The sequence below is a fragment of the Nocardia sp. JMUB6875 genome (genome assembly GCF_041154655.1).
GTDB lineage: Bacteria > Actinomycetota > Actinomycetes > Mycobacteriales > Mycobacteriaceae > Nocardia.
In genome coordinates this window covers 1-57,671 of the sequence record NZ_BAAFGR010000022.1, presented here as the reverse complement: position 1 = coordinate 57,671, position 57,671 = coordinate 1, and the positions used below count along the sequence as shown (strand labels likewise).

General features: G+C 69.1%; 47 protein-coding genes (1 of these 47 running past the window's edge). 22 read left to right on the top strand and 25 right to left on the bottom strand.

Annotated features, from left to right (window positions below; all coding sequences use genetic code 11):
• Positions 1–210: the 3' portion of a low temperature requirement protein A gene (locus ACAM49_RS08270; protein ID WP_369634852.1), read on the top strand. The gene continues 954 nt to the left of window position 1, outside the view; only the last 210 of its 1,164 coding nucleotides appear in the window; its start codon lies beyond the left edge, outside the window; the stop codon is at positions 208–210.
• Here ACAM49_RS08270 and ACAM49_RS08265 read toward each other — a convergent pair.
• Positions 144–1,514, bottom strand: a complete 1,371-nt coding sequence (locus ACAM49_RS08265) for an alpha/beta fold hydrolase (RefSeq protein ID WP_369634851.1) — start codon at positions 1,512–1,514, stop codon at positions 144–146. The genes ACAM49_RS08270 and ACAM49_RS08265 overlap by 67 nt on opposite strands.
• A gap of 75 nt (positions 1,515–1,589) precedes the next feature.
• On the opposite strand from ACAM49_RS08265, the gene ACAM49_RS08260 reads away from it, so the two are divergent.
• On the top strand, positions 1,590–2,123 hold the full coding sequence (locus ACAM49_RS08260; protein WP_369634850.1) for a helix-turn-helix domain-containing protein: 534 nt from the start codon (positions 1,590–1,592) through the stop codon (positions 2,121–2,123).
• Here ACAM49_RS08260 and ACAM49_RS08255 read toward each other — a convergent pair.
• Together ACAM49_RS08255 and ACAM49_RS08250 are read right to left on the bottom strand one after the other, a co-directional pair.
• Positions 2,095–3,327 carry an RNA polymerase sigma factor gene (locus ACAM49_RS08255; protein WP_369634849.1) on the bottom strand — a complete coding sequence of 411 codons (1,233 nt, stop codon included), beginning with the start codon at positions 3,325–3,327 and terminating at the stop codon, positions 2,095–2,097. The two genes, ACAM49_RS08260 and ACAM49_RS08255, sit on opposite strands and share 29 nt — an antisense overlap.
• Positions 3,324–3,683 (bottom strand): YciI family protein, encoded by a 360-nt coding sequence (locus tag ACAM49_RS08250; RefSeq protein ID WP_369634848.1) that lies wholly within the window; start codon positions 3,681–3,683, stop codon positions 3,324–3,326. The genes ACAM49_RS08255 and ACAM49_RS08250 overlap by 4 nt, the downstream gene beginning before the upstream one ends.
• A gap of 132 nt (positions 3,684–3,815) precedes the next feature.
• On the opposite strand from ACAM49_RS08250, the gene ACAM49_RS08245 reads away from it, so the two are divergent.
• The 5 genes from ACAM49_RS08245 to ACAM49_RS08225 all read left to right on the top strand — a co-directional run bounded on the left by ACAM49_RS08245 (position 3,816) and on the right by ACAM49_RS08225 (position 9,156).
• Positions 3,816–4,619, top strand: a complete 804-nt coding sequence (locus tag ACAM49_RS08245; protein WP_369634847.1) for an alpha/beta fold hydrolase — start codon at positions 3,816–3,818, stop codon at positions 4,617–4,619.
• Between the two features lie 85 nt (positions 4,620–4,704).
• Entirely contained in the window at positions 4,705–6,318 is a 1,614-nt protein-coding gene (locus ACAM49_RS08240; protein WP_369634846.1) for an amidohydrolase, read from the top strand.
• A 136-nt stretch (positions 6,319–6,454) separates the two neighbouring features.
• Positions 6,455–7,087 carry a DUF3159 domain-containing protein gene (locus ACAM49_RS08235; RefSeq protein WP_369634845.1) on the top strand — a complete coding sequence of 211 codons (633 nt, stop codon included), beginning with the start codon at positions 6,455–6,457 and terminating at the stop codon, positions 7,085–7,087.
• 145 nt (positions 7,088–7,232) lie between these two features.
• Complete coding sequence (locus ACAM49_RS08230; protein ID WP_369634844.1) at positions 7,233–8,471, top strand: hypothetical protein; 1,239 nt, start codon at positions 7,233–7,235, stop codon at positions 8,469–8,471.
• Positions 8,472–8,499: 28 nt separating this feature from the next.
• Positions 8,500–9,156, top strand: coding sequence for a DedA family protein (locus tag ACAM49_RS08225; RefSeq protein ID WP_369634843.1), 657 nt, complete (start codon positions 8,500–8,502; stop codon positions 9,154–9,156).
• Between the two features lie 38 nt (positions 9,157–9,194).
• Here the strand turns inward: ACAM49_RS08225 and ACAM49_RS08220 are convergent, their stop codons facing one another.
• Positions 9,195–11,393, bottom strand: a complete 2,199-nt coding sequence (locus ACAM49_RS08220) for an MMPL family transporter (protein ID WP_369634842.1) — start codon at positions 11,391–11,393, stop codon at positions 9,195–9,197.
• Positions 11,394–11,490: 97 nt separating this feature from the next.
• Here ACAM49_RS08220 and ACAM49_RS08215 point away from each other — a divergent pair, with 97 nt between their 5' ends.
• The 4 genes from ACAM49_RS08215 to ACAM49_RS08200 all read left to right on the top strand — a co-directional run bounded on the left by ACAM49_RS08215 (position 11,491) and on the right by ACAM49_RS08200 (position 14,966).
• Positions 11,491–12,192, top strand: a complete 702-nt coding sequence (locus tag ACAM49_RS08215; protein ID WP_369634841.1) for a WHG domain-containing protein — start codon at positions 11,491–11,493, stop codon at positions 12,190–12,192.
• Between the two features lie 30 nt (positions 12,193–12,222).
• Positions 12,223–13,152, top strand: coding sequence for a cytochrome c oxidase assembly protein (locus ACAM49_RS08210; RefSeq protein WP_369634840.1), 930 nt, complete (start codon positions 12,223–12,225; stop codon positions 13,150–13,152).
• Between the two features lie 185 nt (positions 13,153–13,337).
• Positions 13,338–14,057, top strand: a complete 720-nt coding sequence (locus ACAM49_RS08205; protein ID WP_369634839.1) for a hypothetical protein — start codon at positions 13,338–13,340, stop codon at positions 14,055–14,057.
• 255 nt (positions 14,058–14,312) lie between these two features.
• Complete coding sequence (locus ACAM49_RS08200; protein ID WP_369634838.1) at positions 14,313–14,966, top strand: hypothetical protein; 654 nt, start codon at positions 14,313–14,315, stop codon at positions 14,964–14,966.
• A 120-nt stretch (positions 14,967–15,086) separates the two neighbouring features.
• On the opposite strand, the gene ACAM49_RS08195 is transcribed toward ACAM49_RS08200, so the two are convergent.
• Both ACAM49_RS08195 and ACAM49_RS08190 read right to left on the bottom strand, forming a co-directional pair.
• A complete protein-coding gene (locus ACAM49_RS08195; RefSeq protein ID WP_369634837.1) occupies positions 15,087–15,398 on the bottom strand; it encodes a hypothetical protein in 312 nt (103 codons plus the stop codon).
• Between the two features lie 121 nt (positions 15,399–15,519).
• Positions 15,520–15,804 carry a DUF2631 domain-containing protein gene (locus tag ACAM49_RS08190; protein ID WP_328601517.1) on the bottom strand — a complete coding sequence of 95 codons (285 nt, stop codon included), beginning with the start codon at positions 15,802–15,804 and terminating at the stop codon, positions 15,520–15,522.
• A 193-nt stretch (positions 15,805–15,997) separates the two neighbouring features.
• On the opposite strand from ACAM49_RS08190, the gene dxr reads away from it, so the two are divergent.
• Positions 15,998–17,137, top strand: a complete 1,140-nt coding sequence (dxr, locus tag ACAM49_RS08185) for a 1-deoxy-D-xylulose-5-phosphate reductoisomerase (protein WP_369634836.1) — start codon at positions 15,998–16,000, stop codon at positions 17,135–17,137.
• Between the two features lie 22 nt (positions 17,138–17,159).
• Complete coding sequence (locus ACAM49_RS08180; RefSeq protein ID WP_369634835.1) at positions 17,160–18,362, top strand: RIP metalloprotease; 1,203 nt, start codon at positions 17,160–17,162, stop codon at positions 18,360–18,362.
• Positions 18,363–18,409: 47 nt separating this feature from the next.
• Here ACAM49_RS08180 and bioB read toward each other — a convergent pair whose 3' ends face one another.
• Positions 18,410–19,474 carry a biotin synthase BioB gene (gene bioB / locus ACAM49_RS08175; RefSeq protein WP_369634834.1) on the bottom strand — a complete coding sequence of 355 codons (1,065 nt, stop codon included), beginning with the start codon at positions 19,472–19,474 and terminating at the stop codon, positions 18,410–18,412.
• A 131-nt stretch (positions 19,475–19,605) separates the two neighbouring features.
• On the opposite strand from bioB, the gene ACAM49_RS08170 reads away from it, so the two are divergent.
• Positions 19,606–21,150 (top strand): TerD family protein, encoded by a 1,545-nt coding sequence (locus ACAM49_RS08170; RefSeq protein WP_369634833.1) that lies wholly within the window; start codon positions 19,606–19,608, stop codon positions 21,148–21,150.
• Positions 21,151–21,162: 12 nt separating this feature from the next.
• On the opposite strand, the gene ACAM49_RS08165 is transcribed toward ACAM49_RS08170, so the two are convergent.
• Positions 21,163–21,861: an endonuclease V gene (locus ACAM49_RS08165; protein WP_369634832.1), complete on the bottom strand. Its 699-nt coding sequence runs from the start codon at positions 21,859–21,861 to the stop codon at positions 21,163–21,165.
• A gap of 183 nt (positions 21,862–22,044) precedes the next feature.
• On the opposite strand from ACAM49_RS08165, the gene ispG reads away from it, so the two are divergent.
• The 3 genes from ispG to ACAM49_RS08150 all read left to right on the top strand — a co-directional run bounded on the left by ispG (position 22,045) and on the right by ACAM49_RS08150 (position 26,130).
• Positions 22,045–23,202, top strand: coding sequence for a flavodoxin-dependent (E)-4-hydroxy-3-methylbut-2-enyl-diphosphate synthase (ispG, locus tag ACAM49_RS08160; protein ID WP_369634831.1), 1,158 nt, complete (start codon positions 22,045–22,047; stop codon positions 23,200–23,202).
• Positions 23,203–23,379: 177 nt separating this feature from the next.
• Entirely contained in the window at positions 23,380–24,243 is an 864-nt protein-coding gene (locus tag ACAM49_RS08155; protein ID WP_369634830.1) for a GNAT family N-acetyltransferase, read from the top strand.
• Between the two features lie 87 nt (positions 24,244–24,330).
• Positions 24,331–26,130, top strand: a complete 1,800-nt coding sequence (locus tag ACAM49_RS08150; RefSeq protein ID WP_369634829.1) for a penicillin-binding transpeptidase domain-containing protein — start codon at positions 24,331–24,333, stop codon at positions 26,128–26,130.
• A 41-nt stretch (positions 26,131–26,171) separates the two neighbouring features.
• On the opposite strand, the gene ACAM49_RS08145 is transcribed toward ACAM49_RS08150, so the two are convergent.
• Positions 26,172–26,372, bottom strand: a complete 201-nt coding sequence (locus tag ACAM49_RS08145; protein ID WP_369634828.1) for a hypothetical protein — start codon at positions 26,370–26,372, stop codon at positions 26,172–26,174.
• Positions 26,373–26,580: 208 nt separating this feature from the next.
• Positions 26,581–27,093 carry a peroxynitrite isomerase gene (locus ACAM49_RS08140; RefSeq protein WP_369634827.1) on the bottom strand — a complete coding sequence of 171 codons (513 nt, stop codon included), beginning with the start codon at positions 27,091–27,093 and terminating at the stop codon, positions 26,581–26,583.
• A gap of 142 nt (positions 27,094–27,235) precedes the next feature.
• Between ACAM49_RS08140 and ACAM49_RS08135 the strand changes: the two genes are divergently transcribed.
• The gene (locus ACAM49_RS08135) at positions 27,236–27,466 is read left to right on the top strand and encodes a hypothetical protein (RefSeq protein WP_369634826.1); all 231 of its coding nucleotides are present in this window, start codon (positions 27,236–27,238) and stop codon (positions 27,464–27,466) included.
• Positions 27,467–27,508: 42 nt separating this feature from the next.
• On the opposite strand, the gene ACAM49_RS08130 is transcribed toward ACAM49_RS08135, so the two are convergent.
• The 6 genes from ACAM49_RS08130 to ACAM49_RS08105 form a co-directional block, all read right to left on the bottom strand.
• Positions 27,509–28,330 (bottom strand): ABC transporter permease, encoded by an 822-nt coding sequence (locus tag ACAM49_RS08130; RefSeq protein ID WP_369634825.1) that lies wholly within the window; start codon positions 28,328–28,330, stop codon positions 27,509–27,511.
• Positions 28,330–29,172 (bottom strand): antibiotic transporter, encoded by an 843-nt coding sequence (locus ACAM49_RS08125; RefSeq protein WP_369634824.1) that lies wholly within the window; start codon positions 29,170–29,172, stop codon positions 28,330–28,332. The genes ACAM49_RS08130 and ACAM49_RS08125 overlap by 1 nt, the downstream gene beginning before the upstream one ends.
• Positions 29,169–30,221: an ATP-binding cassette domain-containing protein gene (locus ACAM49_RS08120; protein ID WP_369634858.1), complete on the bottom strand. Its 1,053-nt coding sequence runs from the start codon at positions 30,219–30,221 to the stop codon at positions 29,169–29,171. Before ACAM49_RS08120 ends, ACAM49_RS08125 begins: the two co-directional genes overlap by 4 nt.
• A gap of 32 nt (positions 30,222–30,253) precedes the next feature.
• The gene (locus tag ACAM49_RS08115; RefSeq protein ID WP_369634823.1) at positions 30,254–43,507 is read right to left on the bottom strand and encodes an amino acid adenylation domain-containing protein; all 13,254 of its coding nucleotides are present in this window, start codon (positions 43,505–43,507) and stop codon (positions 30,254–30,256) included.
• 40 nt (positions 43,508–43,547) lie between these two features.
• Positions 43,548–43,952: an AMP-binding protein gene (locus ACAM49_RS08110; RefSeq protein WP_369634822.1), complete on the bottom strand. Its 405-nt coding sequence runs from the start codon at positions 43,950–43,952 to the stop codon at positions 43,548–43,550.
• Between the two features lie 165 nt (positions 43,953–44,117).
• Positions 44,118–44,984, bottom strand: coding sequence for a helix-turn-helix domain-containing protein (locus ACAM49_RS08105; protein WP_369634821.1), 867 nt, complete (start codon positions 44,982–44,984; stop codon positions 44,118–44,120).
• A 178-nt stretch (positions 44,985–45,162) separates the two neighbouring features.
• Here ACAM49_RS08105 and ACAM49_RS08100 point away from each other — a divergent pair, with 178 nt between their 5' ends.
• Positions 45,163–45,606 carry a DUF4254 domain-containing protein gene (locus tag ACAM49_RS08100; RefSeq protein WP_369634820.1) on the top strand — a complete coding sequence of 148 codons (444 nt, stop codon included), beginning with the start codon at positions 45,163–45,165 and terminating at the stop codon, positions 45,604–45,606.
• A 298-nt stretch (positions 45,607–45,904) separates the two neighbouring features.
• On the top strand, positions 45,905–46,282 hold the full coding sequence (locus ACAM49_RS08095; protein WP_369634819.1) for a hypothetical protein: 378 nt from the start codon (positions 45,905–45,907) through the stop codon (positions 46,280–46,282).
• Positions 46,283–46,359: 77 nt separating this feature from the next.
• Here ACAM49_RS08095 and ACAM49_RS08090 read toward each other — a convergent pair whose 3' ends face one another.
• The 8 genes from ACAM49_RS08090 to ACAM49_RS08055 all read right to left on the bottom strand — a co-directional run bounded on the left by ACAM49_RS08090 (position 46,360) and on the right by ACAM49_RS08055 (position 54,761).
• Complete coding sequence (locus tag ACAM49_RS08090) at positions 46,360–46,995, bottom strand: LysE family translocator (protein WP_369634818.1); 636 nt, start codon at positions 46,993–46,995, stop codon at positions 46,360–46,362.
• Entirely contained in the window at positions 46,996–48,705 is a 1,710-nt protein-coding gene (locus tag ACAM49_RS08085; protein ID WP_369634817.1) for a hypothetical protein, read from the bottom strand. It lies immediately after the preceding gene.
• 157 nt (positions 48,706–48,862) lie between these two features.
• The gene (locus ACAM49_RS08080) at positions 48,863–49,660 is read right to left on the bottom strand and encodes an ABC transporter permease (protein WP_369634816.1); all 798 of its coding nucleotides are present in this window, start codon (positions 49,658–49,660) and stop codon (positions 48,863–48,865) included.
• A gap of 2 nt (positions 49,661–49,662) precedes the next feature.
• Positions 49,663–50,556 (bottom strand): 2-aminoethylphosphonate ABC transporter permease subunit, encoded by an 894-nt coding sequence (locus ACAM49_RS08075; RefSeq protein WP_369634815.1) that lies wholly within the window; start codon positions 50,554–50,556, stop codon positions 49,663–49,665.
• Positions 50,553–51,734, bottom strand: coding sequence for an ABC transporter ATP-binding protein (locus tag ACAM49_RS08070; RefSeq protein WP_369634814.1), 1,182 nt, complete (start codon positions 51,732–51,734; stop codon positions 50,553–50,555). Before ACAM49_RS08070 ends, ACAM49_RS08075 begins: the two co-directional genes overlap by 4 nt.
• A 29-nt stretch (positions 51,735–51,763) precedes the next feature.
• Positions 51,764–52,804 (bottom strand): 2-aminoethylphosphonate ABC transporter substrate-binding protein, encoded by a 1,041-nt coding sequence (locus ACAM49_RS08065; protein WP_369634857.1) that lies wholly within the window; start codon positions 52,802–52,804, stop codon positions 51,764–51,766.
• A gap of 126 nt (positions 52,805–52,930) precedes the next feature.
• Positions 52,931–53,584 (bottom strand): phosphonatase-like hydrolase, encoded by a 654-nt coding sequence (locus tag ACAM49_RS08060; RefSeq protein ID WP_369634856.1) that lies wholly within the window; start codon positions 53,582–53,584, stop codon positions 52,931–52,933.
• Positions 53,585–53,645: 61 nt separating this feature from the next.
• Positions 53,646–54,761 (bottom strand): TIGR03364 family FAD-dependent oxidoreductase, encoded by a 1,116-nt coding sequence (locus ACAM49_RS08055; protein ID WP_369634813.1) that lies wholly within the window; start codon positions 54,759–54,761, stop codon positions 53,646–53,648.
• Positions 54,762–54,858: 97 nt separating this feature from the next.
• Between ACAM49_RS08055 and ACAM49_RS08050 the strand changes: the two genes are divergently transcribed.
• Positions 54,859–55,596 carry a GntR family transcriptional regulator gene (locus ACAM49_RS08050; RefSeq protein ID WP_369634812.1) on the top strand — a complete coding sequence of 246 codons (738 nt, stop codon included), beginning with the start codon at positions 54,859–54,861 and terminating at the stop codon, positions 55,594–55,596.
• A 9-nt stretch (positions 55,597–55,605) separates the two neighbouring features.
• Here ACAM49_RS08050 and ACAM49_RS08045 read toward each other — a convergent pair whose 3' ends face one another.
• Positions 55,606–56,619, bottom strand: a complete 1,014-nt coding sequence (locus tag ACAM49_RS08045; RefSeq protein ID WP_369634811.1) for an LLM class flavin-dependent oxidoreductase — start codon at positions 56,617–56,619, stop codon at positions 55,606–55,608.
• A gap of 128 nt (positions 56,620–56,747) precedes the next feature.
• Between ACAM49_RS08045 and map the strand changes: the two genes are divergently transcribed.
• Positions 56,748–57,611, top strand: coding sequence for a type I methionyl aminopeptidase (gene map, locus ACAM49_RS08040; protein ID WP_369634810.1), 864 nt, complete (start codon positions 56,748–56,750; stop codon positions 57,609–57,611).
• Positions 57,612–57,671 lie beyond the last annotated feature (60 nt).

The window sequence follows — 57,671 nt, the reverse complement described above, 5'->3', positions numbered from 1 at the left end:
ACCCGCTGGCGGATGTTCGGGGCGGCCACCGTGGGCCGGTTCGTCACCGCGGTCGTGCTGGGCGCGGTGACGGCGGCGGCGTCGGTGTTGCCGGAGATCGTGACGCTGGCGCTGGTGACCGCGATCGTGGCGGGACTCAATGCCTATGAGTACTGGGTGGTTTCGTCGGGGCGGCCGATCCTGCTCATGCGCCGTACTCGGGCGGCCTGACGGATCCAGGTCTCGCCCAACCGGTCTCGGAAACCGAGTCGGACCGGCTCGGCACCGACCCAGTCGGCGATATCGGTGATCACCGCGGGATCGACGTGATGCGGCTCGAGGTAGTCCGCCGGAGTCGACGGGCCGGTGCCGGGAAAGAGCATGTGGTCCAGTGCCGGGTGGACGCGGACAGTGACATCAGGGATGCCCGCCAGCCCCGACTCCCACAGCGGGAGATCCTCATCGGCGGTGACCTGATAGTCGCGGCCGCCCTGCACGAGCAGGATCGGCCGGTGCAACGCGGCCGCGGTGGCGACCTGGTCGTACTCGCGCAGGTCCAGCCAGTACGAGGCGGGCCAGTTGAACAGCAGGTCCGCGGTGGGGGTTTCCTTTGACAGCGTGGGACTTTCGGCGCGCTCGACCTGGCGGCGGGTCGACTCCAGGACCTCGGTGAGGTCCTCGCCGGGCTGTACCGCCGCGATGTGCGCGAGGGCGCGCAGGATCGAGCGGGGGAGCGGGATCGTATCTCCGGCAAGGATTCCCACGCCCGCGATCGACGGATCGGCGGCCGCGATGCGCGGGGCCGCCTTACCGCCGCCGCTGTGGCCGACCACGTGGATCCGTGCCGGGTCGACACCGGGTTCACGCTTCAGCAACTCGACCGCCGCGAGCGTATGGGGGAGATACTCCTCGACCATGGTGAAGCCCGGCGCGCTCTCGAATCCGCTGTGCGTGTAGGTCAATTTGTCGAACCGCAGCACCGCGACACCGCGAGAGGCGAGTCCCCAGGCGAGGTCCTTGAACGGCTTGTTCGGGCCCGTGGTGACATCGCGATCCACCGCCCCGGAGGCGACCAGGACGACGGCGGGCCGTGCGCTCCGGCCCTTGGGCAAGGTCAGGGTGCCGGAAACCGCAGTGTCGCCCGTACCGAGCGTCACCTCACGTTCCGTGAACAGCCGTGGCGTGGCGTAATCCGGTGGGGTCCAGCCGGATTCGGCGGGCGCTGCCAGCCGCAACCCGTGTAGCCGCCCGTCCGCGTCCACCGCCAGATGCACCGTGAGCCCGCCGCGTTCGGCGGTCACGGGCACGCTCACCTTCACCAGCTCGTCGTCCACCTGCTCGACGGCCGCGTTTCCGATCGCCCGCACCGCGCCGATCTTGGCGATCTCCCCGGTCCACCCGACCCGTACCGTCTCGGCCGACACCACCGCCGCCATCCGGGGAGCGAACAGTTCCGCGAGGTCGTCGAAGCGTTCGTCCCTCAGCATTGCCACGACGGCGGTGGCCACGGTCGCGGAGTCGATGTCAACGGTCATGCCGCCGAACCTTTCTCAATCCGTGCAATCATTCTTACGATTGAGAACGGTAGCAGGGTGTGAGAAGGTTGGATAGTGGAAACCTTCGAACTGCTGGCGCATCCGGCGCGGCTGCGCATCGTGCACGCGCTGCGCGGGGATCGGACCCTGACCACCGGTGAACTCTGCGATCGCCTGCCCGACACCTCGAAGGCGACGGTGTACCGGCATGTCGACGCGCTCACCGCCGCGGGCATTCTGGAGGTCGCGGAGGAACGGCGGGTGCGCGGCGCGGTCGAACGCCTCTACCGGCTGCGGCAGGACAAGGCCGCCATCCCCGCCGAAGCCGCGGCCGAATTGCCCAGCGAGGGATACCGTTCCGTCTTCGCGATCGCCATGGCCGTGCTGATCGCCGAATTCAACGCCTATCTCGACGGCGAACAGTCCGATCCCGCGGCGGATCTCGTCGGCTTCCGCCAGCACGCGCTGTGGCTGAGCCGCGCGGAACTCGAGCAGATGATCGCCGAGTTGAGCGCGGTGATCGTCCCGCGCCTGGCCAACCGGGCCGAGCCGGGTCGTGATCAATATCTGTTGAGCCCCATCATGTTTCCGATCGAGCAACCTCGTTGAGGCGGCGGGTCAAGTAGGCGCGCTCGGCGTCATTGGCGGTGAGTTCGAGGGCGGTGCGGTACTCCCGTGCGGCGGCCTCGTCGCGGCCGAGCCGACGCAGCAGGTCCGCGCGGGCGGCGGCGAACAGATGCCCCGGCCCGGGGGTTGTGGCCAGCTCGTCCAGCAGCTTCAGTCCCGCTTCGGGGCCGGACCGCATGGCGACGGCGATGGCATGGTTCAAAGCGACAGTGGGAGAGGGGACTCGAGCCAGCAGCGCCTCGTACAGCTCGGTGATCCGCGCCCAGTCGGTGTCCCCGGGGCCGTCCGCGGTGACGTGACACGCGACGATCATCGCCTGTAACTGATACGGCCCCAGCCGATCTCGCCGGGCAGTCCGCCGCAGCTCGGCCAGCCCGGCTGCGATCAGCTCGCGATCCCAGCGGCTTCGATCCTGTTCCTCCAGCGGAATCAGCGCCCCGTCGGTCGCACTGCGCGTCGCCGACCGCGACTGTTGCAGCAGCACAAGCGCATTCAATCCACCCGCCTCGGGATCGTCCGGCATCAACTCCACCACCAGTGCGGCCAGCCGCTGCGCCTCCGCCGCCAGGTCGGCCCGCTGCAACTCCGCCCCGCCGCTGGCCACATACCCCTCGTTGAACAGCAGATAGATCACCCCGAGCACCGCCCGCGTCCGCTCGGGCAGCAGATGCGCGGGCGGCACCCGGTACGGAATCGCGGCATCGCGAATCTTCTGTTTGGCCCGCACCAGCCGTTTCGCCATGGTCGCCTCGGGAACGCCGAAGGCGCGGGCGATCTCGGCGGTCGTCAACCCGGTCAGCGTGCGCAGTGCCAGTGCCACCTGCGCCTCGAAGGCCAGCGCCGGATGGCAGCAGGTGAACAGCAGGCGCAGCCGGTCGTCGGGAATATCGTTGTCGGACAAGGGTTCTCCGGGATCGTCGAGCAGGGCGAGCGCGCGCAGCTTCTCGGCCCCGACCCGCTCCCGGCGCAACCGGTCCACGGCCCGCCGCCGCGCGGCGGTGAGCAGCCACGCGCCCGGCCGATCCGGGATGCCGTCGCGCGGCCAGGTGCGCCAGGCCAGCGCGAAAGCCTCCTGCGCGCACTCCTCGGCCAGGTCCCAGTCGCCGAGCCCGCCGATCAGGGTCGCCACCAGCCGCGCCCACTCGGTGCGGAACGCGGCGGTGATGGCGTCGTCGACCGCGGTCACGGCGCGGGCACTCCGCTGGGCAGCGTGAGCACCGGCCGAATCTCGATCTGCCCGAAGCGACTCGCCGGATGCCGCGCCGCGATCTCGATGGCCTCGTCCAAATCCTCGACCTCGATGAGCGCGAACCCGCCGATCTGATCCTTGGCCTCCAGGAACGGGCCGTCGGTCAGCAGCACCTCGTCCCCGCGCACCCGGACCGTGGTCGCGGTGTGGCTGGGATGCAGGCCCTCGTGCGCGGTGAGCACGCCCCGGGCCAGCAGGTCATCCATCCACGCCCGGAAATCGCGCAGCCCCTCCTCGGACACCACATCGTCCACCCGGGATTCGTCGGCACTGATCAGCAACACATATCGCATGGTCGTCTCCTTTCACTCCTAAGACGAACGGATCGGCCGGGGATGGACATCCACTATGCCGACGCGAGGTGTCCAAAGCCGGGATTCCCGTTCGTCGTGCCGGTATCAAGCCCCGACCGATGGAGAAATCCCATGCCCACCGTGACCTCCGCCGATGGCACCGTCATCGCCTACCACCGCGCCGGCACCGGCCCGGCCATCGTGTTCCTGCCCGGCGCCTTCAACGACAGCACCACCTGCGCGCCGCTGGCCGAGCAACTGCGCGACCGCTACACCGTCCTCCGCCCCGACCGCCGCGGCCGCGGCGACAGCACCGACGCCATCGCCCCCGAAGACGCCGCCCACTACGACATCTGCCGCGAGATCGAGGACCTCGACGCCGTCCTCGCCGATATCGGCGGCAGCGCAGCGGTTTTCGGCTTCTCCTCCGGCGCGATCCTGGCCCTGCGCGCCGCCGCGGCGGGCTCGCGCATCACCCGCCTGGCCCTCTACGAACCGCCCTTCGCCCTGGCGGGCCTGGCCGACCACGCCCCGCACCGCCTGCCCGAACGCCTGGCCGAACTGATCGCCCGCGGTGAGCGCGGCGCGGCCGTCGAGCTCATGCAGCGCGAAGGCATCGGTCTCCCAACGGAATTGATCGAACAGGTCAAGCTGTCCCCGATCTGGCCACAACTCGAGGCCATCGCCCAAACGGTGGTCTACGACGCCACCATCTGCCGCCCACCCAACGTCCCCACCCCCGAAATGACCCGCCTCGACATTCCAACCCTCGTAATCAGCAGCCCCGATTCCTGGCCCGGCGTCCGCTCAGCCTCCGAAGCCCTCCCCGCCCACCTCGCCAACGCCCGCTACATCGGCGTCCCCGGCGGCGCCGACCACGGCATCCCCGCCGAAGCCACCGCGAAGGTGTTAGACGCCTTCCTCGGCGAGGACTGAGCACCGATCGCGCGACTTGCGGTTTCCCGCACCCGAATCCACGTCATGGTTACGGTGGGTAAGGAATTCGGTGAGGAGTGATCGCATGTCGAACGAGCGGGCGGATCTGCTGATCCGCGCGGGAGCCATCCACACACTGGTGCCCGGACAGCCGCCGCAGCGGGCGCTCGCGGTGCGCGGGGACCGCATCGCGGCCGTGTCGCCGGATCGAAACGGGCTGGACGCCTGGGCATCCGGCGACACGGTGATCATCGACCGTCCCGACGCGACGGTGCTGCCGAGCTTCGACGACACCCACACCCACCTCATGATCGCCGCCAACAGCGCCCACGACGTGCCGGTGCACACCGCCCGCGACCTCCCCGAACTTCTGGAGTTGATCCGCGAGCGCGCCCAGCGCACCCCGCCGGGAGAGTGGATCCGCACCACCGCCAACTGGCAGGAGATCAACCTGCCCGAACGGCGGTTTCCCACCGCGCGGGAACTGGATTCGGCCACCGACAAACATCCGGTGCTGGTCATGCGCGGCGGCCACAACATCGTGGTGAACAGCGCCGCACTGGAAGCGGCCGGAATCACCGCCGAGACACCGGTGCCCGCCGGCGGCCACATCGGCCGCGACGCCGACGGCACCCTGAACGGCTGGCTGCAGGACAATGCCATCCCGCTGGTCGCCCGGCTGCTCCCGCCGGCCACCCTCGACCAGCGCATCGACGGATTCCGCGCCGCCACACAGGATTACGCCGCCAAGGGCATCGGCGCGGTCCGCGACGCCATGGTGCCCGTCGCCGATCTGCCGGTGCTGCGGGCCGCGCTCGACGCCGGCGCGCTGCGGGTCCGGGTGCGAGTCATGGCCTCCGCCTTGGGGTTCGGCACCGTCGAAGCCGTCGACGAGCTGCTCGACCGGCTCGAGGACTGGCGCTACCTGCCCGGCCCGTGGCTGCGCGTCTGGGGCGTGAAGTTCGGCCTCGACGGCGGTATCGAGGCCGGGGCGACCCGCGAACCCTACGCCTGCGACCACGGCTTCTCCGGCTACCTCACCTGGGATCCGGAGGTGCTGGTGGCGGCCATGGATCGGGTGATCCGGCGCGGCTGGCGGATCGGCACGCACGCCTACGGGGACCGCGCGGTGGAGAAACTCCTCGACGTGTACGCCGAACTCCAGGCCCGGCATCCGGGGCTGCCCGCCGGATCGCTGGTCATGGAGCACGGCGGCCTGGCCGATGCGGACCTGCGCGCCCGCGCGGTCGCCATGGGCATCCCCGTCACCATCCAGCAGCCGCTGCTGCACGACATCGCCCGGATCGAGGACACCTACTGGGGTCCGGAACGGGTGAACCGGCTGTTCCCGGCGCGCGGCTGGATCGATCAGGGCGCGCTGGTGACCGGCGGCTCCGACTATCCGGTCGGCGCGTACGGCGCCATGCGCTCGGTGTGGGGGATGGTCACCCGCGAGACCGTGACCGGCGTGCGCGGACCCGAACACGCCATCACCGCCGCCGAGGCCATCGCCCTGCACACCACCAATGCCGTTGCGCTGCTGGGCGAATCCGACAGCCGCGGCCTGCTCACCCCGGGCCGCCTGGCCGACCTGACGCTCTGGGACGTGGACCCGACCATCGCGCCCGTCGAGCGACTGCGCGGCCTCGAACCCAGCCATACCGTGATCGGCGGCCGCCTGGTGCACGGCGAGGGCTGAGCTGTCCGGATGCTCACACCCTGCCATGGGGGTCGCGTTGATTTCCGCCTTCGCGGTGATCGGGCCAACCAACTAAGCGGGTGCTTTTTTGGGAAACCCTTCAGAATTGCAGATGGCCTGCAGTAGGGTCGCGCGCATGGGTGAGACAGGTCACTGGCGTCGCGACCTGAAGGACGCGCGGGCGAAGTTTTTCGAGCATCACGGGCCTCGGCACATTGCCGACGGGGCCGCGCCCGCCGTTGGGTTCCTGCTCGGCTTCAAGCTGTTCGATCCGTGGATCGGGATCGCCGTCGCGCTCGGTGTGGCGGTGGCGCTCGGTGGTCTGCGGCTGCTGCGCGGTGAATCCGCCAAGACGGTCGGCGTCTCCATCGCGCTGGTCGCGGTGTATTCGGTGTTCGTGCTGTGTACCGGTCGGGGGCGCGACTTCTATCTGCCCGACCTGATCCTCTGCGTGCTGTTCATCGTGGGCACCGGCGCGACGCTGGTCGGTCGACGTCCGCTCATCCTGTCGCTGACCCAGCGGCTGCGTCTGGAGGCGGCCGAGGTCTCCGTCGAACGCCTGGCCACCCATCGCCGAATCACCTTGGGCTGGGTCGTCTTCTGGGTGATCCACCTGGTGGTGATCGTCCCGCTGTACCTGGCGAACCAGGTGGTCCTGCTCGGCATGGCCACCCTGACCCTGGGCAAACCGTCCATCATCGTGATGATCCTGGCGACCTGGTTGCTGCTGCGGCGGCGGTCGGTTCCAGCCTCCCCGGTTGGTAGCTGAATAATTGCTAACCTGACGGAATGGGTGCAGATCAGCGGGTTTCCGGATCGCGTCCGCTCGGGCTTCGATGACGGTCCGGTGGGGTCGGGAGGGCTTGGAGGCGGCCACCGCGTTTGTCGCCGCCCTAATCGCTGGGCTGTCGCTCATGGTGCCGATCGACTTCGCCTGGACCTCGCGGAGTACGGCGCTACGGCTGGATCTGCTGGTTTTCAGTCTGCCGCAGGCGATTGCGGCCGGTTCGCTGATTGCCGTGGTCGCGGCGGTGCTGGCCACCGCGCTGGGCGGGCAGAGCCTGCGCTGGGGCGTGGCGCTGGGCGGCGCGGCGCTGCTGTTCGTGAACCATCTGCTGGGGCGGCACGCGGTGCTGGGCACCTCGCTCGCCACCCTGAACTTCCTCGACTCGATCGCCGGCGGCCTCATCTTCGGCGGCTCGGGCGCGGCCGTGCTGTCGCGCTCGCACATCGAATCCCGGTACTCCTGGACGGCTTTGGCCTGGCTGCTCGGGGCCATCGGCGGAGTCGTCCTGCAGCAGATCGCGCCGGAGACCCAATCCCGGGTCATCGATCAGCACTTCCCGCAGAACTGGCCCGCCCTCGACGCGCCGCCGCTGTGGTTCATCGCGCTGGCGCTCGCCCTGATCGCGTGGCGGTTCCTGCGGGAGCCGGGATCGCAACCGGCCGAACCCTATTCGCTGCAACTGCCGATCGTGCCGATCATCGCGGGCGCGCTGATGATCGGGGTGAGCCTGCTCTGCTCCACCGTGCTCGCCCGGCACGGCGACAGTCCGCGCGATATCGCGATCACGATTCTGGCCACGGCCTTGGCCGCGATGCTGGCGGCGCTGCTGCTGCCCGATCGCGACGGCGCGCAGGTGCTGCTGGCGGTGGCGCTGGCGGGCGCGGGTAGCGCGATTCTGGTCACCCGGCTGCCGGGGTGGTCGCTGCCGCTGTACATGGTGCTGGTCGGGCTCGGCCTGCTGGCCGGAACCCGGTGGCCCGGAATGCGTGTCGCGGCGGTCGGCATCATCGGGATCTCGGTGTTCGCGGTGCTGGTGGTCGCGGCCGGGCACCCCGCGATCCTCACCGGTCTCGGGCACGGTCTGCTGTCGCTGCTGGCGGGCTACTGCTTCGGCGCGGTCACCCCGCGCTACGGGTCCACCCGCGTGCTCGGCATCGTGCTGCTGTACGCGCCCTCACCAGTGCTGGCGCTGCGCGACTACACCCGTCGCGGCCACTGCCTGCTGGTCGAACCCGGAAAACCCTGCACCATCAGCGATTTCAGCTCGTTCGCGCCGGGCTGGGCGGCGACCGCGCTGGCGGTGGGCTGCGGTCTGGGCCTGTGGTGGCTGCTGCGGCGGCGGCCCGAGGACGATCGCGCGACCTGAATCCGGCGGCCTGGGTACCGTTGCGGACATGAACTCGCTGCTGCACCGGATATTGGATATCGCCCCGGTCTGGGTGTACCTCATCGTCACCCTGCTGGTGTTCGCCGAGGACGCGATCTTCGTCGGCTTCGTGATCCCGGGCGAGACCGCGGCGGTGCTCGGCGGGGTGGCGGCCAGCCAGGGGCACGTGGTGCTCGGCGTGATGATCGTGCTCGTGGTGGCCGCCGCGATCATCGGCGACAGTGTGGGATACGAGGTCGGCAAGCACGTCGGCCCGCGACTGCTGCAGGCCAAGATGCTGGACAAGCATCGCGGGCGGCTCGACAAGGCCCAGGACTACCTGGCCCGGCGCGGCGGCTGGGCGGTGTTCCTGGGACGGTTCACCGCGTTCTTCCGAGCCATGATGCCCGCGCTGGCCGGGACCTCGCGAATGCCCTACCGCCGCTTCCTGATCTTCAATGCCGCCGGTGGAATCGTCTGGGGCACAACGTTCGTGGTGCTGGGGTACGTGGCGGGGCAGTCCTACGAGCGGGTGGCGAAGGCGGTCGGCCGCGATATCGCCATCGCGGTCGCCGTCATCGTCGTGCTCGGGCTCATCGTGTGGAAGATCCGGGAGAGCCGGCGCGAGAAGGCCTTCGAAGCGGAGTACGAGGCGACCCACGAACCTGCCCACGAGACCGACTGACCCCGACCCCGGATCACACCGAGGCCGGGGTCGCCGGATCACACCGAGGCCAGCTCCGCCGGTCGCTCCTCGCTCTTCTCCTGCGGCCCTTCGATATTCAGCTCCGGCAGGATCCGGTCCAGGCGGCGCGGCAGCCACCACGCCGCACGCCCCAGCAGCGCCAGCACCGCGGGCACCAGGGTCAGGCGCACCGCGAACGCGTCCACCAGCACACCCACCGCCAGCGCGAACGCGATCGGCTTGACCATGGCGTCCTCGATCGGCACGAACGAGGCGAAGACCACCACCATGATGGTGGCCGCCGCGGTGACCACCCGGGCATTGTGGCGGGTGCCCTCGACGATCGACGTCTTCGAATCACCTTGGTGCAGCCACTGTTCGCGAATGCCGGACACCAGGAACACCTCGTAGTCCATGGCCAGCCCGAACAGCACGCCCACCAGGATGATCGGCAGCACGCTCACCATCGGTCCGACCTTCGCCACCCCGAACAGCTCCGCGGCCCAACCCCATTGGAACACCGCCACCGTGGTACCCAGCGCCGCCGCCACCGACAGCAGGAAGCTGAGCGCCGCCTTCACCGGCACCGCGATCGAACGGAACACCACGACCAGCAGCAACAGACTCAGGCCGACCACGATGGCCAGGAACGGCAGCAACGACGCCGAAAGCCGTTGCGAGACATCGATGGTGACGGCGGTATCGCCGGTCACCGCCACCTCGGCCCCGGGCACCGCATCGGGCACTCGGTCACGGATGGCGTGCACCAGATCGGTGGTCTGCTGCGATTCCGGCGCGCTGGCCGGAACCACCATCACCAGCGACTGACCCGCGCGCTGGGTCGGCTGCGGCGGCAGCACATAGGCGACGTCGGGCAGCTTGCGCACCGAGTCCGCGACGGTCGCCGCCGCACTCGCGTCGCCGTCCACGACCACGACCAGCGGGCCGTTGAATCCCGGACCGAACTGCTCGGCAATGGTGTCGTAGGCCTGCCGCGGACCGCTTCCCACGGCGGCGGAACCGTTGTCCGGCAAGGCCGTCCGCAGCGACGCGACCGGCAGGGCGAGCAGGATCAACGCCCCGGCCACCGCCACGACAGTGACCACCGGCCGCGCGGTCACCAGCCGCGCCCACCTCGCGCCCATGCTGTCGGAGCGCGAGGCGGCGCTGTTCCGGTCCGGTGTCGTGCTGTCGCCCGCGGCGGTGATCCGGCGATGGGCCCGGGATCCGGGGTGCGGAGCCAGACGGTGTCCGGCGAATCCGGCCAGCGCGGGCAGCAGTGTGAGTGCCACGGCCACGGCGACCAGCACCGCTCCCGAGGCGGCCAGGCCCATGACGGTCAGGAACGGAATACCGATCACGCTCAGCGCTGCCAGTGCGATGATCACCGTGATACCCGCGAAAACGACGGCGCTGCCCGCGGTTTCGTTGGCGCGACGGGCCGATGCGCGCCGTGCCAGTCCGGCCGCCAACTGGGAGCGATGCCGGGACAGGATGAACAACGCGTAGTCGATTCCGACCGCCAGGCCCAGCATGAGCGCCAGCGTGAGAGCGGTCGAGGACACCGGGACCACGGCGCTCAGCGCGAACAGCCCGCCGACCGTGACGGCGATGCCGAAAACCGCTGAGAGCAAAGGCATTCCGGCGGCGAGCAGGGAGCCGAAGGTGATCAGCAGGACCAGCACCGCCACGGCGAGACCGAGGATCTCGGTGATGCCCGGCTGTATATCGCCTGCCCCGTAGGCGGATCCGCCGACCGAGACCTCCAGCCCGGCCGCACGCGCCGAGTCGCCGGACTTCTCGACCGCCGCCCGCGCGTCGGCGCTCACCTTGGAGCGATCGCCGTCGAAATGCACCACGCCGACCGCGGTCCGCTGATCGGCGGAGACCGCTCCCGCCTGCTGCGGTGTCGTCACCCCGATCGCTCCCGGCGCGGTCCCGGCCGTCTCGAGGGTGTGCGCGATGGCCGCGTGATAGGGCGCTTCGGTGATGAGGTGCCCCTCGGGCGCGGTGAAGACCAGCTGCGCGGTGGCGCCCGCCGCGTCGGGCGCGGTCTCGGTCAAGGTGTCCAGCGCGTGCTGGGATTCGGCGCCCGGCACGGTGAAGCGGTCGTCGAGGCGGCCGCCGGCGAGGGCCGCGCCGCCGACCACGGCGATGAGTACCAGGGCCCAGATCGAGACGACCAGGCCGCGGCGTCGGAAGGCGAAGTCGCCGAGGCGCCCCAGTAGTGCGCTCATGGGTGATTCCTCTCGGATGCGCGAGGGATGTTTACAGGCGTGAACTTTATGGGTGTTAACTTGCCATCGAATCTGTACGGGTGTCAACATCGATGTCGTGGACGTCACCGGCGATGCAGCTCAGCGACCCGTTCGCGAGGCCCCCTACCACCACGGGGACCTGCGCAACGCCCTGGTGACCGCCTCCGCGCAACTCGCCGAGATCGGCGGCCCCGCCGCGGTCACCGTCCGCGCCGCCGCCCGCGCGGTCGGCGTCACCGCCACCGCCGCCTACCGGCACTTCAGCGGGCACGAGGAATTGCTGGCCGCCGTCCACGAGCAGGCCGAGGCCGCGCTCTTCGAAGCCCTCGCCAGCGCCATGAACGGCGTTGCCGAGCAAGCGGATCCGACCACCACCGCCATCGCCCGCCTGGCCACCGCCGGCCGCGCCTACATCGAATACGCCTCCCGCGAGCGCGGCCTGTTCCGAACCGCGTTCTGCGGCAGCGATCTCGACGTCCACAAGGATGAGGACGTGTTGGAGGATCCGATCTTCCAACTCATCGGCGTCGGCCTCGACGCGCTGGTAGCGCTCGGCTTCATGGATCCGCGCCAACGCCCCGGCGCGGAATTCACGGCCTGGGCGGCCATCCACGGCCTGGCCACGCTCATCGTCGACGGCCCCCTGGCCGATGTCGAGGACGCCGAACGCGAGGCCGCCATCCGCCACGCCATCGCCACCGTCCTGCGCGGCTTCGCCACCGGCCCGCACGCCGAGCCCTACCTCACCACCGACCCCCACATCGCCCTCCCGGCCTGAGGCCGACCCGCGCGGCGCATACTTGACGCCGTGATCGCGACCGAAACACCGCTGCGGATGGCCGGTTTGGTGAGCTCATGGCGGTGGGACGGGGTGACCGTGCTGGTCACGGCGCTACTGGGGATCGGCTACGCGATCTGCTTCGTGAGGGGGCGCCAACGCGGCGAACGGCTTTCGACGGGGCGGGCGGTGTGCTTCGCGGTCGGCGGGCTCGGGGTGTGGCTGTATTCCGGGCTCGGGTTCATCGGCGTCTACTCCGACACGCTGTTCTGGGTGCGGGCGCTGCAGGTGCTGATCCTGCTCTACCTGGTGCCGTTCGCGCTCGCGGCCGGTGCGCCGTTCACGGTGCTGCGGGCCGCGCTGGGACCGGCGGGGCGGAAACGCCTGGACGCCATGCTTTCCGGGGATGTCGCCCGGGTGCTCACCCATCCGGCCACCGCGTCCGTGCTGATCCTGCTCCTGCCCTGGGCGCTGTTCCTCTCGCCCTGGTACGAGGCGGTGCTGCGGCACGGGGGAGTGGACGCGCTGACCCGGATCATCGTGGCGCTCATCGGATTCCTGTACTTCTATTCGCGACTCCAGATCGACCCGGTGGCCAAGCATTTCACCCAGGGGCTGTCGCTGCTCATCACCATCGCCGAATCGCTGGCCGACGGCATTCTCGGGATCGTGCTGTGGCTGGGCCCGCTCGTCGCCGCCGGTTACTACTCCTCGCTCGGCCGCACCTGGGGGCCGGACGCGCGGTTGGATCAGACCATCGGCGCGGGCATCCTCTGGCTGCTCGGCGATCTGCTCGGGCTGGTCTATTCGCTGGTCGTCATGCGCGCGTTCGCGGCGGACGAGACGCGCAAGGCGAAGGAGACGGATGCCGAACTCGATATCGAGGAGGACGGCGAACCGGTGTCCAGCGGCCTGTGGTGGGAGAACGATCCGCAGCTCAGGGAGCGCTTCCGGCGGTGACGCGGTGATCAGTGGCCCGGCTCACGCTTTGTGGCACTGAGTGACATCAGCTATCAAAGGACATTTGTCGCTATTTCTCAGCTTATTCTTACTGGACACTTGACCCGGACGCCCGAAACCCCACGTCCACTTCGCTCTCGGGAAGCACCCAGAGGAAGGTCAACACCCGGAAGAAAGCAAGTGAAATGCAGTTCAGCAAACTGGCCGCCACTTCGACCATGGTCATCGCGGCACTCGGTGTCACCGCCGGTGTAGTCCACGCGGATCCCGCCCCGGCCCCGGCTCCCGTACCGGTTATTCCTTCCCTCATCGACGGTGTGAACCAGGGCATCGACCAGGTCGCCCCCGGCATCCACTGGAACGCCAAGGTCGAGGGCAACGCCGTCGTCGTCGACATCGACCAGGGCTCGCTCTCCACCGACAACGGTCAGCTCCAGGTCCGCGACAACGCCGGGAACGTGCTCACCGCGGTTCCGCTGGCCTACACCGTGGACGACCTGGATCACCCGATTCAGGCGACCGTCGAGGGTCTGCGCGCCACCCTGGTCCCGAACACCGACCCCGCCGCCGCTCGCCCGGCCAACCCGCTGCTGCACGACGTGACCAGCTCGAAGCAGTCGAGCTTCGATGATGCCGTGGGCGCGGCGGCCACCCAGTTCGGTCTGGCCACCGCCATCGGCACCCTGGTCGGCACCATCATCGGCGGTGCGCTCGGCTGCGTCGCCGGCGCTGTCATGGGTACCCCGGGCCTGCTGCCCGGCTGGGTCGGTGGCTGCATGGCCGGTGCCGCGGTCGGTATCACCCTCGGTGCCGCCGCCGGTCTGGTGCTGGTCGGCGTGCCCGCCGCGATCGTTGTCGGAATCGTCTTCTTCAACCGCATCAACAACCCGGCCGAGCAGGGATAGCCGGAAGTTCGCGACGCAAAAGGCCCGCTCCGACGGCTGTTCGGAGGGGGCCTTTCGCGTATTCCGAAAGATTGCTGCAAGTGTTGTACCAATAGCTATGGAACATGACATTTACGCAAAACGTACTCAAAGTCCTGTTATCGCTACGTTTTAGCAACAAATAGGCAACATTTGCTGGCTTTTCTTGTACCGGGTGCTCGATGAGGACCTCGCTCCCTGGAGGGAAGCGCCCGTTCAAGAAAGCGACGAGAAGTAATGCGATTCAAGAAGTTCGCCGCCACGTCGGCCCTGGCCATCGCGGCCCTCGGAATCAGCGCCGGCACCGCCTACGCCGATCCCGCCCCGGCTCCCACGGCCGAGGCCATCCACTGGGACGCCAAGATCGAGGGCGCGTCGGTCGTGCTGAAGACCGATCTCGGTTCGCTTACCCAGCAGGACGGGCAGTTCCAGGTCCGTGACGCCGACGGCGGCCTGGTGACCGCGTTCCCGCTGTCCTTCCAGATGGACGGGCTGGCCCACCCGGTCGCCGCCCAGATCGACGGCAACACCGCCACTTTCACCCCGAACATGGACCCGGCCGCCGCCACCCCGGCCCCGGCTCCGGTGCTGCACGACGTCGCCAGCCAGGCCGATCAGGACGCCGCCTGGTCCGCCGCCTCCTCGCAGTTCGGCATCGCGACCGGCATGGGCACCCTGATCGGCACCCTCATCGGCGGCATCGGCGGCTGCGCGCTGGGCGCGGTCCTCGGCACCCCGGTGCTGCTCCCGGGCTGGGTCGGCGGCTGCATCATGGGCGCCGGCATCGGCATCCCGCTGGGCGCTGCGGCCGGTCTGGTGCTGACCGGTGGCGTCGCCGCGGTCGCGGTCGGCATCGGCCTGTTCAACCGTCTGAACGCGCCGAGCATCTGATCAGCGGCGCCTTTGCAGGAGGCGCTGAGCCAGAACATGATTCGGGCCGGATCGCAGGGGGCGATCCGGCCCGAATTCGTGTGTTCATGCCCCGGTGTCAGGTGTGGGGCAGATTCTGAACTACGCGCAGGAGGCGTTGAACGCGTCGATGGCGTCGGTCAGATCGGTGACATTGTCATCGATGAGCGCGGTGGCGAAGGCCGCGATGGCCGCCTTGTCGGAACCGGAGGCGTCGATGCCGAGCAGCTTGGCGGCCAGCGCCTTCTGGCCGTCGTTGTCGATGCCGTTGGGGTACTGATCGATGGCCGCGTTGATGAGATCGACCGCGGTGCCGCAGGCCCAGGACTGGGCGTGGGCGGTGCCGCTCGGGCCGACCAGGAGGGCCGCGGTGGCGGCCACGGCGACCAGGGCGGACGGCAGAATCTTGCGCATGGTGTCTCCGGTTACTCGTACTGCGTTGTGACGTAGCGAGTGTGCCGCAAGACACCGACAAAACCCGAATGCCCCACCGAACGAGTCGGTGGGGCAAGGGATTACGCGTCCGAACCGGCTGCTAGCGCGGGCGGCGCGACAGGATCGAGTCGCGGATCAGGATGAACGCCAGCCCGGCCGCGAACAGGATCAGGAAGATGTAACCGACATTGCCGGTGCCCGACGAGCTGCCCTGCTGGTTCTCGAACAGCATGGCCAGCAGGATCACGACGACGACCCAACCGGCGGCGCGGGCGGTCCGGCGCGATTCACCGCTCCAGCCCCACGCGGCGGACGGAACCTCGGCGGTGTCGACCTTGGTGACGACATCCTTCGGGTGCGCGGGTTCCAGTTCCGTGGCGGCCACTTTGGCTCCTTTACGGCTCGAATCGATTGCTGGGCATCATCGTGACATACGACCCGGCGTCGTAGCCAGCAGGGTAGGGGTGAGTTGACAACTCTCGTCACTCTCAGGGGTTCCCCCTGAAACCCCAAGGCCCAGAGGGGGCAGGTAGGGGTGAGTTGACAAGTCGCGTAACCGGGCAGGAGAGAATGGGCGCGTGTCGGACGTTGTGAGAGTTCTGCTGCTGGGCAGCACCGGGTCGATTGGTACGCAGGCGCTGGAGGTGATCGCCGCCAATCCCGACCGCTTCGAGGTGGTCGGGCTGGCCGCGCGAGGGGGCAATACGGAGCTGCTGGCTCAGCAGATCGCGGCGACCGGGACCAGCAACGTGGCGGTGGCCGATGAGGCCGCGGCGGCGAAACTCGGTGTGGCGCTGGCCGGTCCGGACGCCGCGACCGAGCTGGTGCGGCGCACCGACGCGGACGTCGTTTTGAACGCACTGGTCGGTTCGCTCGGCCTGGAGCCCACCCTGGCCACTCTGGAGTCGGGACGGCGGCTTGCCCTGGCTAACAAGGAATCTCTGGTCGCGGGCGGCTCGCTGGTGACGCGGGCGGCCAAGCCGGGCCAGATCGTGCCGGTCGACTCCGAGCATTCGGCGCTGGCCCAGTGCCTGCGCGGCGGGCGCGCCGACGAGGTGGCGAAGCTGGTGCTGACCGCCTCGGGCGGGCCGTTCCGGGGCTGGACCACCGAGATGCTGGAGTCGGTGAATCCGGCCGAGGCCAAGACGCACCCGACCTGGTCCATGGGTCCGATGAACACGCTGAACTCGGCGTCGCTGGTGAACAAGGGCCTGGAGCTGATCGAGACGCATCTGCTGTTCGGCGTCCCCTACGCGGACATCGACGTGACCGTGCACCCGCAGTCCATCGTGCATTCCATGGTGACCTTCAAGGACGGCTCGACCCTGGCCCAGGCCAGCCCGCCGGATATGAAGCTGCCCATCGCGCTGGCCCTGGGCTGGCCGGACCGGGTGCCGGGCGCGGCCGCCGCCTGCGATTTCTCCACCGCGTCCACCTGGACCTTCGAACCGGTCGACAACCAGGTCTTCCCGGCCGTCGAACTGGCCCGCCGCGCGGGCGAGGCCGGTGGTTGCGTGACCGCGGTCTACAACGCCGCCAACGAGATCGCGGTGCAGGCCTTCCTCGACGGACTCATCCGATTCCCCGACATCGTGCGCACGGTGGCGCGCGTCGTGGAGTCCGCCGACCGCTGGTCGGCCGAACCCGGTAGCTTGGACGAGGTGCTCGCGGCCGATACGTGGGCGCGCGACACCGCACGCACGCTCGTGCGCGGCTGACAGCAGGAGGGTTCGTAACCGGATGGGCTACGCGATCGGCTTCATACTGTTCGCCCTCGGGATCACGGCCTCGGTCGCCCTGCACGAATGCGGTCACATGTGGACCGCGCAGGCGACCGGCATGAAGGTGCGGCGCTACTTCATCGGCTTCGGGCCCAAGGTGTTCTCGTGGAGGCGCGGCGAGACCGAATACGGTCTCAAGGCGCTGCCGCTGGGCGGGTTCTGCGATATCGCGGGCATGACCGCCCTCGACGAGCTCGAGCCCGAGGAACTCGACCGGGCCATGTACCGGCAGGCCACCTGGAAGCGGCTGCTGGTCATGTCCGGCGGCATCCTGATGAACTTCCTGATCGGCTTCCTGCTGATCGTGGTGCTCGCCGTCGGCTGGGGGTTGCCGCGCCTGGATTCCCCGCCGGAAACGCAGATCTCCCAGCCTTCCTGCGTGGCCGACCAGAACCCGGACCAGAAGGCCAAGGACTGCACCGGCCAGGGCCCGGCGCAAATCGCCGGCCTGCAGCGGGGCGACCGGGTGATCGCGGTCAACGGCGTGCCGGTGAAGACCTGGAAGGAATTCACCGCCGAGACCCAGAAGCAGATCGGCACCTTCACCTACACGGTCGAGCGTGACGGTCGGCGCCTCGACCTTCCCGTCACCCCGCAGATGGCCGTGATCTACCCGGAGAAGAACGGCACCCCGAAGACCGTCGCGAAGGTCGGTGTGGGGCAGGACTATTACGATCCGGTGCAGTACAACCTGCTCTCCGCCATCCCGGCGTCCGGCGCGTTCACCGGCCATTTCGCCGTCCTCACCGTGCAATCCCTGGCCAAGATGCCGTCCAAGGTCGTCGATCTCTGGCACGCCGTCACCGGCGGCGTCCGTGATCCGGAGACTCCGGTCTCGGTCTACGGCGCCAGCAAGATCGGTGGCGAGACCGCCGAGCACCATCGCTGGTCGATCTTCGTCATGACCTTGGCCAGCCTGAACTTCTTCCTCGGCGCCTTCAACCTGCTCCCGCTGCTGCCCCTCGACGGCGGCCACATCGCCGTGGTCCTCTACGAGAAGCTGCGCAACCTGTTCCGCAAGCGCAAGGGCCTGCCCGACGGCGCCCCGGTCGACTACCTGAAACTGCTGCCCGCGACCTACGTGGTCGTGGTCATCGGCGGCGCGTACATGATCCTGACCCTGGTCGCCGACATCGTGAATCCGATCAAGCTGTTCCCGTAACCCTTTCAAGCTGTTCCCGTAACCCTTGCCGCGCTTGGTGAATCGCTTCAGGCGTTGGCGGGCAGGTCCGTTCCGGCACCGCGCCGGCGCAGCGCGACGAGGTCGTGGCGCGGCTGCGGGAGTGATTGCTCGTTCGCGCCCTCGATGGTGAATCCGGCGTCGCTGATCATCTGGCGGTCGTCGACGCCGGGCTGGCCCTCACTGGTCAGGTAGTCGCCCAGGAAGATCGAGTTGGCCAGGTGCAGCGCCAAAGGCTGCATGCTGCGCAGGTGGATCTCGCGACCACCCGCGAGCCGGACCTCGACGTCGGGGAAGAAGAACCGGAACAGCGCGAGGATGCGCAGGCAGCGCTGCGGGGTGAGGTCCCACCGGTCGCCCAGCGGGGTTCCCTCGAAGGGAATCAGGAAGTTGACCGGCACCGAGTCCGGGTCGAGCTCGCGCAGTGCGATCGCCACGTCGACGATGTCCGCGTCGGACTCGCCCATGCCGAAAATCGCCCCGGAGCAGGGAGACAATCCGGCCGCACCGGCGCGCGCGAGCGTGTCCACCCGGTCGGCGAAGGTGTGCGTCGTGCAGATTTCCGAGTAGCGGGCTTCCGCCGTATTCAGGTTGTGGCTGTAGGCGTATGCCCCCGCCGCCGCGAGCCGTTCGGCCTGTCCCTCGTTCAACAGCCCGAGGCACGCGCAGATCTCGACGTTCGGATTGTCGGCTTTGATTGCGGCAATGGTGTTTTCGATCCGAGTGATGTCACGCTCGCCGGGCCCTCGCCCGCTCGCGACGAGGCAAACGCGCTTCGCGCCCGCGCGTATCGCACGGTCGGCGACCTGAGCCGCCTCGTCCGGTGAAATCCACGAGTACTTGAGGACCTCGGATTTCGAACCGAGCCGCTGGGAGCAGTAGCCGCAATCCTCCGGACACAAGCCGCTTTTCATGTTGATGATCGTGTTCAGCTTGACGCGCATCCCGAAGAACTCGCGCCGCACCCGTGCACCCGCCGCGATCACGTCGATCAGCGGTTCCGAACCCGCCAGGAACGCCAACCCCTCCGCCCGCGTGGGAGCCTCCTTCCGTAACGCCTTGTCCACCAACAGATTCAACAATTCGCTCGTCATGTCAACGCAACTTACCTCGAGCTTGAACGCTGTTCAAGTATGCCTGTGCGCAGCGGACTCGCCAGCGTGTCGGGGTGGATGAGTACTGTGTGCCGGTAGCGAAATGCGCACGAGGAATTGGGGTTTGCGTCGTGGAGTTGACGCGTGGGGCGAATACGCGCGTGGCCGCGTCGGCCGTCTCGGTGGTGTTGGAGTGGGGTTCGGGGCAGGAGGTCGATCCGCAGGCGCTGCTGCTGGCCGAGACGGGGAAGATTCGATCCGATGACGATTTCGTCTTCTTCAACGCTCCCCGGCATCCGTCCGGAGCCATAGTGCTGCAAGAGGTTACGGCCGGGCGGGCCGTCCTCGCGGTGGATCTGAGGGGGATCGAATCCGGTGTCGATCGGGTCGTGATCGCGGGATCGGTTCCCGCCGGATCGTTTCGGGAGATTCCGGGACTGGCGCTGAGCGTTCAGGAGGCCGGGCGGCCGGTGCTCCGATACCCGGTGTCGCGCATGGACGCCGTGCAGGCCATGGTCCTCGGTGAGTTCTATCGGCGTGCGGGCGGCTGGCGATTCCGTGCCGTGGGGCAGGGCTGGGACAGCGGATTGCGCGGTCTCGCAGAGGAATTCGGTGTCACGGTGGACGATGATCCGACGCCGTCGCCGGAGGTGAGCGCTCCGTCGCCGGTCGCGCTGTCGCCGGGCTGGTACGAGATGCCGGAGGATCCGGGCCGCCTGCGGTGGTGGAGCGGCACGGCGTGGACCGAGGAGCGCTGGAAGTCGCATCCGCCACACGACCCGGCGGCGTACGGGCGAATACTGGAGACCTGGCGCGGTCAGGCTTGGCAGGTCCTCACCGCGACGGGCCCGCGCGGGCCGCGCTGGGACGAACTCTGGACCATGTTGCGCTACCACATGATCAGCGATGTGGCGGGCCGCGAGGCATTGCGGCCGCTGGCCCTGGCCCACCTGGAGCGCGTGGTGGCTTTCGCCTTCGCGGACAACGAGATCGAGCAGCGGGAGCTCGACGATTTCGACCGGACCGTTGCCGAGTTGCACGCCGCGGCGGACCTGTCCGCCATGGGTCGGCCCATCGAACAGCTCCGGCAGCGGATGCTGCGCGGCCGAGCGCTCACCCAGGTGAAGGCCGGTGAGCTACCCCGCGTGCATCGCCCGGACCTGCACCTCGAGGCCGACGAACTGCTGCACGTGGACGTGAACGCGGTGCAGATCAGAAACCTCGCCAGCGGCCCGAAACACAGCGCCGGACGGCTCATCGGCAGCAGCAAGAAGCTGCGCTTCATCGGCACGGGCGCCGGCAGCGAATCGACCTGGTCCAAAATCGTTTCCATCCAACGCGAGTACGACACCGTCGTCATCGCCGCGACCACCGCGAAGGGCGGCGGCCGCTACCGCGTCCCCGACGCCGAATACGTCGCCGCGGTACTGGAAGGCACACTGCGCGTCGCCAAACGCCTCGTACTCGCCCCGGGCGAACGCGACTCCCGAGCGATCCCGCAACACGTGAAGTCCCGAGTCTGGCAGCGCGACGCCGGCAAATGCGTCGAATGCGGCGCCCAGGAATACCTCGAATTCGACCACATCATCCCCTGGAGCCGAGGCGGCGCGACCAGCGTCGACAACCTCCAAATCCTGTGCCGCCACTGCAATCTGGCCAAGGGCGCGCGAATGTAGGGGCCGCCGGTGTCAGTCCTGGCGAGCCGCCCCGCCGACCGCGATGTCGCGGAGGAGTTGACGACAGAGGTGGTCGGCTCGGCGGGTGGTTTCGGGTTGGCGGTATTCGGGGGTGAGGGCCAGGACCTGGGTGCAGGCGGTGTCGAGGTCGATGAGGTGGCCTACCGAGACGAAGACTGGTTTGACGTTGGTGCGGGTGCGGAGGGCTCGGCCTACCGGGTCGCCGTCGATGGTGATCACGCTGGAGGAGCCGCGCTCATGGCCGGGTTCGTCGAACTCACCCCAGGCGTTTTTGGCGACGCCGAGGGTGGGGATCCCCGTCAGGAGGCCGAGGTGGCAGGCGAAGCCGAAGCGGCGGGGGTGGGCCAGGCCCTGGGAGTCGCAGATGAAGAGATCCGGTGTGGTGGTGAGGTTTTCGAGGGCGGCGAGGGTGGTGGGGAGTTCGCGGAAGGCGAGCAGGCCGGGGACGTAGGGGAAATCCGTGGTGCCGCGGGCGGTGGCGACCTCGATGGTCTCCAGGGTTGTGGCGTCCAACACCACTATGGCGGCGGCCACGTTGCCGGAATCGTCGTAGGCCGAGTCAAGGCCCGCGATCGTGCGGAACTCGGGTGGGCGGGGATTGTGCGCGATCACCCGGGTGCGCAGGAGATCTTGCAGTGCCACAGCCTCTTCCGGGCTGGTGGGCCACGAATCCGGTTTCGCTACCTTCACAATTCCGACCGTAAACCTTCGCGTCATGTGCAACGAATAAGAACTGTAGGCCCCGGCCGATTCCGAGTCCTGCATCCGGCGCGGGTACCCTTGTCGCCGCCGTCACAGGGCGACCGGTATTCGAGCCTCGGTAAGCTCGGAGCCGGTAAGGGTGAGGACTTAGTCGAAAGTAGGCAGCCGATCGTGAGCAGTGCCATCGCTTTGGGGATGCCGGCCGCACCGGCGGTCGTCCTCGCACCGCGGCGCAAGACGCGCCAGCTGATGGTGGGCAATGTCGGAGTGGGTAGCGAGTTCCCCGTTTCGGTCCAGTCGATGACCACCACCAAGACCCATGACATCAATGCCACCCTGCAGCAGATCGCGGAGCTGACCGCGTCCGGCTGTGACATCGTGCGTGTGGCGTGCCCGCGCCAGGAGGACGCGGACGCGCTGGCGACCATCGCCAAGAAGTCCCAGATCCCGGTGATCGCCGACATCCACTTCCAGCCGCGCTACATCTTCGCCGCCATCGACGCGGGATGCGCTGCGGTGCGCGTGAATCCGGGCAACATCAAGGAATTCGACGGCCGCGTCAAGGAGGTCGCCAAGGCGGCCGGGGACGCGGGCATCCCGCTGCGCATCGGCGTCAACGCGGGCTCGCTGGACAAGCGGCTGCTGGAGAAGTACGGCAAGGCCACCCCCGAGGCGCTGGTCGAGTCCGCGCTGTGGGAGGCGAGCCTGTTCGAGGAGCACGGCTTCGGCGATATCAAGATCTCGGTCAAGCACAACGACCCCGTCGTCATGGTCGAGGCCTACCGCCAGCTCGCCGCCAAGTGCGACTACCCGCTGCACCTGGGCGTGACCGAGGCCGGTCCGGCGTTCCAGGGCACCATCAAGTCCGCCGTCGCCTTCGGCGCGCTGCTCTCCGAGGGCATCGGCGACACCATCCGCGTCTCGCTCTCGGCCCCGCCCGCCGAGGAGATCAAGGTCGGCACCCAGATCCTGCAGTCGCTCAACCTGCGCCCGCGCAAGCTGGAGATCGTCTCCTGCCCGTCCTGCGGTCGCGCCCAGGTCGACGTCTACACCCTGGCCAACGCGGTCACCGCCGGTCTGGAAGGCATGGAGGTGCCGCTGCGCGTGGCCGTCATGGGCTGCGTCGTGAACGGCCCCGGCGAGGCCCGCGAGGCCGACCTGGGTGTCGCCTCCGGCAACGGCAAGGGCCAGATCTTCGTCAAGGGCGAGGTCATCAAGACCGTCCCCGAGCACCTCATCGTCGAAACCCTCATCGAGGAGGCCATGCGCCTCGCCGAGGAAATGGGCGACGACGCCCCCTCCGGCGCCCCGGTCGTCACCGCGGGCTAGTCACCCACCACACCAGCCCGGTCCCAACGGCTTTCCGCCGCGGGCCGGGCTGTTCGCTGCGCCGAGACAGGCGCGAACTGGTCAGTTCGGGGTGGGAGGCTTGGGGTTTTCGCTGGTTACCGGTGGGTTGGGGGCAATCGGGCGGCGCGGGCAGGGAAGTTCTGGCAGGCTGTGAGCGTGCGGAGTGTGCTGGAGCCGACTCGCCGGGGCCGGATATCCGGGGCCCGTCAGCTCGCGAACCGCGATCTGACCCAGGTTTTGCGCGTGCTGGATGCCGATCCGGTCGCGACCTGTATGGTCGCCGCGCGCCTGCAGGAGTACGGGCTGGACCCGCGCGGGGCGTACGGGGAGCTGTGGAGTCGCGGGGGACCGGCGGAGTCGCTGTGCTTCTCGGGGGCGAATCTGGTGCCGCTGCGCGGCGGTCGCGACGATATGCGGGCCTTCGCCGAGCGGGCGATCAAGGGCCCGCGGTTGTGCTCGTCGGTGGTCGGCCGCCGCGAGCTGGCCCTGCCGCTGTGGGAGATGCTGAGCAACCATTGGGGCCCCGCCCGCGAACTGCGCGAGGATCAGCCGTTGCTGGCGTTGGAGCGGCCCGCCAGTCTGGCCCCGGATCTGCGGGTGCGCCGGGTGCGGCCCGAGGAGATCGATCGCTACATGGTCGCCGCGGTCGCCATGTTCACCGAGGAGATCGGCATCGACCCGCGCGCGGGCGACGGCGGGCGCAGCTATCGCCGCCGGGTGTCGAGCCTCATCGAATCCGGCCGGGCCTGGGCGCGTTTCGAGGACGGCGAGGTGGTCTTCAAGGCCGAGGTGGGTGCGCTCTCGCGGCGGACCGGGCAGATTCAGGGCGTCTGGGTGCATCCGGAAAGGCGTGGTCAGGGCCATGGCACGGCCGGTACCGCGACCGTCGCGAATGTCGTGGTGTCCTCCGGTCGCACGGCCAGCCTGTATGTCAACTGCTACAACGAGGTTGCGCGCCGCGCCTATCAAAAGGTGGGATTCCGGCAAATCGCCACGTTCGCGACCGTGCTGCTGGACTGACCGACAACCTGTGATGTGGTCCTGAAATCCGTTCCGGTGCAGTGTGTCGCACCGGTTTGCCGATAGTTGGCTCTAGCATCTGACCCGATGTCACCACGGGTCTTCGCCACGCTGATCGCCACCGCGGTCGCCCTCCCGGTCGCCGCGTTCGCCGCCGGGTGCTCGTCGGGTCCGCAGGGGCCCGCCCAGTCCGCCGAGGCGTTCGTCTCCGCCTTCGCCGACCACGATCTGGACGCGGCGGCCGACCGCACCAGCCAGCCCGAAAAGGCCCGGGCCGCAATGGCTTCGGCATGGGATCAGCTGCAGGCCGAGAAGCTGGTGGCCACCACCGACAATGCCCGCGTCACCGACGACACCGCCATCGTCGACTACACCTACCAGTGGCATCTGCCCAAGGATCGCGTCTGGACCTACAAGGGCCAGCTGCAGATGGGCCGCACCGAGGGCCGCTGGGAGGTGCGCTGGACCTCCGCCGACATCCACCCGCGGCTCGGCAATACCCAGACGCTGCAACTGCGTTCGAATCCGGCCCCCCGCGCCCGCGTGAACGAGCGTTCGGGCAGCGATGTGATGGTGCCGGGTTCGCTGTACCGGGTGAAGTTCAAGCCGTCCCCGTCGGCCGACGCGCGCGGCGTCGCGGCGACCCTGGTGAATGCGCTGCGCCGCTTCGACGAACGCCTGACCCCCGACTCGCTGCTCACCGCGGCCCGCAAGTCCGACGGCCCGTACACCGCGGCCCTGCTCACGGAATGGGAGTTCGGCCAGGTCAATTCGGAGCTGCTGGGCCTACCCGGGGTCACCTTCAGCAAGGAATTCGATCTGGTCCCCACCGATCGCCGCTTCGCCCCGGACCTGATGACCCAGGTCCGCAAGACCGTCATCGACGAGGTCGACGGCAAGGCGGGCTGGAGCGTGGTGACCGTCAACGCCAATGGCGTCGACACCGATGTGCTGCAGGAGGTCGATCCCGAGACCTCCCCGTCCTTCTCGCTCAGCGTGGACCGCAATGTCCAGAACGCCGCCCAGCGCTCGGTGGACGCCCGCACCGAGCAGGCCATGATGGTGGTGCTGCAACCCTCCTCCGGCGCGATCCTGGCCATCGCCCAGAACGAGGCGGCCGACGCCGACGGCCCGGTCGCCGCGACCGGCCTCTACCCGCCCGGCTCGACCTTCAAGACGGTGACGGCCGCCGCGGCCATGACCGCCGGCCACGCCACCCCCGACACCTCGGTCCCGTGCCCGAGCCAGATCGTGGTGGGGGAGCGCACGATTCCCAACTACGACCTGTTCAGCGTCGGCACCGTGTCGATGGCCACCGCCTACGAACGCTCCTGCAACACGTCCTTCGCCAAGATCGCCTCGGAGCTGGGCGGCCGGGATCTGCGCACGGCCGCGGCGGCTCTGGGCCTGGGCCCGGACTACACGGTGGCGGGTCTGCCCACGGTCTCGGGTTCGGTGCCGCCCGACGATGACCTGGTGCAGCGCGCCGAGGACGGCATCGGCCAGGGCAAGGTGGTGGCCAGCCCGTTCGGCATGGCGTTGGTGGCGGCGACGGTCGCGCACGGTTCGACCCCGGTGCCGTATCTGATCGCGGGCCATCCGACCCAGGTCTCCGGTGATCACCCCCAGTTGACCCCCGACGTGATCGACGGCCTGCGCCTGATGATGCGCAAGGTGGTGCTCGGCGGTACGGCCGAGCGCATCGTCGATCAGGGTGAGGTGTACGGCAAGACCGGTGAGGCCGAGGTGGACGGCGGTTCGCACGCCTGGTTCATCGGGTACCGCGGCGATCTCGCGTGGGCCACCCTCGTGGTGCGCGGCGGCAGCTCGGACAACGCGGTCGCGGTCACGCGCGACATGCTCACGGCCCTGCCCGCGGGCTATTGACAGTGGACCGGCTACTGAGAAGTGGAGCGGTCAGGCGTTTTTCAGCGTTCGCCGTAGCGGCTGTCGATGCGCAGGCAGGCGGCGGGGTGGAGGTTGCCGACTCCGTCGGTGACGAAGCGTTGTTCGGCCAGGGCCTTGGTGGGTGGTCCGTCCGCGGACGCGTCGCCGATGATTTCGGTGACTCCGGCTCCGGCGAGGATCATTCCCGCGGTGGTGACCAGTAGAAGGGCCGAGCGCTTCATGTCCCTCTCCCTTGTTTTGGGATGAGTCAGGGAACCCGAATGGGGTTATTCGGATACCCGGTGCTCATTAGGGTTGGCTGACTGTTTGCCAATGCAAGGGACGGTAATCGGTCAGTTATGCCGAGGCAACCCGCTCGTGGCCCGCAACACAGCCACTACCTGGGGTATGTACCGGGCCGTGGCCCAAATCGGTATCGGATGTTTACCGTCAGTTGGCGCGCTGCATGGTGGCGGCGAGGTGATGGGTCAGCGGCTGCTCGACCGCGGCCATCCGCAAGGAGTATTCGAGGGTGTCCCCGGCGACGGTGATGGTGCGCCCGAGCGCGGTCACGGACTTCGCGCTGCTGCTCAATCCGATCGAGGTCGAATCGAGTTCCAGCCGCAACTCCCCGTCCTCGTTCACCAGCCGCCCCTCGCAGATCTCGGTGATCCCCGTGGGGTGGGCCAGAATCAGCTCGATCCGATCGGGCCCGGTCGCCCGCAGATACCCGGTCTCGCTGTGCATCGGCCGGCTGCCGTCGGCGGCGCGAGTCCGCTGCCGGTAGGTCAGGAACGGCCGCCCGACGTGCCCGAAGTGCACTTCCTCGAGGTACTCGAAGGATTCGATGGTCGGGTATTCCCCCTGCCCGCGCCCCCGCCAGGTCCCCAGCAACGGGGCGAGGTGGGCGATATCGGGATGCGGTGCGACAGGATTTTCGGCTTCGAGCACGGCGGCCAGCATAATGCGCCCGCTCGATCCGGGTGTCGTCTCGACGCGCGCTTGACGCGGTATTTACGGAAAGGGGGATAGATGGCTGGTTACTTTCCGGCAATTGGGGAAGTTCCGTCGAGCCATGTAACTGCGATTCGAAGGAGGAAATCTCATGCGATTCGCCAAGACGGGTGCCGCGGCCATCATCCTGGCCGCCGCGCTGACGGCCGCCGCCGGGGCCGCGCACGCGGACAAGACCATCACCGTCACCGCGGAGCTGATGGGCTGCGCGGCCCGGGCGGATATCGACGTCTCCGCCTTGAACGGCGTCGACCCCGGCACCGAGATCACCATCTCGGATGCCTTGGCGGCCCAGCTGACCCAGCACGGCTGCCTGCCCTGACGTCGGGACGCGGCAGCCGGGTTTACCCGGCTGCCGCGCGGGTCAGCGGCGGCTGGCGCGGCGGTAGCCGTAGGCGGCGGGGATGGCGAAGACCGCGATCAGGCCGAGGGACCAGGCGATGGTCTGGGTGAGCGGGCTGGCGACCGGGCCGCCTTCGGCCAGGGCGCGCATGGTTTCGACCGCCACCGACATGGGCTGGTGCTGGACGACCGGCTGAATCCACTTGGGGTAGGCCGCGAGTGGGACGAAGCCGGAGCTGAAGAACATGAGCAGGGACGAGAGCAGGGCCACCGCTTCCACCAGCGTGGATTTGGCGGTGAAGACGGCGATGGCGGTGACCATGGTGGCGAAGGCCAGGCCGAACAGGACGGGGATCCAGAGGAAGGCGAAGGTTTGCAGGGGGCCTTCGCGGAAGCGGAAGCCCAGGGCCATGCCGAACAGGATGATGACGACGGTCCCGGCGAAGATGCGGCAGCCCTCGGCGAGGATGCGGGCGGCCAGGCCGGAGGCGCGGTGGACGGGCAGGACCCAGAAGCGGGACAGGATGCCCGCCTCGCGTTCGCGGCCGAGCATGACGCCGCTGGCGACGGTGCCGGAGAGGGCGCCGACCAGGGTGACCATGGGGGTGGAGCCGTAGAGGGCGCTGTGGCCGGAGAACTTCTGGATCTGGGAGCCCACCACGATGTCGAGCATCAGCAGCAGAAGGCAAGGGACGATGAGGGTTTCGAGCAGCGTGACCGGGTCGCGGGCCCAGCGCATCAGCAGGCGCTGGGTTTGAATCCAGGTGTGGCGCAACAGGGCCGGGGTGGAGGCCTCGTGGAAGACGAGGGTGTCGGCGGTGGCGGGGCGGTCGAGGGTTGCCATCACGACCTCTTCAGGTTCTGCCGGGCGATGAAGTAGCAGGACACCGCGAGGATGGCGGCGATCCACAGCAGCGGCGGCGTCATCAGCCCCCAGGTGACGGGATGGGCCTTGCCGAGGGTGTCGCCGCCGAGCGCGCGCAGGCCCTCGGCGAATTGCGAGACGGGCTGGTTGCGCACGAAAAGCTGGACCCAGTGCGGGAATTGGTGGGCGGGGGCCAGGCCGGTGGAGAGCATGCCGAGGATGAGCGGCGGCAGCACCAGCATCTGCGAGGTGGCCTCGGGGCTGCGGGTGAAGGTGCCGATGGCGTCCGCGCCGAGGCAGAAGGCGATGCCGATCAGCATGCCGAGGGCGAGGAATCCGAGGGTGTGCAGCGTGCCGCCCGCGAACCGGAAGCCGATCACATAGATGCTGATGACGGCCGAGATCATGCCGATGAAGAGCCGGAAGACGTTGGAGGACATGCGTGCCGCCGCGGGCACCAGCGGATGCATGGGCATGGCGTCGAAGCGTCGGTCGAGGCCGGACACCGCGTCGGTGGCGGCCCGGAAGGCCGCGGACACGGCGGTGAAGGCGGCCGCTTGCAGGATCACGATGGGCGCCATGAACTGCGCGTAGCTGCTGAATCCCAGTCCGGCGAAGGTCATCACGCGGTTCAGTGGGATGTAGAAGCTGACGGTGAAGGTGATGGGCGCGAGGATGGCGGTGGCGATCTCGCCGGTCTGGATCGAGGGCGCGATGAGCCGCACCGTGAGCACCCACCACTGGGCCAGGGTGGCCGGGGTGGCGCGCAGGTCGGTGAGCCAGTTGCCGGGCGCCTCGGCGACGGCCGTGTCGGCGCTCATGCCCGGGTCCGATCCTCGGAGGTGTAGCGCCCGTCCGCGGTGCGGAATCGCACCGATGGTGAATCATCTTCCGGCTCTTCGGTCTTGGCGATGTGCCCGGTGAGTTCCAGGAACACGTCGTCGAGCGAGGGCCGCCGCAGCGCGATGTCGACCAGTTCCATTCCGGCCGAGTCGAGTCGCCGCAGCGCCTCGGCGAGGGTCTTGGCCCCCTCCGGCGCGGGTATGGCGATCCGATCCGAATTCCCGCTCAGCGCTTCACGATTGGCGGCGGGCAGCAGGTCCCCGAGCGCGCGGGCGATCGAGGGCAGATCCTCCATGCGCAGCGGCACGATCTCGCAGTAGCTGCCGCCGGTGCGGGCCTTGAGCTGATCGGCGGTGCCGTCGGCGATCACCACGCCGTGGTCGATGACGATGATCCGATCGCACAGCGCGTCGGCCTCTTCCAGGTACTGGGTGGTGAGCAGCGTGGTGATGCCGTGCTTGCGGAATCCGCCGACCAGATCCCAAACCCCTTGGCGGCTGCGCGGATCCAGGCCGGTGGTGGGCTCGTCGAGGAACACGACCTCGGGACGCACCACGAGCCCGCAGGCGATGTCGATGCGCCGCCGCATACCGCCGGAGTAGGTCCCGACGCGCCGCCCGGCGGCCTGCACCAGATCGAATTCCTCCACGAGCTCGTCGGCGCGCGCCCGGGCCGCGCGCTTGCGCAGCCCCATGAGCCGCCCGAACATGACGAGGTTCTCGTACCCGGACAGCGCGTCGTCCAGCGCCGCGAACTGCCCGGTCAGCATGATGGACCGCCGCACCGCGGCCGCGTCGGTGACCACATCGTGCCCGGCGACCGTGGCCCGTCCGGCGTCGGGCGCGATGAGCGTGGACAGGATATTGACCGTGGTGGTCTTGCCCGCCCCGTTGGGCCCGAGGATGCCGAGCACCTCACCGGGCGCGGCCTTGAAGGTGATCCCGCGCAGCGCCCGCACCGCGCCGAAGGATTTCTCGACGTTCTCGACGACCACGCCGTCGAGCCCGGTGTCCGTACTGGTTTCCACGGTTGTTGTATCGGGTTTGCCATTGTCGGTGTTCACGGCGTCCCTCCCCAATGTGTGTCGAGAATGCGAGATATGGCCGCCAGCGCGTGCGGCGCGGTGAGTTCTTCGTGGCTGACGTCGATGTCGTGGGTGCTGATGGTCCCGGTGATGTAGGGCCGCCAGCCGTCCGGGCCGAAGATGTCGGAGGAGTGCACGGTGGCGTTGAAATACAGTGCGTCGCCGTGGAATACGGGCCGCTGATAGCCGGTGCGGGTGTCGGCGGAGGCGTTGTAGGAGGCCGCCATGCGTTCCAGCGTCTCGGCGTCGACGAGCGAAACCCCGCCCATGCGTTCGTTGATCATGGCCGCGGCCTGTTCGGCGGTGGTGTCGGCCGGGATGTCGGTGATCCCGAAGACCGACCCGAAGGTGGCGACGAAGGATCCGGCGGTGAGCTTGTCGATGCTGCCGCCGTCGATATCGGTGCTGTCCGCGTCGAGCAGGGCCAGGGTGGCGACCTCGTCTCCGGTTGCCTCGAACTGGGCGGCCATGGCGTGCGCGATGAGGCCGCCGAAGGACCATCCGAGCAGATGATAGGGGCCGTGCGGTTGCCGTCGGCGGATTTCGGCCACGTAGCGGTCGGCGAAGTCGGCGATGCTGCGGGCGTGCGGCTCCCCGGACAGGTCGGGTGCCTGCAGGCCGTAGATCGGCCGTCCCGGCGGCAGGGCGTCGGCGAGACCGAGATAGGTCCAGGCGATGCCCGAGGACGGGTGGACGCAGAACAGCGGAGCCTCGTCGCCGTCGGGCCGGATCGGCAGCACCACGTCCAGTCCGAGCCCGGGTTTCGAATCCGCGCGGGTGGCAGCGAGTTCCGCTGCCGCCTGCTGTTCCCGCCACTCGACCATGTACTGCCGTTCGGCCTCGGCGGCGAGTTCGGCGGCCGGTGACTGCGCGAAAGCCGCTGCGGCGGAGAGCGCGTCGACCCACAGGTGGGCGAGCATGGTGATCTCGTGCCGGGGCAGCAGGGTTTCGGGGAAGCTGAAACTGGCCTGCAGCCGGTCCCCGACCACGACCGCGTTGATCTCGATCTCGGCGGTGACGGGCACGTCGGGATGTTCGGTGGCGTGCAGGTCGCCGAATTCGTCGGTGGGCAGCCAGCCGAGATCCTCCAGCCCGGCCGGAATGTCGGCGGTGGCGTAGCGGCCCAGATAGTTGAACCCGATCCGGCCGGGCACGCGGTCGGGCAGTTCGGCCGCGGTCTCGGGGTTCAGGTAGCGCAGCATGCCGTACCCGATGCCCTTGTCCGGCACCTCCGCCAGCTGATGCTTCACCGCGCGGATGGCGTCGCCCATCGACGGCCCGCCCGCCAGTGCGTCGCGAATCGGGATGTCGGACAGCGTGAGTCGCACCGGGTACACGGTGGTGAACCAGCCGAGCGTGCGCGAGAGGTCCGCGCCCGGGATGATCTCCTGCTGCCGCCCGTGGCCTTCGAGCCGCAGCAGCACCGCCTCGATGGGCTCCATCCGCCAGCGCCGGATGGCCAGCGCCAGCCCGGCCAGCAGCGCGTCCTCGACGGTGCCGTCGAACAGCGCGGGCAGGGTGGTGAGCAGTGTCGCGGTGGTCTCCGCGTCGACCTCCACCTCGACCTCGCGCACCGCCGCGACGCGATCCACGGCGGGATCGAGTTCCCTGGCTCCGATGCGCGGGTCGGGTGTGGCGGCGATGTCGCGCCAGTAGTCCAGCTCGCCGGTCCGGCGGGATTGCCGGGCGGCCTCGTCGAGGGCATAGGCCCAGCGCCGCACCGAGGTTCCGGTCTCGGTGAGGATCGGTTCCGTACCGCCGCTGATCTGGGCCCACGCGGCAATGAGGTCCGGAATGAGGATCCGCCACGACACGCCGTCGACCACCAGGTGGTGGGCCACCAGGATGAGCCGCCCCCGGCGTTCGGGCGGGCTGTCCGGCGCGGGGTCCAGCCACACCAACTGCAGCACGGTCCCGCTGTCGGGGTCGAGCCGCCCGAGCGCGGAATCCAGTTCGGTGACCGCGTATTCGCGCAGTTCGACGCTGTCGCCGGTGTCGAATTCGATGCGGTGCAGCAGCCGGTCGACGTCCACCGCGCCGGGTGGGCGGGTCCGCAGCCGCCAGTCGCCGTCGATGAAGGCCAGTTGCGCGCGCAGCATGTCGTGCTGGTCGACGACGGCGGTGACGGTGGCGACGAGCTGTTCGCGGCTGATCCCGCGTGGCAGTTCCAGCACCGCGGTCTGCGCGAATCTGCGGTGGTCGCCGCCGCGTTCGAGCATCCAGCGCACGATCGGGGTGAGCGGAATCTCGCCGACTCCGCCGCCGGGCAGCTCCTCGAGCACGACGGTCTCGCCCGCGGCCGCCGCCAGCGCCGCCAGGGCCGCGACGGTGCGATGCTCGAACACCTGCAACGGGGTGAGCTCGATCCCGCGCAGCCGGGCGCGCGACACCAGCTGAATGGCGAGGATGCTGTCGCCACCGAGTGCGAAGAACGAGTCGTGCACGCCGACCCGGTCGCGGCCCAGCAACTCGGCGATGATCTCGGCGAGCACGGTTTCGAGATCGGTTGTCGGCGCCCGGTATTCGGTCTCGGCCTCGAAGACCGGCTCGGGCAGCGCCCGGCGATCCAGCTTGCCGACCGCGTTGAGCGGAATGGCGTCGAGCACCACGAACGCCGACGGCACCATGTACCCGGGCAGTCGGTCGGCGGCATGGGCGCGCACGGCCGCGAGATCGACCGTGTGACCGGGCTCGGCCAGCAGGTAGGCGGCCAGCGCGGTGGCACCGCCCGGCCCGGGAACGCCCAGTGTCACCGCGAATTCGACGCCCTCGGCGGCCGACAGCGCCGCGTCGATCTCCCCGAGCTCGATGCGTTGCCCGCGCACCTTGACCTGGAAGTCGGTGCGCCCCAGGTATTCCAGCCGCGGCTCGTCGAGGTAGCCGGTCCAGCGCACGAGGTCGCCGGTGCGGTAGAGCCGTTCCCCGCGCCGCCCGTACGGGTCGGGCACGAAGCGGGCCGCGGTGAGGCCGGGCCGGTTGTGGTAGCCGCGGGCCAGGGCCGGTCCGGCCAGATACAGCTCTCCGGCCACGCCCATGGGCACCGGCCGCAGCCGGTCGTCGAGGACCAGGGTGCCCGCCCCGCGGATCGGGGTGCCGATGGTCACCGGCTGCCCGGCCACCAGCGGTTCGGAAGCCGTTGCCCAGATGGTGAATTCGGTCGGGCCGTAGAGGTTGATGAGGGTCCGCCCGGTCGCCCAGCGGGCCACCAGATCCGGCCCGATGGCCTCACCGGCCACCGCCAGCACGCGCACGCTGGACACCGCGTCCGGATCGAGGGTCGCCAGCGCGGACGGCGTGATCACCAGATGCGTGACACCTTGCGCCGCAATGAGATCGGTAAGCGGCTGACCGCCGAAAACGTCCGGCGGCGCGACAATGGCCGTGCCGCCCGACCCGAACGCCATGAGCGCCTCGAAGGCCGACGCGTCGAAACTCGGTGACGCGACCTGCAGCACCCGGCAGTGCTCACCCAGCGACAGCAGTTCCCGCTGCGCCCGCACCAGATCGGCGATGCCGCGATGCGAGACCGACACGCCCTTGGGCGTACCGGTGGACCCGGAGGTGTAGATCAGCCACGCGGGCTGGTCCGGATGGCTGCCCATCGCGCGAATCCGGCCCTGCCCCAAGGTGATCCGCACACTCGACGCGGCGGGATCATCGAGCACCAGCCATCCGACGGTATCGGGCAGCAGGCCCCGGTGCGCACTCGTGGTGAGCCCGAGCACCGCGCCCGAATCGGTCAGCATGTGATCGATGCGGTCCAGCGGGTGCCGGGGATCGATGGGCAGGAACGCCGCCCCCGCCTTGGCGCACGCCCAGATCGCGGTCAGCAACTCCACGCCCCGCGAAAGTGCCAACGCCACAATGCTTTCCGATCCGGCACCGGCGGCCGAGAGCTGCATGGCCAGCCGCTGCGACGCGGTATCGAGCTCCCGATACGACACCGCCCGCCCGTCGGCGATGATGGCCGGGCACAGCCGGTGCGCGGTGGCCGCGGCCCGGAAAACCTGGGCCAGCGTGGTGATTCCGGCATGACCCGGCCCGCGCAACGGCACCAGGGCGCGGCGCTCGGCCGCGTCGAGCAGGTCGATATCCGACAGCCGCACGCCGGGATCGGCGGTGATGGCGGTGAGTATCCGCTGCCAGCGGGTGACCAGCCGGGCCGCCGTGGCCTCGTCGAACAGATCGGTGGCGAAGGTGAGCGTGCCGTCCAGCCCCGTTGCATCGGTGCCCGGCAGCGGCGCGCGCAGATCGAAGGTCAGGTCGAACTGTGAGGCATCCCGTTCGATGGGCTCGACCTCGACCCGCAGCCCCGGAAATTCCACGGCCGGCGGGGTGAAGTTCTGCAGCGACAGCGACACCTGGAACAGCGGATGCTGCGCCGTCGAGCGCGGCGGATCCAGCACCTGCACCAGCCGTTCGAACGGCACCTCCGCGTGCGCAAAGGCATCCAGATCGGTGGCCCGCACCTCGCCGAGGAACTCCCGGAACCCCTTGGCCGGATCGACCGGCGTGCGCAGCGCGAGGGTATTGACGAACATCCCGACGAGATCGTCGAGCGCCGCCTCCCCGCGCCCGGCCACCGCGGTGCCGATCAGCACATCGTGTGTGCCCGCCATCCGCGACAGCAGCACCGCCAGCGCGGCATGCAGCACCATGAACAGGCTGGTGTCGGTCGCCGCCGCCAATTCGGTGAGCGCCGTGTGCAATCCACCGTCGAGTCGGAACTCCAGATCCGCGCTGTGCATGCTCTGCACGGCGGGCCGCGGCCGATCCGTCGGCAGTTCCAGCACGTCGGGAGTGGCCGCCAGCCGCTCGCTCCAGTACCGAATCTGCTGTGCCGCCCTGGATTCGGAGTCCTTCTCGTCTCCGAGCAGTTCCCGCTGCCACATCGAGTAGTCGGCGTACTGCACCCGCAGCGGCGGCCGACCGGACTCCGCGCCCGTGCTGCGTGCCAGATACGCAGCCATCAGATCGGTGGCCAGCGGTGCCATCGAGGACCCGTCCGCACTGATGTGGTGAACCACGAGCACGACGACGTGGAGACCACCGGCCTCCTCGAGCGCGGGCCGGGCCTGCGTGGGGGTCGCGTGAGCCGGTGTGACGATGCGCAGCAGACCGACGCGCAGGGGCGCTTCCCGGGTGAGATCGAAGCCGGTGCCGGTGAGCTCCTCGATCCGTTTCCGCAGCGGCGCACCGTCTTCCACATCGTCCAGCTCGATGGCGGGCGCGGCCGCGTCGGCGCTGAGCACGACCTGACGCGGCCCGTCGGCATCGGCCGGGTAGAGCGTGCGCAGGGTCTCGTGGCGCAGCACCACATCGGCCACCGCCTGCCGCAGCGCGTCGACATCGAGGTCGCCGGTCAGCCGCAGCGCCGCGGTGATGTTGTAGGCGGCGGAGGTGGGGTCGAGCCGGTTGAGCACCCACATGCGCTGTTGCGCGGGCGACAGCGGAATACGGTCGGGCCGGATGCGCGGGGCCAGCGACGGCAGTCCCGGGATCTCGGCACCCGGCACGATGCGCGCCGAAAGCTGCGCGACCGTCGGGGCATCGAAGAGATCGCGCAGCGCCATGGTCGCGCCGAGCGCGGCGTTCACCCGCGCCACCACCCGGGTGGCGATCAGTGAGTTGCCGCCGAGGTCGAAGAAGGACCGGTCGATGCTGACCCGCTCGACCTCGAGCACCTCCGCGAACACCGTCGCGACGGCCGTCTCGATGGGGCTGCGCGGCGCGAGGTACCGCTCGTCCAGGGTGGCGAAATCCGGTGCGGGCAGGGCATTCCGGTCGAGCTTGCCGACCGGGGTGAGCGGCACGTCGTCGAGTTCGATGAGGTAGCTGGGCACCATGTAGCCCGGCAGCGCCCCCGCCACCCGGGTCCGCAGCCGCTCGGTGTCGAGGGTGTGACCGGCCGCCGCGACGACGTACGAGACCAGCACGGTCTGCCCGGCGGGTCCCGGGCAGCCGATGGTGGCGGCGTATTCGACCTGCTCGTCGGCCCCCAGTACCGCGTCGATCTCACCGAGTTCGATGCGCAGGCCGCGGATCTTGACCTGGAAGTCGCTGCGCCCCTGGTACTCCAGTTCCAGTTGCGCGCCGTCGGCCGTCTTGACCTCGACCCAGCGCACCATATCGCCGGTGCGGTACATGCGCGCCCCGTGCTGGGTGTACGGATTGGCCACGAAACGTGCCGCGGTGAGGCCGAATCGGTTGAAGTAACCGCGGGCCAGCGCGGGCCCGGCCAGATACAGCTCACCGGTCACGCCGACGGGAACCGGCCGCAGCCAGGTGTCGAGCACCATGGCCGCCGCACCCCGGATGGGCGCACCGATGGTGATTGGTTCCCCGGGCAGCAACTCACCGGGTCCGGTGGCCCATACGCTGAATTCCGTCGGCCCGTACAGGTTCACCATGCGCCGCCCGGCCGACCAGGCCGCCACCAGTTCGGTCCCGGCCGCCTCCCCGGCCACCGACAGGCAGCTGAGGTCCTCGAGCCCTTCGGGATTCATGGTGGCCAGCACCGACGGCGTGATGACCGCGTGCGTGACCTTCTCGGTGCGCAGCAGCTCCTCGAGCGCGCTGCCGCCGTACACATCCGGCGGCGAGATCACCAGCCGCCCGCCCGCCCCGTGCGCCATGAGCAGCTCGTGCACGGACGCGTCGAAGCTGGGCGAGGCCACCTGCAGCGCACTGGTCGTCTCGTCCAGATCCAGCAGACTCTGCTGGGAGGCAACGAGATTGGCCAGCCCGCGATGGCTGAGCAATACGGCCTTGGGCTTGCCCGTCGATCCCGACGTGTAGATGAGGTACGCCGTCTGCGCGAGGTTGATCGGCCCGCCGCGCTCGGCATCGGTGATATGCGCGTCGGAGACCGTCATCACCCGGCGAATGGTGTTGAGGTCATCGAGCAGCAGCCAGTCGATGCTGCCCGGCAGCGTCTCGCCGACATCGCACACCGTCACCCCGATGGGCGCGCGCGAATCGGTGAGGATGTGCTCGATCCGCTCGACCGGATAGTTGGGATCCAGCGGCAGGAACGCCGCCCCGGTCTTGGCCAGCGCCCACACCGCGACCACCGACTCCACCGACCGGGTCAGCGCCAGCACCACGAACGTCTCGCGACCGACCCCGCGCCGCAACAGAATTCGCGCGAACCGGTTGGACCAGGAGTCGAGATCCCGGTAGGTCATGCTGAGCTCGCCGGAGCTCACCGCGATGCCGTCCGGATTGGCGCGCGCCCCCGAGGCCAGGATGTCGGGCAGGGTGCGCAGGGGAGTGGCCTCGCCGCCGCGCACCGGCAGCAGTTGTGCCCGCTCGATCGGATCGCAGTGCTGCAGCTGGGCGACGCGCCGCTGCGGATGGTCGGCGATCTGGTTGAGCAGCAGCACGAACCGGTCGAGCAGCCGCCGCGCCGCCGCCTCGGGCAGCTCGTCGGCCATGAATTTGATGGTGATGGTCAGGCTTTCGCTGCCGTCGGCGGCGCGCTGCGGAATCACCATCAGATTGAGCGGATACGGCGTCGCATCCGTGCCGGACACATCGAGAATCCGCATGCCCGCGATATCCAGTGCCCGCGAGAGCGTTTCGCGATCGATGGGATAGGACTCGAACACGGTCAGCGTGTCGAACAGCTCGGGCAGCCCGACGGCCTGATGAATCGCCGCCAGCCCGACATGCTGGTGATCCAGCAGCCGCGCCTGCTCGCCCTGCACCCGCGCCAGCAGATCGCCCACGCGCTCACCGGGTTCCAGCCGCACCCGCACCGGCAGGGTGTTGATGAACAGCCCGACCATCTCCTCGACCCCGGCCAGCTGCGGCGGCCGCCCGGAGACGGTGCCGCCGAACACCACATCGGTGCGGCCGGTGAGCATGGCCAGCAGCAGCGCCCACGCCGCCTGCACCGCTGTGTTCACCGTCGCGCCGGTCGCGCGCACCGTGCCGGTCAGCCGCTCCAGGCGCACCGCGTCGAATTCGACCGAGACCATGCCGGATTCGGTCGAGGTGATGCCCGCCAGGGTGGGCACCGCCCGCGTCGGAGAATCGACCCCGGCCAGCGCCTCGGTCCAGACGGCCAGCGAGGCGGCATCGTCCTGCTCGCCCAGCCAGGCCAGGAATTCGCGATACGAGTGCGCCGGGGTCTGCGGAATCTGATGCCCGGTGACCGCGGCCAGATATCCGGCCAGCAGCTCCCGCACCACCAGCGGCGTCGACCAACCATCCAGCGCCAGATGGTGATTGGTCATGAGCAGCGTGTACGCCTCGGCCTCGGTGCGAATCAGGCTGAACCGCAGCAGCGGTGGCCGGGCCAGGTCGAAGCGGGTGCCCGCGTCCACGGCGATCAGCCGGGCCAGTTCCCGCCGCCGTTCGGCGGGTTCGGTGATGGTGGTGAGATCGATTTCCTGCCACGGTATTTCGGCCTCGCCCAGCACCAGCTGGCGCGGGCCGTCGGTGGTCTCGACATACGCCACCCGCAGCACCTCGTGCCTATCCAGCAGCGCCGCGGCCGCCGTGCGCAGCCGAGCCGCATCCACCCGCCCGGCCAGGGTGAGCTGGGTCTGCACGGTGTAGCCGTCGGCGGTATCGGTGTCGTAGCGGGCGTGGAAGAGCAGCCCGTACTGCAGCGGCGAGAGCGGCCACACGTCGGCCAGCGCCGGATACGTGCGCTCCCACTCGTCCAGTTGCGGCTGCGAGACCGCCACCAGCGGGAAGTCCGACGGCGTGTGCCCGCCCGCCCCGGCGTGCCGGGCATGGGTGACCAGCGCGGTGACCGCCCGCCCCCACAGCCGCGCCAATTCCCGCACCTGGGCCGCCCCGAGCACCCGCGAAGCGTAGGCCCAGGTCACCTCCAGTCCGGCGGCCGTGTGGAACGCGTTGATGTCGACGACCGCCTCCAGCGGCGCGCTGTCGTCCTGGGTGGAGGCGAATCGGACCGGCACCCACGGTGTTTCCGTGCCGCCGGGATGCTCCACCCCGGCTCCGGTCCGGCCCAGATAGTTGAAGCTGATCTGCGGTGTCGGCGCACCCTCGAACTCGGCCGCGGTCTCGGCGTCGAGGTAGCGCAGCATGCCGAATCCGACGCCCTTGTCCGGGATGGCCCGCAGCTGTTCCTTCACGGCCTTGAGCACCGCGCCCGCGGCCGGGCCGCCCCGGAAGGCGTCGTCGAGATCGATATCGCCGAGATCCAGCGCCACCGGGAACACGCTGGTGAACCAGCCGATGGTGCGGGAGATGTCGGCGCCCGGCAGGATCGACTCCTCGCGCCCGTGCCCCTCCACCGTGAGCAGGGTGCGGTGGGTGCCGCGAATCCGGCCGACCGCCATGGCCAGCGCGGCCAGCAGCGCGTCGTCGAGCCCGCAGTGGAAGCGCGTCGGAATGAATTCCTGTGCGGCCGTAGCGGTGTCGGCATCGATCACGGTCCGCAGCTGACCCATGGTGGCCACGGTGTCGAGCGTGCGATCGAGGGCGCGAGTCCCCAGCCGCGGGTCCGGGGTGGTGAGAATGGTTCGCCAGAAGGGGATTTCGCCCGCACGGGCGGGCGTCTGCTCGACCTGCCCGTGCGCCCAGCGCCGGAACGAGGTGCCGACCGGAGCGAGCGTGCCGCCCGCCCATGCGGTGGCCAGATCCGGCAGCAGGATGCGCCAGGACACGCCGTCGGTGACCAGGTGGTGCAGCACGACCCACAGCAAAGGCAGCGCGTCGCCGCGCTCGATCAGTACGAAGCGGGCCACGATACCGGCGGCCGGATCCAGCAGATCGGCCGCACGCTGCAATTCGTCCTCACCGTCGCTGTCGGCGGTGGTGCTGACGGTCTCGATGAGCGCCCCGGCCTCGACTCCGCCGGGTTCGCCGACCCGCCAGTCCCAGGCGCGCGTGCCGTTGGCGGACGTATGGGTGAGGGTGCTGCGCAGCAGGCCGTGGCGATCCAGCACGGCCTGCACGGCCGCGACCAGCCGACTGCGGTCGATGTCATGCGGCAGCGGAATCAATACGGCCTGGGCGAATCTGGGCCAGGCGTCGCTGTGCGCCAGCATGTCGTGCACGATCGGCGTCAGCGGCACCTGGCCGACCGGGCCGCCCGGCAATTCCTGGATGACCGGTGTGGTCACCTCGGTCGCCACCGCCGCCAGCCCGGCGACGGTCTTGTGCTCGAACACATCCCGGGCGCGCAGCCCCAGCCCGGCCGCCTTGGCACGCGCCACCAGCTGGATGGCGACAATGCTGTCACCGCCGAGTGCGAAGAAATTGTCGTCCGCGGCAACCGATTCCACGCCGAGCACGGCGGCGAACACCTCGGCGAGCAGGATTTCCCGCTCGGTGGCCGGAGCGCGACCCGCCCGGGCCCGGGTGCCGAAATCGGGCTTCGGCAGGGCCCGGCGATCCACCTTGCCCGCCGGAGTGAGGGGCAGCGTATCGAGCACCATCACCACCGACGGCACCATGTGGGCCGGAAGCTGCTGGGCCACCGTGGCTTTCACCGCCTCGGCCTCGACCACCGAATCCGTCGCCAGCACGTACGACACCAGCGCGGTCGCCCCGCCCGGCGTGCTCGCGCCCACCGTGATCGCCATCTCGACGCCCGGATGCCGCGCCACCGCCGCGTCCACCTCGCCGAGCTCGATGCGGAAGCCGCGCACCTTCACCTGGGTGTCGCCGCGCCCCAGGTATTCCAGCTCCCAGCGGCCGTGGCGTCGTCGCCACCGCACCAGATCGCCGGTGCGGTACATGCGCTCCCCGGCGGCGAACGGACTGGCCACGAACCGCTCGGCGCTCAACCCGATGCGCTGGTGGTAGCCGCGCGCCAAACCCGCACCGCTCAAATACAATTCGCCGACCACACCCGGAGGCACCGGGCGCAGCCACGGATCCAGCACGACGGCCGATACACCCCGCGAGGGCGCGCCGATGGTGATGGGATCACCCGGGGCCAGCGGGGCGCTCAGGGTGGCCGTGATCGTGGTCTCGGTCGGACCGTAGCCATTGATGACGCACCGACCGGCCCAGCGCACCGGCAGTTCCGGCGGGCAGGAGTCGCCGCCGACCACCACCGTCCGCAGCCGGGGCAGCGAATCCGGTTCCAGTGAACCCGCCACGGCCGGAGTCACATTCAGATGCGTGACCTCCAGCTGCCGCAGCACGCGAGCCAGGTCGTCGCCCGCGTAGGCCGTGGGCGGGACCACCGCCACCGTCGCGCCCACCGCGAACGCGACCAGCAGTTCCTCGATCGAGATGTCGAAGCTCGGCGAGACCGCGTGTGCCACCACGGCATCCGAGCCGACACCGAATGCGGCCCCGGAACCGGTGACCAGATTGGTGAGCCCCCGATGGGTGACCGCGACGCCCTTGGGCAGACCGGTCGACCCGGAGGTGTAGATCAGATACGCGACCTGGTCCAGCAGTACCGGCGCCCGGCGATCGGCATCGGTGATCGGGGCCGAATCGCTTGCGGTGAGCCGCGTCTCGGTGTTCGGATCGTCGAGCACCAGCCAGTCGATCCGATCCGGCAGCGCCGCCCGCGACCCGGCCACCGTCACACCCGCTACCACACCGCTGTCGGCGATCATGTGCTCGATGCGATCGATCGGATACCCGGGATCGATGGGCACGAACGCCGCGCCCGTCTGCGCCACCGCCCACATGGCCAGCACCGATTCCGCCGAGCGCGGGATCGAGATCGCCACCACCCGTTCGGGTCCCGCGCCCGCCGCGATCAGCACCCGGGCCAGCCGGTTCGCGTACTCGGTGAGCTCCCGATAGGTGTAGGCGGTGCCGTCGATGCGCAGGGCGATGGCCGAGGGCGCGCGCTCGGCCCCGGCGGTGAGGATGTCGGGCAGGCTGCGCGGCCGGGTGCCGTCGCGACCGGACGCGGGCACCAGCTCGGCGTGTTCCGCGGCGGATATCACGGTCACCGCGGCCAGACGGCCCTCGATGCCCCCGGCCAGGAAGCGGTGCAGGAACTCCAGGAACCGCGCGTGCAGGGTGGCGAGCTCGGTGTCGCCGTAGCGGTTCGGGTTGGCCTGGAAGTCGATGTGGGTGCGCTCGCCGCCGGTCCCCGGATAGACGTTCACGAACAGGTCGTCGATGAGTCCCGAGGTCAGCACGTGCAGCTGCCCGGTCACCTCGCCGAGCCGGATGCGGGTGTCGGCGAGCATGAGGTTCACCGTCGGACCGAACCCGGCGACCTCGTCCATGGCCCAGCCGAGGTCGCGAATGATGTCCTCCTGCCGGTACCGCTGCCGGCGCAGGGCGGCGGTCAGCTCACCCTGGGTGGCGCGGATGAGATCGCCGACCGTGGCGGTGGGGGAGGGGTGCAGGCGCAGCGGCACCACATTGGCGACCATGCCGCCGGAGCGGCGCAGGGTCGCGGTGGTGCGCCCGGACACCGGCAGGCTCAGCACGATCTCGCCCGCGCCCGTCATGGCACCGACGAAGGCGGCGAAGGCGGCCACCACCACGGGAGCCGGACTGGTGGACAGCGCCGCCGTCGCCGAATCCAGCAGGGCCGCCGTCGATTCCGGCAGCGCACCGCTCAGCAGCCGCGGATGGGCGTCCACCGCGCCGGTACGCTTGCCCAGCTGGGCCGGTTCGGGCATGCCGATCAGGTGTTCGCGCCAATAGTCGCGGTCGGCCTGCAGCTTGTCCGAATCCCGGTATGCCGCATCGGCTTCCACGATGCGCTGCAACGGTTCGGCCTTGCCCGGCGGGATCTCCTCGCCGCGCGCGGCCGCGTTGTAGATCTCCGAGGTGCGCTGCAGCATGGTCAGCGCGCCGACGCCGTCGAGCAGGATGTGATGGAAGCGCGAGTACCAGTACCAGCGGTCGGGCGCCAGCCGCAGCATGGCGACCTTGCACAGCCGGTCCCGGGTGAGGTCCAGCGGCGCGGTGTACTCCGCGCGCATCCAGGCTTGGGCGGCGGCCTCCGGATCGGGCGCGCCGCTCAGATCGACGGTCTCGATCCGGTCGTCGAGCGTGGTGTCGACGAGTTGCCAAGGCAGATCGTCGATTTCGATCAGCCGCAGGTATCCGGTGCCGAACTCGCGCCCGGCCCGGCGCGCCGCGTCGGCGAGCAGTTCGACATCGAACTCGCCGGTGAACTCGACGTACTGGGCGATCGAGACCGGCGTGTCACCGGCGAGCTGCTGGGCGAACCAGATACCGCGCTGGGCCGCCGAGAGAGTGAAGGCCGCGGACGAATCGGGGGTGGTGGAAGCGGACAGGGTGCTACTGGAAGTCATTCTGCTGTCAGCCTTTTGCGACCTATAGAGATTCGGCGGTTCAGGAAGCCTTCCGCGCCAGTTGCAGTTCCGCCTCGGTGAGCGGTGCGTCCGAGCCGGTGAGGTACTGCACCAGCGTGGACCGGTCATCGAGCACCAGCCAGCGGCTCGCGTCGGTGATCAGATCGCGCCCGGCCTTGGTGGTGATGCCGAAATCGGCACGCGCCAGGGTGGTTTCGGTGGTGAGCGGCACCGGCGTGGCCCCGGTCTTGACGATGGCCAGACGGGCCACCACAGCCTCGAGCTGCGGGGTCTCCGCGATCGCGATGCGGGCGCCGGGGTGGGCTCCGAGGCGCAGCAGCATGCGCGCCATGCGGTTGCTCCAGCGGTCCAGCTCCGCGTTCTTGAGTTCGCAGTCGGCGGCGGTCACCGCGATGGAGGCGGGCGATTCGACCGGCTTGCACATCGAACATCATCCTCTCGGAGGGGGCGGTAGCGGGGGTGTTCGGTATGTATCCACTCTCGCCGCCGCGCGCCGCGGTCGATAGCGACCACAGTGCTGCCGATTTCCGCTCCGAGGGTGCGGGTCCCTCCACCCTAGGGTGGGTGGAAGATCATCTGCCCGGCCCGATCATGATTTGTCCAGCTCCTCCATGGTTTGCTGGATCATGGTGATGGAGTCGCGCGGGCTCAGCGCCATGGCCCGTAACTGATCGAACATCACCCCGTAGCGCCGCACCTCCGGATGACCCTCGATGAGCTCGTCGCTCGCGATGCCCTCGACGTAAACCAGTTCGGGGTCAGCGGGATCCGGGAAGTCCAGCAGCGTGAACGAGCCCAGCATCCCCGGGTGCGCGCCGGCGTCGAAGGGCAGGATCTGCAGGATCACATTGCGCTTCTCGGTATGCCATAAGAGCTGGCTGAACTGCTGGCTCATCACCTCCGGGCCGCCCACCAGGCGGCGGATGACGGCCTCGTCCAGCACCACCCACAGCTCCAGCGGATCATCCTTGATCAGCACCTTGGAACGCTCCTGCCGAGCCCGGATGCGTTGCTCGATAACCTGATCCGACACCTTGGGCATGGTGGTCTGGTAGACCGCGTTGGCGTACGCCTCGGTCTGCAGCAGGCCGGGGACGTAGGTGGACTGGAAGAAGCGCGCCGAGAGCGCCTCCGCCTCGAAGTTGATGTATGCCCCGTAGACCTCGGAGACCGCGTCCTCGAAGGACCGTGCCATGCCGGGGCGGAGCGCGTCGACCAGCAACTGCAAGGCATCTGAACGCTGTGGCTCGCCGATGCCGTACAGATCCAGCATCGCGGTCAGGGTGCGGCGCTGTGGCCTGGCCTGAGCGGTCTCGATGCGGTAGAGCGTGGTCACGTTGATGCCGGTCTTGGCGCTGACCACCTCTTTGCTGAGCTGTGCGTTCTCGCGCATCTCGTGGAGCATCGCGGCGAGCCGCCGCAAACGGACGGTAAGCACGGTGCGCTTGCCTGCCATGACAACCCTTTCGCTTGGCGCACAAGCAAGAACGCATTCTTGCGTTCTTGCATTTGTAAGAGCATGATCCAGCTAGCCTATTCGTGTACAACCGATCCGATGACCGGTATAGCTGAATCCGGAGACCAATCATGTTGGTGCGATTAGTGATGCTGTCGGGTGTGTATGGGGAGTCGCGATGACCATGTCCATAGCGGGAGTCCTGCCAACCGCTCCGCAATTGCTCTGCGCCTTCCAGGGAAGGCGATTTCAAGATCGAGTTTTGTTGCGGTCGGCGCACGCTCTTGCCGAACTTCACGAACGTCGTGCCCAGGTGCGGGATCCCATGATGGTGAGTGAGATCGATTGTCGCCGCGGCGAACTCGTTGACGATATCAACGATTGGGTGGAACAGGAACTGCCACAACACCGCAACGGCGCCAGGCTGCACACCGAGAGTCTGGGCTCGGTCGTCGACCGCATGGCCCGGAGCTGGGTGGAGGCCAATCAGGTGATCGATCACGAGGGTGCGGCCAGTGATAACACCCATAAACACTGGTACCATCTTGCCGAACTGGTGGACGGTTACACTGATCTCGTAATCGACGTGGCCGGTGGCCGTCGCCGTTTACCAGAACAATGATTCCAAATGCATTGACACAATTAATGTATTGCTACCGAACCATTGATCGTCAGCGGTGACGTCAACCGAGTAGCGCTATCGGACCAATAGCTCGCTCGAACCGTAAGACGTCGCCCGCCCCAAGACGGCGGGCGCAACGGGGCGCCCCGCCCGGCGTGCCGCGTGGTCGACTGGCGCGGCACGCCCGCCCTGAAATTCTCGTGACTGCGGAGCGCTCGACAGTCATTCGCACGGTGTCTTTTTCGCACTCGTGCGGGTGTAATCGGCTTTTCACAATCCGAGGGGACGGAGTTCGTTCATGAACGCGGGCGAGGCCACGGCCACCGAGCTCTACCAGCGGGCCCTGGGTGGCTCGTTCCGCCTGGAAGTCGGCGCCGCGCGCAAGTGCGCCGCAAACTTCCTGCGGTTCGCAGACGCGCTGGACCCGCAGATCGCGCGCAGCCGCGATGCCCACACCCTCGCCGGCTTCGGCGAGTTCGACTCGGCCCATCAGCTCAGGCGCGGCTTCGAGCACAAGGCCGCCGACCTCACCGATGCGCTGACCGCCCTGCGGGATTCGGCCCTGGAAATGGCCGCCGCCTACCTGCTGGCGGCAGGTCTCATCGAGGCCACCGACGCCACCCACTCCCGCACCCTCTTGGCCGCAACCGCGGCCACCGAGACTTCGGGGTTCTGATCCCTCACCCGGAGAACAGTTGGGCCGGTACCTGAATCCCCAGGTGCCGGCCCAACTCTCGTCCGTGTCAGGTGATCTCAGCCATTCCCGCTGAACGCGACGGTCGTCCCGACCCCGATGATCATCGCCCCGCCGGTGGCCCCGATCGCCTCCACCCGCCGCGGCGACCGCGCGAACCACTGCCGCGCCGAGGCTGCGCCCACGGCCCACACGATATCCGAAAGCACCTGCAGCACAGGGAAAACCGCCCCGATCACCAGGAACTGCAGCGGCAGCCACCCCGCCTCCGGCACCGCGAACTGCGGCAGCACCGCCGCGAAGAACACCACCGTCTTCGGATTGGTCACCCCGACCAGGAACCCCTGCCGCAACACACGCCGCTCATCGGCGGCCGGAATCTCGGCCCGCAGCGCCTCGCTCAGCTTCCGCCGCTCCCGAATGGCATTGGCCCCCAGGAAGATCAAATACAGTGCACCGGCGATCTTCACCGCCAGGAACAGCATCGCCCACGCCATCAACAGCGCTCCCAGTCCCAGCGATGCCGCCACCAGGCACACCGTCGTCCCCATCCCCGTGCCCACCACCGACAGCACCGCCGCCCGCCGCCCCAGCACCAATGCCCTTCCCACCGAGAACATCACGTTCGGGCCGGGAATCACGATGATGATCATGGCGGCCACACCGAAGGCCACCATGTGCGACAGCGGAACCATTTAGCGCGGCTTCCAGTAGTTGTCCGGGCCGACGACCTGGATGCTCGTGTGAGCCGGGGCATCGAGGTTGGGTTCGAGGGCGGAATCCTTGGCCAGATTGATGTAGACGCCGTAGGACTCGTAGACGTAGCGGTACTGCTGGCGGCCCCAGCTGGAGTAGGTGGCGCCGAAGAGGGTGTCGTAATCGGCCTGGCAGACGCTGGAGCCGACGCCCTGGGTGGGGCACCAGACGTCCCAGGTCTGGTTGGCGCCCTTGAGACCGTTGTAGAGGTTCTCGGCCTCGGTGTTGGAGGGGAAGGCGAAGACCTCGACCGAGACCAGGATCTTGTCGTCCTGGCTGATGTAGGTGCCGGTCACCATCCCCTGGCACTTGTTGGTGTCCAGCGCGGTTTTCACGTTCTGCGACATATTGGTGGTGGTGCAGTCCTTGATGCCCGACGAGCGGCGGGTGAACAGCACGTTCTTGCTGTCGGTGAAGTTCTGCGGGAGCATCGCCTCCACCGTGAACGGCGTCTTGTCGGTGGCCTGCTGGTTGAGGGTGCTCTTGTCGAAGGCCGCGGTGGTGGTGGTCGGGGGCGCGGTGGTCGTGGTGGGCGGAACCGTGGTCGTGGTGGTCGTCTTGGCGGTGTCCTTGGAATCGCCGCGGGTGAGCACGACCGCGCCGACGCCGAGGGCGATGACCAGCACGACCAGCAGGACGCCGAGGATCACCTTCAGCGCGGTATTGGAGTCGCCCGATTGTGGTTGCGGCGCTTGGGAGTACACGAGCGGCTGCGGCTGGGACCAACTGGCCGGTGGGCCGGGGGCGGTGGACTGGCCGAACGCCACCGTGGGCAGGGCGGGCGCGCTGGCGGGGCGCTGACCGGTGAACCGATCCAGCACCGCCAGATGCTCGGAGAGGTAGTTCGCGCCGTCGGGGGTCAGGTAGGCCGCGCGCAGCGCGTCGCCCCATTCCGTCGCGGAAGGCCGTGCGTCCGGCCCGAATCCGCCATTGCCGAAGGCCCGGTCGAACAGGGCGCGAATCCGCGGATCCAGATCGGCGGGATACCCGCGCGTCGGCTGCCACGGCGCGCCGGGCCCGGCACCGGCATCGAGGAACAGGGTGCGGTACAGCAGCACCGCGAGGTCGTAACGGTCCTTGTAGCGGTCGTAGGCGGACTCGACCGGCTGCAGCCCGGAGGTGGTGTCGATGACATAGGCCAGCGGGACGGTCGCGTGCCAGAGCACGTTCTTGGCCGACAGATCGCCGTGCACCAGGTGCTGGTCCTCGAGCACCCGCACGATATCGCAGAGCCGAATGCTCAGTCCCGCCCGGAAATACGTCGCGACCTGCCCGGGTGCGCCGCTCCACAGCTGGTCCAGGGTGCGCGGCCGCCCGTCGGGCAGCAGGTAGTCCATGGGAATCAGCGGCAGGATGACACCGGCCAGCACCCCGTCGTGGACGATCAGGTCGATCGGCCAGTTGATGGCCTCGGCGGCATTGGCGGTGGATCCGCCCGCGTTGACCACCGTCTGCCGCCCGACGAGCATGGCCTGCCGGGCCCATTCGATCCCGTCCGGGCTGGTGACCGGCGTCCGGAACTGCTTGTAGAGCCGCTGCTGCCCGCGCGGATCCCGGCACAGGTACAGCACCGACCGGCTGCCCGCGGCGTAGAAGGGTTCGGCGTCCACGTCATAGGACTCACCCGACATACCTGCGACGAACACCATCGAACTTCCCCCGCCCGAACAGTAACTCCGACAAAGCCAGCAACTCCGACAACGCGGCCAGAATACCGGTCCAGGGTCCGCCACGCCCGGGCATGAACGCAAGACACCGCTGACCGTCCCCGCATTGCCGGTCAGCGGTGTGGTGCGGTGAATGCGCTCAACGCAGCGCCGCACGACCTTTCAAGCGACCCAGGATGACCAGGGCGATGAGGGTGACCAGCACCAGCAGGGTGGTGCTGGCGGCCGCGTCGAAGACCGCGCCGCGGTCGGTGGCGGCGAAAATGGTCACCGGCAGCGTCTTCCAGGTGGCCGGGTAGACCATGATCGTCGCGCCCAGTTCGCCCATGGACAGCGCGATGGCCAGACCCGCGGCCGCGCCCAGGGCTGGCAGCAGCAGCGGCAGCGTGATGCGCAGCAGCACCCGCACCGGTCCCGCGCCCAGCGATTCGGCGGCCTGCCGGTAGCCGGGATCGAGCCGGTCCAGCGCCGCGGAAACCCCGCTGAACGCATAGGCCAGCACCAGCACCGTATGGGCCAGGATCACAATCCATTTGGTGCCGCCCAGCAGCAGCGGGCGCTCGTTGAAGGTGATGAGCACGCCCAGGCCGATGGCCACCGACGGCACCGCCACCGGCACGTGGAACACCGCGTCGGTGATCCGCCGCAGCCAGCCCGGCGCCTCCCGCGAGGCCAGCGCCGCCCAGGTGCCCAGCACCAGCGAGAACAGCGCCGCCAGCAGCGCGGTCTGCAGGCTCACCGACAGGCTCGCGGACTCCTCGCCCGACAGCGCCCGATCGAAATTCGCGAAACCCAGCTGCGAGGGCAGCGGCCCGCTCCAGCGCCCGGCCAGCGCGGCGGCCACCACGGTCGCGATCGGGGCCACGAACACCACCGCGACCACGATCCCGAACACCGCGAGCACCGCGGCCCGCCCGCGTCGCGTCCACACCAGCATGATCAGCTCTCCTTCCGCGCACTGGTCAAGCGCGCGAACAGCATTCGGTATCCGAGATACAGCCCGAGCGACAGCAGCACCTGCACCGAGGCCAGCACCGCGGCGCCGGGCAGATCGAAGGTGACGATGCCGCGCGTGTAGATCAGCGCGGGCAGCGTGATGACGCCCTTGGCGCCGGTGAACAGCACGATGCCGAATTCGTTGAGCGTCAACAGCAGCGTGAGGCTGCCGCCCGCGGCGAGCGCGGGCCACGCCTCGGGCATGACCACCTGCCGCAGCACCCGCCACGGCGTCGCGCCCAGGCTCGACGCCACGTCCAGCTGCTCACGCGGCAACTGCGCGAACGCCGCCAGCAGCGGGCGCACCACGAACGGCGTGAAGAAGGTGACCTCGGCGAGGATCACACCCCACGGCGTGCTCAAGAAGTTCACCACCGGCTTGGTCCCGCCGGTGATCTGGTTGATGAACGCGTTGACCGCGCCCGCCGTCCCGTACAGGAACGTGAACGCCAGCGTCACAAGGAAAGACGGCAGCGTGAGCACCGAATCGATGAGCCGCCCCACCAGCTGCGACCCCGGAAACGGCACGAACGCCAGCACCACGGCCAGGAACGTCCCGAGCACCAGGCACCCCAGCGTCGAGCTGACCGCGATGGTCACGGTGCGCCACAGCGCATGCCGGAACGACTCCTCGGCCAGCACCTTCGACCAAGTCCCGACCCCTCGCCCGGACTTGGTCTTGGTCGACTCCAGCAGCACCCGCACGATCGGATACACCGCGATGAGCAGCACCACCAGCACCGGCGGCAGCGCCCACAGCATCGGCCGCCACGATCGGCCCGCCTCGCGCGCCTCGGGAGCCGCTGGCGCGGAAGAGGATTCGAGCAGCGCGGTCATGCCCGCACCTCGTCGTCCGCGGCGGCCGCGGTGCCGATGCCCGGCGGAATCAGCACACCGGCCGGATCGGGGAAGCGGATGCCGATGTGGTCGCCGGCGGCGATCTCGGTGTGGCCGAGGACATCCACCGCGAGTTCGGTGGGAATGCCGGTCACGTCGAGGTGCAGGCGGGTGGAGGCGCCCTTCCAGACGCTGGTGATCACGGTGGCGCGCAAGGCATCCCGGTCGGTCAGCGGGACGACCTGGACGGTGTGCGGGCGGACGCACAGCTGGGCGTCGGCGTTGGGCGCCCAGTCGGGGCGGCCGACACCCGGCGGGGGCGCGTCGGCGCGCAGGGTGTGCTCGCCGACGGTGACCAGCGCGGCGGTGCCGGAGACGTGCTTCACCTCGCAGGCAAGCAGATTCGCGCCGCCCAGGAAGGATGCGGTGAATTCGGTGGAGGGCTGCCGCCACAGGTTGCGGGCGGTGTCGATGTCGACCAGTCGCGCGTCGCGCATGACGGCGATCCGGTCGGCCAGCGCCAGCGCCTCGGCCTGGTCGTGGGTCACGTACAGCATCGCCGTGTCCGGCAACGCCTTTCGCAGCTGCTGCAGTTCCCCGAGCATGTTCTGGCGCAGCTGGGCGTCGAGTGCGGCCAGCGGCTCGTCGAGCAGCAGCACCTTGGGGCGGATGGCCAGCGCCCGCGCGATGGCGACGCGCTGCTGCTGCCCGCCCGACAGCTCGCGCGGCAGCCGCTGCGCGTAGGCCCCCATGCCGACCATCTCCAGGGCCTCGGTCACCCGGGCCCCGATCTCGCTGCGCGGCACACGATGTGCCTTGAGCCCGAAGGCCACATTGTCGCGCACCCGCATGTGCGGGAACAGCGCGTAGGACTGCACCACCACCCCGATCCCGCGCTTGGCGGGGGACAGGTCGGTGACGTCGCGCCCGGCCAGGCGCACCGTGCCCGAGGTGGGCCGGACGAATCCGGCCAGCGCCTTGAGCGCGGTGGACTTGCCGGAACCGCTGGGCCCCAGGAGCGCGACCGTTTCGCCCGCGGCGACGCGCAGGTTGAATTCGGCCAGTGCGACGGTGGTCTTCTTGCCGCGGCCGTAGGTGACCCCGACCCGGTCGAACACGATGGCCGGTTCGTCGGTGGACTCGGTGGCCACCGTGGATGTCGTCAACGCGGAGGACATGGTTGCTGCTCCTGGGGCTGAAGGGTGGACTAGCTGCCGGTGGCCTTCGAGTAGGCGGCGACGTCGGCGTCGAGGTCGTCGAGCACCTTGGTCCAATCCGGGTGCAGGATCTCGACGTTCTTCACCACCGAGGCCGGGGAGACGGCGCCGGGCGTGGTGGCCGGGACATTGGCGAGCTCGGTGCGGGCCGGGACGGCGAAGGCGTCCGGCAGGCTCTTCTGCGCGTCGGCCGAGAGCAGGAACTCCATCAGCTTCTTACCGGCGCTCGAATGCGGCGCGCCCTTGGCCAGGCCCATCAGGTACGGCAGCGCGACCGTCTTGGCCTTGCCGTCGGCGGTGGCGGGGAAGAAGACGTCGAACTTCGAACCCTTCTCCTTCACGGTGGCCAGGTTCATCTGCACGTCACCGTTGGCGACCAGGAGCTCGCCCTTGTCGACCTTGGCCTGCAGCTTGCCGGTCGAGGAGGACGGGCCGACATTGTTGGCCTGCAGCTTGGTCAGATAGTCCAGCGCGCCCTGCTTGCCCATCAGCTGCTGCAGCAGGATCAGCACCGCGGTGCCGTCACCGGCCTGGCCGGGGGTGGAGTACTGGATCTTGCCCTTGTAGTCGGGCTTGAGCAGGTCGTCCCAGGTGATGACCTTGGTGGCGTCGACCGAGGGGTTGGCGATGAAGCAGAGGTAGTTGCCCGCCAGGGTGACCCAGTTGCCCTTGGCGTCCTTGTCGGCCGGGGCGACGGCGGCGGTGTCGATGCCCGACGCCTGCAGCAGACCGGACTTGTCGGCCTTCTGCATGAACGGCGGCAGGGTCACCACCACGTCGGCCTGCGGGTTGGACTGTTCCTTCTCGACGCGGCTGACGACCTCGCCGGACCCGGCCTCGACCAGGTTGACCGCGATGCCGGTCTGGTCCTTGAACTTCGCGAACTGGGCCTTGTACCAGTCGCCGACGCCATCGGCGGAGTAGACGGTGACCGTCTTGTCGCCCGATTCGCCGCTGCCGGTGCCGCCGCAGGCGGTCAGGCTGAAGGCGACCGCGGTGGCGGAGGTCAGGATGAGAGCGGTACGGGCGATGGTGCGTGCGAGGCGGTTGTTCGAATTACGCACGGTGACTGCAACTTTCAGTTCAGGGGACGTGAGGCTAGAAGGGACGGGTGGGTACTCCGCCGCCCGGCGAGGCGCGCCGGGCGGCGGAATTCTCTAGCCGCGCTCGGCCAGCAGCAGCTGCGCGAACTCGGTCACCGAGGGCAGCACGTGGGTCGCGCCGGCGGCGCGCAGCTGCTCCTCGGTGTGCGCGCCGGTCAGCGTGCCCGCGACGATGCGCGCGCCCGCGGCCAGGCCGGTGGCGATATCGCTGGACGTATCGCCCAGCACGGCAACGCGATCCACGGCGTCGACCTCGAGCCGCAGCAGGGCGGTCAGCACCATGTCCGGGTAGGGGCGGCCGCGTCCGGCGTCGGATGGGACCAGGGCCAGGTCCGCGATGTCGTTCCAGCCCAGCGCGTTCAGCAGCTTGTCCTGGGTCTCGCGGCTGAACCCGGTGGTCAGCGCCACCTTGATGCCCGCCGCGCGCAGCGCCGAAATGGCCTCGGCGGCACCGGGAATCGGGGTGATCCCGGCCTGCTCCGCGAGCTCGGTGTAGGCGGCCTCGAAGGCGCGGTTGGCTTCCTGGGCGCGGTCCTCGTCGCCGAACAGGGTGCGGAAGCACCAGATCTTGGACTGGCCCATGGTGCGCTGCACGAACTCCCGGGCGTCCTCGCGCTCCTGCCCTTCGGCGGGAACGCCGACGGCGGTGATGGCCGCCTCGAACGCCTGCTCGACGAGTCCGTCATCGGCGACGGTGGTGCCGGCCATGTCCAGGACGGCGAGTTCGATCTGCTTGTCGGACACTGGGTTTCCTTTGCAGTTCAGGGGTTCAGAGGTGGAGGAGATCGGCGGTCTGCTCGCCGAGGGCGGGGCCGAGGGTCATGCCGCGACCGCCCGGGCCGGTGATCACCCAGACGCCCTCGGATGCCTGTGCGCGGGTGACGATCGCCCCCGGATCGATGGACTGGCTGTACACGCCCGCCCAGCGCCGCACCACCGGCGGCAGCTTGCGGCCCAGCAGCTCCTCCATCACGCCGGTGAGATGCTCGTAGGGTGCCTCGTCCACGTCGAAGGTGAACGGCTCGTCGTACTCGTGGGTGTCGCCGATGGTGAGCCCGCCGTGCAGGCGCTGCACGGCCAGCAGCTGCATCTTGTGCTGGGCGGCCGTGAACGGCTGCGCCTCTTCACGATTGAGCCGATCCAGCTCCGGGCCCGCGAAGGCCGGATAGTAGCGGAAGCTGTCGCCGTCGGCGATGGCGGTGGTGAGCGGTTCGCCCAGGGGAGCGGTCTGCATCATCTGCAGCCGCACCCGGCGCACCGGAATGTCGCCCACCAGTTCACGAGTCAGGCCGGTGTGCGCGGCGCCCGGGCAGACCAGGACCAGATCGCCCTCGTGGCGGCGGCCGCGATCATCGATCACGGTGGTGCCGGTGATGGCGCGCGCCTCGGTGCCGGAGAAGAAGCTGTAGCGCCCACTGGCCTCCATATAGCGGCGCAGCGCGGGCAGCGCCTGCCGGGATTCCACCGCTGCATCGGTCGAACAGTGCAGGCCCGCAAGGAATTTGCCGCGCAGCGCCGGGTTCAGCGCGCGGACGCGGTCCGGGTCGAGCAGTTCGAAGCCGCGTTCGGCGGCCGACGGGTTCGCCATGGCGGCCTCGGCCACCGCGAGCTCGTTCTCGGTGCGCACCAGGGTGATCGAGCCCGCGGGCCGGAAGCCCACGCCCGGCACCTTGCCGCCGATCTCCTCCCACAGCTGCCGGGACCGCAGCGTGAGTTCCAATTCGTTTGCGCTGCGGCCGGATACCCATACGAGTCCGAAGTTGCGCACGGTCGCGCCGCGCGCCTCCACCTCACGTTCGAGGTGGACTACTTCGTGGCCGCGTCCGATGGCGGCGAGTGCGTGGGCGGTGCCGAGGATCCCTCCGCCGATGATGACCAATCGCATGACCAACATCCTGGGCAATGGTCTAGACCTAGGAGTGTTACGTGTGGAAACGATAGGTTAATAATTGGTATAGACCAATCTTGTGTACGCTGGGGGCATGGATTCGAGGGAGGCCGCAGGGGTGGAAGACCAGCTGGCGCGCATGCCGAAGTCGTATCGCGTGCGGGCGGAATTGGAATCTCTGCTGACCGAACTCTCCGAGGGCGATCCGCTGCCCTCGGAACGCGAACTGGCCCTGCGCTGCGGCGTCGCCCGCGAAACCGTGCGCCAGGCCGTGCGAGAACTGCTGGTGGAGGGGCGGATTCGCCGACAGGGCCGCGGCACCGTGGTCTCGCACCCGAAGATGGTGCAGCCCTTGACACTTCGCTCCTACACCGAGGGCGCGCTCCAGTTCGGCCGCAAGCCGGGGCGGCTGCTCGTCGAGTGGACCGATGTGCCCGCCCAACCCGAGGTCGCCGCGGATCTGGCCGTCCCGCCCGGCACCATCGTCACCCATCTGGAGCGGGTGCTGCTCGCCGACGGCGAGCGCATCGGGCTGGAGAGCACCTGGATGCCGTTGCCGCGCTTCGCTTTTCTGCGCGAGTTCTACGACCCCACCACGTCGCTGTACGCCGCGACGCGCTCGCGGGGCGTGGTGTACTTCTCCGCCACCGAGCGGATCGAGACCATGCTGGCCTCTCCGCGCGAGGCCGCGCTGCTGGAATGCACCACGGCGCTGCCGATGCTGTTGCTGCACCGGCGCAGCGTGGATGCCGAGGGGGTGCCGATCGAACGCGTGCGGTCGCTGTACCGCGGCGACCGCATCGCGTTCCAGGCGAAGCTGACCGATTACTGAATCGGTCGATTACTTCAGCTGCGCGGCGACTTTCGTGCCCAGCAGCTCGATATTGCGCAGCACCTTCTCGTGCGGCAGCGTGCCGACGCTGGAGTGCAGCATGAACCGGTCCAGTCCGAGGGTGTCGCGGATATCGGCGATTTTGGACGCCACGTAGTCCGGCGTGCCCACGAACAGCGAACCGCTCTGCGAGCGCAGGGCATCGAACTGCTGCCGCGTCATCGGGCCCCAGCCGCGCTCGCGCCCGATCCTGGACATGGCCAGCGCGTAGGACGGGTAGAAGTCCTCGACCGCCGCCTTGTCGGTATCGGCGATGTAGCCGTGCGCGTGCACCGCCACCGGCTGCGGCTCGTGCCCGCCCTCGTCGAGGGCCCGGTGGTACAGATCCACCAGCGGCCGGAACCGCGCGGGCTGCCCGCCGATGATGGCGATGGCCAGCGGCAGGCCCAGAAGTCCCGCGCGCACAACGGATTCGGGGCTGCCGCCGACCGCGATCCACACCGGCAGCGGCCGGTTCTCGGTGCGCGGATAGACGATCGCGTCCTTCAGGGGCGCCCGGAACTTGCCCTCCCAGGTGACCGGCTCCTCCTCGCGCAGCTTCAGCAGCAGCGCCAGCTTCTCCTCGAAGAGCTCGTCGTAATCGCTGAGGTCGTAGCCGAACAGCGGGAACGACTCGATGAACGATCCACGCCCGGCCATCAATTCGGCCCGCCCGTTCGAGAGCCCGTCCAGGGTCGAGAAGTCCTGGAAGGTGCGCACCGGGTCGGCGGAGCTGAGCACGGTCACCGCGCTGGTGAGCTGGATCCGCTCGGTCCGCGACGCGATGGCGGCCAGCACCACGGCGGGTGAGGAGGCCGCGAAGTCCTTGCGGTGATGCTCACCCACGCCGTACACGTCCAGCCCGGCCGCCTCGGTGGCCACCGCCTCCTCGACCACCTGCCGCAGCCGCTCACCAGCGGTCGGGATCGGTCCGTCGCCACCGACCGGGTGCGTTTCCGCGAATGTCGTCAGTCCCAGTTCCACGGCCGCAGCCCCTCTCGAGTCTTGTTTCCAAGTCAACTAGGAGCTTAAACGGACCGCAGTCCGGAAAGATTCCCGCCAGCCCGGACCTGGGCATCTCACCATTCGGACCGGCAGATACTCTGGTAGCCATGTCTGTGCGTACCCGCAAGCCCCTCGTACCCGGCGTGCAGTCGCCTATTCGCGAGGTCCCCAAGAACATCGAGCGACCCGAATACGTCTGGAAGAAGACCGCCAACGAGGGACACGAGCCCTGGGTGCAGACGCCGGAGACCATCGAGAAGATGCGCATCGCCGGCAAGATCGCCGCGCAGGCCCTGGAAGAGGCCGGTAAGGCCGTCGCGCCGGGCGTGACGACCGACGAGCTGGACCGGATCGCGCACGAGTACATGCTCGATCACGGCGCGTACCCGTCGACGCTGGGCTACAAGGGATTTCCCAAGTCCTGCTGCACCTCGCTGAACGAGGTGATCTGCCACGGGATTCCGGACTCGACGGTCATCGAGGACGGCGACATCGTGAACATCGACGTGACCGCCTACATCGACGGCGTGCACGGCGACACCAACAAGACCTTCCTCGCCGGTGATGTGGACGAGGAGGTGCGGCTGCTGGTCGAGCGCACCGAGGAAGCCACCATGCGGGCCATCAAGGCGGTCAAGCCGGGGCGCGCGCTCAATGTCATCGGCCGCGTGATCGAGGCCTACGCCAACCGCTTCGGCTACGGCGTGGTCCGCGACTTCACCGGCCACGGCGTCGGACCCACCTTCCACTCGGGCCTGGTCATCCTGCATTACGACCAGCCGGCCGTGGAGTCGGTCATCGAGCCGGGCATGACCTTCACCATCGAGCCCATGATCAATCTGGGCGGCATCGACTACGAGATCTGGGACGACGGCTGGACCGTGGTCACCAAGGACCGCAAGTGGACGGCCCAGTTCGAGCACACCCTCGTCGTGACCGACGAAGGTGCCGAGATCCTCACGCTGCCGTGAAAATCGCCATGCCCCAGCGGGGCGTCACCACGCGCGGCATCGGCTCCCGCGGTCCCCGCC

What these genes read in the sequence shown, in the direction of transcription:
- ACAM49_RS08265 (WP_369634851.1), bottom strand. Translation starts at nt 1,514, where the DNA reads ATGACCGTTGACATCGACTCCGCGACCGTGGCCACCGCCGTCGTGGCA.
- ACAM49_RS08250 (WP_369634848.1), bottom strand. Translation starts at nt 3,683, where the DNA reads ATGCGATATGTGTTGCTGATCAGTGCCGACGAATCCCGGGTGGACGAT.
- ACAM49_RS08245 (WP_369634847.1), top strand. Translation starts at nt 3,816, where the DNA reads ATGCCCACCGTGACCTCCGCCGATGGCACCGTCATCGCCTACCACCGC.
- ACAM49_RS08240 (WP_369634846.1), top strand. Translation starts at nt 4,705, where the DNA reads ATGTCGAACGAGCGGGCGGATCTGCTGATCCGCGCGGGAGCCATCCAC.
- ACAM49_RS08235 (WP_369634845.1), top strand. Translation starts at nt 6,455, where the DNA reads ATGGGTGAGACAGGTCACTGGCGTCGCGACCTGAAGGACGCGCGGGCG.
- ACAM49_RS08230 (WP_369634844.1), top strand. Translation starts at nt 7,233, where the DNA reads ATGGTGCCGATCGACTTCGCCTGGACCTCGCGGAGTACGGCGCTACGG.
- ACAM49_RS08225 (WP_369634843.1), top strand. Translation starts at nt 8,500, where the DNA reads ATGAACTCGCTGCTGCACCGGATATTGGATATCGCCCCGGTCTGGGTG.
- ACAM49_RS08220 (WP_369634842.1), bottom strand. Translation starts at nt 11,393, where the DNA reads ATGAGCGCACTACTGGGGCGCCTCGGCGACTTCGCCTTCCGACGCCGC.
- ACAM49_RS08205 (WP_369634839.1), top strand. Translation starts at nt 13,338, where the DNA reads ATGCAGTTCAGCAAACTGGCCGCCACTTCGACCATGGTCATCGCGGCA.
- ACAM49_RS08200 (WP_369634838.1), top strand. Translation starts at nt 14,313, where the DNA reads ATGCGATTCAAGAAGTTCGCCGCCACGTCGGCCCTGGCCATCGCGGCC.
- ACAM49_RS08195 (WP_369634837.1), bottom strand. Translation starts at nt 15,398, where the DNA reads ATGCGCAAGATTCTGCCGTCCGCCCTGGTCGCCGTGGCCGCCACCGCG.
- ACAM49_RS08180 (WP_369634835.1), top strand. Translation starts at nt 17,160, where the DNA reads ATGGGCTACGCGATCGGCTTCATACTGTTCGCCCTCGGGATCACGGCC.
- bioB (WP_369634834.1), bottom strand. Translation starts at nt 19,474, where the DNA reads ATGACGAGCGAATTGTTGAATCTGTTGGTGGACAAGGCGTTACGGAAG.
- ACAM49_RS08150 (WP_369634829.1), top strand. Translation starts at nt 24,331, where the DNA reads ATGTCACCACGGGTCTTCGCCACGCTGATCGCCACCGCGGTCGCCCTC.
- ACAM49_RS08145 (WP_369634828.1), bottom strand. Translation starts at nt 26,372, where the DNA reads ATGAAGCGCTCGGCCCTTCTACTGGTCACCACCGCGGGAATGATCCTC.
- ACAM49_RS08140 (WP_369634827.1), bottom strand. Translation starts at nt 27,093, where the DNA reads ATGCTGGCCGCCGTGCTCGAAGCCGAAAATCCTGTCGCACCGCATCCC.
- ACAM49_RS08135 (WP_369634826.1), top strand. Translation starts at nt 27,236, where the DNA reads ATGCGATTCGCCAAGACGGGTGCCGCGGCCATCATCCTGGCCGCCGCG.
- ACAM49_RS08130 (WP_369634825.1), bottom strand. Translation starts at nt 28,330, where the DNA reads ATGGCAACCCTCGACCGCCCCGCCACCGCCGACACCCTCGTCTTCCAC.
- ACAM49_RS08125 (WP_369634824.1), bottom strand. Translation starts at nt 29,172, where the DNA reads ATGAGCGCCGACACGGCCGTCGCCGAGGCGCCCGGCAACTGGCTCACC.
- ACAM49_RS08115 (WP_369634823.1), bottom strand. Translation starts at nt 43,507, where the DNA reads ATGACTTCCAGTAGCACCCTGTCCGCTTCCACCACCCCCGATTCGTCC.
- ACAM49_RS08110 (WP_369634822.1), bottom strand. Translation starts at nt 43,952, where the DNA reads ATGTGCAAGCCGGTCGAATCGCCCGCCTCCATCGCGGTGACCGCCGCC.
- ACAM49_RS08105 (WP_369634821.1), bottom strand. Translation starts at nt 44,984, where the DNA reads ATGGCAGGCAAGCGCACCGTGCTTACCGTCCGTTTGCGGCGGCTCGCC.
- ACAM49_RS08100 (WP_369634820.1), top strand. Translation starts at nt 45,163, where the DNA reads ATGACCATGTCCATAGCGGGAGTCCTGCCAACCGCTCCGCAATTGCTC.
- ACAM49_RS08095 (WP_369634819.1), top strand. Translation starts at nt 45,905, where the DNA reads ATGAACGCGGGCGAGGCCACGGCCACCGAGCTCTACCAGCGGGCCCTG.
- ACAM49_RS08090 (WP_369634818.1), bottom strand. Translation starts at nt 46,995, where the DNA reads ATGGTTCCGCTGTCGCACATGGTGGCCTTCGGTGTGGCCGCCATGATC.
- ACAM49_RS08085 (WP_369634817.1), bottom strand. Translation starts at nt 48,705, where the DNA reads ATGGTGTTCGTCGCAGGTATGTCGGGTGAGTCCTATGACGTGGACGCC.
- ACAM49_RS08080 (WP_369634816.1), bottom strand. Translation starts at nt 49,660, where the DNA reads ATGCTGGTGTGGACGCGACGCGGGCGGGCCGCGGTGCTCGCGGTGTTC.
- ACAM49_RS08075 (WP_369634815.1), bottom strand. Translation starts at nt 50,556, where the DNA reads ATGACCGCGCTGCTCGAATCCTCTTCCGCGCCAGCGGCTCCCGAGGCG.
- ACAM49_RS08070 (WP_369634814.1), bottom strand. Translation starts at nt 51,734, where the DNA reads ATGTCCTCCGCGTTGACGACATCCACGGTGGCCACCGAGTCCACCGAC.
- ACAM49_RS08060 (WP_369634856.1), bottom strand. Translation starts at nt 53,584, where the DNA reads ATGGCCGGCACCACCGTCGCCGATGACGGACTCGTCGAGCAGGCGTTC.
- ACAM49_RS08055 (WP_369634813.1), bottom strand. Translation starts at nt 54,761, where the DNA reads ATGCGATTGGTCATCATCGGCGGAGGGATCCTCGGCACCGCCCACGCA.
- ACAM49_RS08050 (WP_369634812.1), top strand. Translation starts at nt 54,859, where the DNA reads ATGGATTCGAGGGAGGCCGCAGGGGTGGAAGACCAGCTGGCGCGCATG.
- map (WP_369634810.1), top strand. Translation starts at nt 56,748, where the DNA reads ATGTCTGTGCGTACCCGCAAGCCCCTCGTACCCGGCGTGCAGTCGCCT.